The sequence below is a fragment of the Cupriavidus laharis genome, assembly GCF_914271435.1.
GTDB classification, from domain to species: Bacteria; Pseudomonadota; Gammaproteobacteria; order Burkholderiales; family Burkholderiaceae; genus Cupriavidus; species Cupriavidus laharis.
This window is the reverse complement of the sequence record NZ_CAJZAI010000014.1, coordinates 1-56856: the sequence shown is the minus strand read 5'-3', so window position 1 is coordinate 56856 and position 56856 is coordinate 1. Positions and strand designations below refer to the sequence as shown.

Genomic DNA, 56856 nt, shown 5'->3' with positions numbered 1-56856 from the left:
TACAATGCATGGCGCGATGCGAACAAGCCGCTTTACGATCAGCTGAACAGCCAGATCAACGCCTTCAACGGCGACTTCAACAGCCGCCAGGTCAAGGAATTTTTCATCGTCAACAAGGATACGAACATCCAGGACGAGAAGGTCTTGACCACCGATCCCGCCAAGATCCTGGTCGGGCGCCACGCGACCTTCCCCGGCGACGTCACCAACGACAAGAGCCAGATCCTGGTGGGCGGGGACCTGAACATCGACGCCAACCACCTGCACAACCTGGACTACGACGCCACGCGGATCGAGACCGTCAGCGGCACGCAGGACTGGACGTTCATCAAGTCGCACGCGTTCAAGGGCGACGACCGGCGCTACACCACCTCGGCCCTGGACACCATCGTCACCCCGGTGCCGCTCAAGCTCGCCTCCGCCCTGGCCGACCGCAATCTCGGCACCGTCGGGCACGACGGCAGCGCACCGGGGCAAGGCGCGGGCGTTGGTCCGATTGCCGGGGCGCCTCTGTCCTCGCAGCCCGTGCTGAAGGAACTCACGCTGCCCGCGACGGACGCGCTGGCCTCCAATGGTCCTGGCGCCCATCTCGGTGGCGCCGTCATCCGCCAGGTCACGCCTGCCCTGGCCGTGCCCAACAATGCCCTCTTCCGCACGCACCCGGAACCCGGCGCGCGCTACCTCATAGAGACCGACCCGCGCTTCACCGACCAGCGCCAGTGGCTGTCCAGCGACTTCATGCTGACGCAACTCGGCCAGGACCCCACCAACGTGCTCAAGCGCCTGGGCGACGGCTTCTACGAGGCCCGCCTGGTGGCGGATGCGGTCATGCTCGGCACGGGCCAGCGCTTCGTCGGTGACTACACCGACAACGAGCAGCAATATATCGGCCTGATGAAGGCGGGGGTTTCCTTTGCGCAGAAATTCCACCTGAACGTCGGCAGCGAGCTGACCGCCGACCAGATGGCCGCATTGACCACGGACCTCGTTTGGCTGGTCGAGAAGACCGTGACGCTGCCCGGCGGCAGCACGCAGCGCGTGCTGGTGCCCCAGGTCTACCTGATGTCCCGCGTGGGCGACCTCAAGGGCGACGGCGCCCTGATCTCGGCCAACAACACGTCGATCCATACCAAGGGCGATGTGGTCAACACCGGCACGATCTCCAGCCGCAACGTCACCCTCATCGACGCGCAGAACATTCATAACAACGGCGGCACGCTCAACGGCGGCACGCTGGCGCTCAACGCGCAGGAGGACATCAACAGCCTCGCGGGCAAGATTTCCGGCAATGCCGTGCTGGCCTATGCGGGACGCGATATCAACCTGGCGAGCACCACCGCCAACGGGACGGGCAAGGCCGGCAGCAGCAATACCGTGCTGGCGGGCGTGTCGTCGGTCAACGCCGACACCGCCACGCTCGTGGCCGGGCGCGACCTCAACGCCAAGGCCGCCAGCCTGCAGACCACCGGCGACCTCGCCATGGGCGCCGGGCGCGATGTCAACCTCGGCACGGTCACCGTGGCCCAGACCGAGCACTCCGAGCACGACGCCAAGAACAAGAGCGACCTGTCGCGCAGCACCGAGATCGGCAGCCAGGTCAGCGCGGGCGGCAACACTACCATCGTGGCGGGCCGCGATGTAAATGCCACCGCCGCCTACGTCAACGCCGAGGGCGCCCTCGCGGTCGGTGCCGGGCGTGACATCAACGTCCAGGCCGGCCAGGCCAGCGCCTCGGTGCGCGACGAGCACTTCACCCAATCCAACGGCTTCCTGTCCTCCAGCTCCACCCACAGCATTGACGCCAACGCCCATACCGAGGCGCTGGGCAGCACCCTGTCGGGCAACACGGTGGACATGAAGGCTGGTCACGACATGACCATCGCGGGCAGCACGGTCGCAGGAACCAGCAATGTCAACCTTGCGGCAGGCAACAACCTAACCGTCACGACTGCTGAGACCACCTCGTCCGGCTACAGCTTCAAGGAAGAGAAGAAATCGGGCTTCGGGGCGACCGGCTCGGGACTGTCGTACGGCAACCGGGACCAGAAGGACACGACCAATGATAGGGGCACGCAGCAAGTCGGCAGCCTGGTGGGCTCCACCGATGGCAGCGTGCGCATGCAGGCCGGCAGTACCCTCACCGTCAAGGGCAGCGACCTGATCGCCAAGCAGGATGTCACGGGCGTGGCCGCCGACGTGAACATCGAGGCGGCGCAGAACCGACAGCACCACGACGAAACGCACGAGGTGAAGCAAAGCGGCTTCACGCTGGGCGTGTCGGGTGGCGCCATCGGTGCGGCAATCAACGCGGGCAACAAGATCAGTTCCGCATCCAAGAGCGAGGATGGCCGCGCCTCGGCGCTGTGGGGCATGGCGGCGGCACGCGATGTGGCCGACGCCGCCCAGGGCATGGGCAATCCGACGCAAGGCGCGGCGGTGACGCTCTCGTGGGGCACCAGCCAGAGCAAGCAGACCCTGACCCAGGACAGCACCAGCCACAATGGCTCGCGCGTGCAGGCGGGCGGCACGGCGGCGTTCGTCGCGACCGGCGTGGATGCCAACGGCAACCAGACGGCGGGCAACCTGAACATCGTCGGCTCGGACATCGACGCCAAGAAGGTGGCGCTCGGCGCCAAGCACGATGTGAACATCGTCTCGGCGACCGATACCGACGAAAGCCACAGCACCAACAAGTCGAGCAGCGCAAGCGTCGGCGTCTCCTATGGCATAGGTCAAGGCCAGGCGGGCCTCGGCGTTTCCGCCTCGGCCTCGCAGGCCAAGGGCAACTCGGACAGCACCAGTGCGAGCCAGAACAACAGCCATGTGAACGGCCAGGAGTCCGTCACCATCGTGTCGGGCAACGACACCCACATCCTTGGCGCCACGGTCAGCGGCGGCAAGGTGATAGCGGATGTCGGCGGCAACCTGAATCTGGCCAGCCGCCAGGACACCGGCGAGTCCCACGCCCAACAGCAAAGCATGGGCGGCGGTGTCAGCATCAGCCAGGGCGGCGGGTCGGCCAGCTTCTCCGCATCCAAGGGCAAGGCCGATGGCAGCTATGCCAACGTCTCCGAGCAGTCCGGCATCTATGCTGGCGAGGGTGGCTTCGACATCAACGTCAAGGGCAATACCGACCTGAAGGGGGCGGTGATCGCCAGCGAAGCGAGCAAGGACAAGAACAGCCTGACCACCGGCACCCTCACCTGGAGCGACATCGCCAACCACTCGGACTACAGCGCCACCTCGATGGGCATCTCGGGCGGCGGCACCATGGGCAGTCCGAATAGCCAAAACAACAGCGGGCCGACCTCGGGCAAGAACACCGGCGGCATCAGCCCGATGATCCCGCAGCACAAGAGCGGCAGCCAGGATGGCGTGGCGCAGTCGGCGGTGGCGGACGGCACCATCACGATCAAGGATGAGGCCAACCAGAAGCAGGACCTGGCCACGCTCAAGCGCGACACCACGGGCACCAACAGCCAGGTGGGCAACAACCCGGACCTGGACAAGCTGCTGAACAAGCAGGCCGACATGATGGCAGCGGCCCAGGCGGCGGGTGAAGCGGTGGCCAAGACGGTGGGAGATATTGCGAAGGCCAAGCTCGATGATGCCAACAAGCGATACGCCGTCGCGGCGGAAGCAAACAAGCAGAATCCGAGTGCCGAGAACCAAGCGGCCATGGAGGCGGCCCAGGCCGACATCGACGGTTGGAAAGACGGCGGCAGCTATCGGGCCGCGCTGCACACCGCCGGTGGTGCGCTTATCGCGGGCCTCGGTGGCGGCAATGCGTTGGCGGGAGCGGCTGGCGCTGGCGCCGCGTCATTGGCCGGCGGGAAGCTTGGCGAGTTGAGCAACGCCGTGGCTGGCGGCGCCGATACCGGCAACGCGGCGCTGAACGAGACCCTCGGCAATATCGCCGCAAATATCGTGGCGGACGGCATCGGCGCGGCAGTGGGCGGAGGGTCAGGAGCTGCGACGGCGGCCAATGTGGATCGCTTCAACCGGCAGTTGCACCCCAGCGAAGAACAGAAATTGAAGGAACTCCAAAAGGGTAAGACAGCAGAGGAGCAGTACCGGCTCGCGGCGGCAGAGTGCGCACTGGTGCATTGCGCGGATGGTGTTCCCGATAGCAGTGCAAATAAAGCGCTCTTGCAGAAGATGCAGAATGACGGGCAGAACTACACTGCAGAGCAGGCACAGCTCCAAAAGGCTGGCGCTTTCGACGGCTATGGCACTGCGGATCGTATCAACGACCTGGCCGACAGATATCAGGTTTCTAATCGCGCAGTCGGCGCAGTGCAAGGTGTCACAGGCGCTGCCGCTGGTGCGGTAGCGCTTGGTGCTGGGTGTGCAAGCGTCGTAGCGTGTGCAGCAGGTGCGGTAGTCGCGGGTACAAGCTTGGACTATTCAAAGGCCGGCTTTACACAACTGGTGAACGGAGACCCATCGCTTACATATGGGGAACAAGCTTTGCAGAGTTTGGGGTTAAGCCCGCGAACGGCAGCACTGGCGTATGCTGCAGCTAGCCTGGGCGGAGCGGCCACTGGGGCAGCATTAGAGAATCAGGTTGGTAAGCAGGCTGCGGCCTTTAACGATGCGGCTCGCCTGTCCTATACCTCGATAGAGAAGTTTGGTGCTCAGGGCATGGACCCGACAGCCGCTGTCATGAGCACGTCGCAGGCACAAACACTTGTGAAAGCTTACACTGGTGCTGGAGTGCCTTTGCAAGATGCACAAAAATATGCTGCTGGCCTAATTGAAACGGGCACTTCATTGCCAACGACGTTGGCCGTCAATGCAGATACCGAGCTGATTAAAGTCGTTCCCAAGGGAGCTTTCGGGGGAGATGTAGTCACTCCGTATTCCCCGTACTTCATGACGCGAACCGAATACGATGCACTGTCGAAGCTGCCATCCGATCAGATTGCAGCCAAACTCGGTTTGCCCGCTGAACAGGCGGTTCGGGGATCGCAACTTGGCTTTGATGTGTATTCGATGAAGCCTCTGCCAGGAACCGATCCGCAAGCCTTTACGAGCAAAGTTGCACCGGTGCAGCAAGGCGCATATTCAGCACCGGGCGGTGCTCAACAGGTGTTGATACCTAACCGAAGCCAGTGGAGTGATCCAAATAAAAACAAGATCGGTGAGATAAAGGGAAATCGGTGAGAGGTCCTGGTTGTGGTTACTCTTGTATTAACCGGAGACTCGCATGAGCGAAATAGCGGATGCAATACGGAAGAATATTGATTCTTCGGCCTATGAGAAAGCCTATCTAATTGGGCATGATGCACTGCAAAAATCAGAGGAGGAACGTGAGGAGATTATCGCCGCACTGTGCGAGTTGACCGCACGCCTACGGGCTGACTGCATGGGTATGGCAGTGAAGAAAATGGACTCTGGTGCGACTTACGATTCGCTTGAAAGTTTATTGCGCAAGGTAAATGAACTAACCGGACAAGATATGTATGGTTTTTTCAAAACGCAGTGAACAAATCTGAACACCAGTTAAAAAGCATTTACAATGCAGATTTTCATTTTTGGCACGCGGTCTTTTTCGCGTGCCACCCTTGTTTTACCTGTTTTTCTGTCGTTGCCATCCCTGGCGGTAGCCCAGGCCCTGCCGTTCTTCCCGAACGTCACGCCGAACGACGCCATCGAACGCCGCCAGGAGCAGCAGCAGGAAGCGGCCAAGCAGCGCGCCATGGCCCGTCCGGACGTGCTCTCGCCCACCGCCGCCGAGCCCGCGCCGTCCGGCCCGCTGCTCCTGCCTACCGAGGCGCCCTGCTTTCCAATCCAGGCCGTGACGTGGGAGGGCGCCGAGGAATTCCCCTGGCTGCAGAGCGAGGTCGGCATCCTGGTCGGCCAGTGCGTCGGTAAGCAGGGACTGGAGGCGATCCAGGACTACTTCTCCGCGCGCCTGGTCAGCCAGGGCTATATGACCGCGCGCGTGCTGATCCCCGACCAGCACCTCGCCAGCGGCGAGCTGCGGCTGCGCGTCGTGGCCGGCCACATCACTGGCGTCCAGTCCGAGGGCACCGCCGGTTGGTGGCGCACCGCCCTGCCCACCGGTCCCGGCGGGCTGGTGAACCAGCGCGACGTAGACCAGGGCATGGAGAACATCCGCCGCCTGCAGGGCCAGGCCGACGCCAGCATCGACCTCGTGCCCGGCGAGACGCCCGGGGCCACCGACCTGGTGATCAAACGCGGCACCGGCAAGCGCTGGCACGCGCTCGTCACGGGTGACAACGGCGGCCTGGACAACACCGGCAAGTACCAGATGGGCGGCACGCTCACCGTGGACTCGCCGCTCTTCCTCTACGACAGCCTGACGATCTCCGGCAACGCCAATGCCAACGTCGGCAACGGTGCCGCCGGCACGCGCTCGTCGGCCATCAACTACAGCATCCCCTTCGGCTACTGGAATGCGTTCTTCAACGCCAACCAGTCGCGCTACAAGCAAACGGTCGCGGGCTTCGAGGAAGACATCGTCTATGGCGGGCGCAATACGCAGATCGAGGCGGGCCTCGGCTACGTGCCGTTCCGCAACGCGTCGGGCAAGACCAGTCTCTACGGCAAGGTGTTCCGCAAGACCGCGCACACCGCCATCAACGGCCAGGACATCCCGGTGCAATCCCGGGATTTTGTCGGCTACGAGGTCGGTGCAGCCCACCGCCAGTACTTCGGCGCGAACGTGCTCGATCTCGGCGTCGGCTGGCGCGCCTCGCTGCCCAGCCATTCGAAGGAACCGGGCTTCGTGCTGGGCGAGCCGAACTGGGATGGCAAGTCCGAGATCCTGCTGGCCAATGCCGGGCTGATGGTGCCGTTCCAGGTGAGCGGCCAGCGCCTGCGCTACCAGGGCAGCGTGCGTGCCCAGTATGCCCGCACGCGCGTCCTTCCGTCCGACTACTTCACCATCGGCAACCGCTACTCGGTGCGGGGCTTTGACGAGCAGCTGACGCTCGCCGCCGAAAACGGCATCACGATGCGCAACGACCTCGCATGGCAGCTCGGCAATTCCGGCCAGGAGGCCTTCGTCGGCTTCGACATGGGCCATGTGAGCGGCCCGTCCGCCGCGTTCCTGGTGGGCCAGACCCTGATTGGTGCCGTGATAGGGGCACGCGGACGCTGGGCAGCAAGCCGCTACGCCGCCCTGACCTATGAGGTCACCCTCGGCTGGCCGGTCAGGAAGCCGGAGTTCTTCCGCACCCACTCGCCCAACATCGCCGCCCAGGTCGGCCTCGAATTCTGATCGCCCCCGCCCCGCTCGCCTCGCGCGAGTCCCACCAACCTTGGTTCCAACAACCTTGAGGAGAAATCGAATGAAAAAGAACCTGCTGCTGGCCGCGATGCTCGGGGCCGTCCTGGCCTTGTCCGGCTGCGGTGGCGGCGGTGATGACAACGCCTCGGGCAGCACCCAGGCCGGCAACAACACGAGCGCGCCGCCCAGCACCAGCGGCCAACCTCCTGCCGCCGACGACAAGGCGACTCAGCCCGAGCCCGTGAAGCTTTTCACGGTGACCTACAAGACGGCCACGGGGGAAACCGGGACCTTCACCAGCCGGCCCGTCGAGGAAGACCAAGGATTCACCGTCCTGTACGGCGAATCGCAGGTGATCGAGATCCACGTCGGACAGCGACTGATGCTGACCGGCAGCGAGAAGCTGGGCTGGACTCGCGTCAAGAACGACAGCCAGGCCCTCTTCCAGTACTCGACCACCCCCGACCTGATCGACGGCATCGACTGCAGCCCGGGCTCCCACCACTCCTGCGTCGGCACGGTCTACACCATGGAGCATTACCTCTGGCCTGGCGTCACCAGCGGTCGCACCACCTATATCGCCATCCCCGAGGGCCGCAGCGGCGGCGGTGCGATCCAGACGCACCTGGCGGTCGAGGTGCGCGTCGTTCCCTGAAGACAAGTAAGATCCGCGCGGTACCAACACCGCGCGGCCTCGAACCCTATGCAGCCCGAACTCGACAAGATCCTGCGCTATCTCGGCAACTGCGAGCCGTTCTACCCTGGCTCGATCCGGAACAAACTCGAACGAAGTGCCAAACGCGTATCAAGGGCGTTGCTCTGGATCGGAGGCGCTTGCTTCCTTGCGGCACTACTGCTCACAGGCTGGAATAAATTCATTGGACCGGTACCTGATTTCCTACGTCTCGCTGCAATCCTGCTATTGCTTGCAAGCGTCATATGCACCTTGTTCAGCTTCGTGATCGAGCCAACGGTATTTCTCCTTCGCATACGGCGTTGGAAGGAAGATGCACGAGATGCCACCCTGCATGAGCTTGCGACGGATCACCGTCATATCACTCCTCTCTTGGGGTATGGGGAGGACGCGCTGCAATTCGCAAAGCATTGGCTCCTAACCAAGATCGGCCGCATCGATGGGCGCATCACACAGTTCTTCGGAAAGGAAACTGCGCTCTTCTCTCAGTTCGGTATCGCCTATGCCATCCTCAAGGAAGGCGGAGGCCTGCCTTGGCTGAGCAGCACGGTGGCTCATGGACTGGTCGAAGGGAACTACGTGAACACTGCTATCCTTTGGGCACTCGCCTTTGTCTTTGGGTTGTCACTGGGCGCGATCTGGCTCCGAGCGGTTCAAGGCCTTAGCAAGTACCAACTCGAACTGGTGGACCTCGCACTGAAGCAAAAGCAATTGCTCGCAGCAAGACAAGATCCAAGGGAAGGCCTCGCAAAGCGCAGTCGTCATGCGCGCTGGCAATCTCATCGGTTCTATCGTTAATCACACCCTGTGATTTCGCGCACCCGCTCGCGACATGACAATTGCCCTGTTCCGAAGCGTCGCTCAGACAGCCTCAATGTCATGGAATTGCTGCGGCAGACGTGGGGGAACATGAGGTGGAATCGTTGGGGAGTGGCGAGTTGGATCTGCGGCCCATCCTTTTGCCCCGTGGAAAACTACCAGTTTGCCGGCGCTATCTAGACCTCCTTATGGGCCGCTAGCCGGCCCTCCGCAGGCCGCGCTTCGTGCGGGGCGAACTGCATGAAAATCCACGCGGAGGCCGCTGTAATAAGGCCCATGCAGACGAAGGTCGCTTGGAACGCGTGCAGGATTTCGGTGGACTCGGAGCCAAGCCCACGCTCGAACGTCGTGAGCAGCGCCCCCGCACTGGTGACGGCCAAGCTGGCAGAGAGCATCTGCACCATCGAGAACAGGCTGTTGCCGCTGCCCGCATCCTCCAGGCTCAGGCCCTTGAGCGTGACGCTGTTCATCGCCGCGAACTGCATCGAGTTGGTCGCGCCGAACAATGCGAGCTGCGCGATGGATAGCGCCAACGGCCACCCTGGCGACATCGCCCCGAACGACGCGATCGAAGCCCCGACCAGCGCGGTGTTGACCAGCAGGAAGTTGTCATAGCCGAAGCGCGCCACAAGCGGCACGATCCAGCGCTTGGACAGCGCGCCCGCAAGCGCCGCGGGCAGCAACATCAGCCCCGCGTGGAACGGCGAATAGCCGAGCTGCAGTTGCATCAGCAACGGCAGCAGGAACGGCACCGCGCCGGAGCCGATGCGGCAGACGAGATTGCCGGCCAGCCCCACGCTGAAATTGGGTTCGCGAAACAGCGCCAGCCGGAATAACGGCGCGCGGCTGCGGCGTGCATGCGGGATATACAGCAGCGCGGCGGCGACGCTGACCGCGGCAAGCCCTGCGCTCCAGCCCGCGTGGCTCGCCTGTAGCGGGGCATCCAGCGCGAGCGAGAATGCCACCATGCACAGCGACAGCAGCCCGCAGCCCACCCAGTCGAACGGCGGCGCGCCGTTGCTGTCACCGCCCGGCAGGTAGCGCCGCACGGCCAGCAGGCCAACGACGCCCACGGGCACGTTGATCAGGAAGATCCAGTGCCAGGAAACATGCTGCACCAGCCAGCCGCCCAGGACAGGCCCGAAGATCGGCCCCACCTGCCCCGCCACCGAGACAAAGGCCAGCGCGGCGATGTACTGCCCGCTCGACACATTGCGCAGTACCGCCAGCCGCCCGATCGGCAATAGCATGGAGCCGCCCACGCCCTGCACGACCCGCGCCGCCACCAGCTCCGGCAACGTCTGCGCGCCGGCGCAGAACAACGATCCGAGCACGAAGATCAGGATGGCGCAGAAGTAGACCCGACGCGTGCCGAAGCGGTCAGCCAGCCAGCCCGATGCGGGGGTCAGCATGGCCATGGTCAGCGTGTACGCCACCACCACGGGTTGCAGGTCCAGCGGCTTGCGTCCGAGGCTGTGCGCCATCGACGGCAGTGCGGTATTGACGATGGTGGTATCGAGCGTCTGCATGAAGAAACCGGCAGCGACGATCCACAACATAGCCTTGAGGGAGGAAGGGGAAGCTTGGCTCATGGGGCGTGGGACTATCCTTGGCACGGCATGCAGCCAAGGCAGGATTTCGTCCGCAGAGCCTTGGCGGCCAGGCCATGGAACCGATCATAGCCCCTGGCAACCGATCGGGAACCCTGCTAGGCATATTGACTGTCATCGGATTTACCGATGACAATATTCCCCATGCTCAACCCAGTCTGGATTCAAACCTTCGCCACCGTGGCAGCCGCGCGCAGCTTCTCCGAGGCAGGCCGGCAGCTTGGCCTGTCGCAGTCGAGCGTCAGCGACCATATCCGACGGCTGGAGCAGAGCGTCGGGCGCCGCCTGTTCATCCGCGACACGCATTCGTTGTCGATGACCCCCGACGGCGAAGCCCTGCTGGTCCACGCGCGGCTCATCCTGGAAGCGATTGCGCGCGCGGAATCGCAGTTCACCGCGCCACGGTTGCGTGGGCGTGTCAGGCTCGGCACCTCGGAGGATCTGGCGCAGGGGCCGCTGTCAGGCGTGCTGTCGGCGTTCCGCAATACGCATCCCGACGTGGAGATGGAGATCACCATCGCCATGACCAGCAAGCTGTACGAATTGATGGACGCGGGCTCGCTGGACTTGATGCTCGGCAAGCGCCGCCAGGGCGACCGCCGCGGCGTGCCGCTGTTCCGCGGCTCGCTGGAATGGCTCGCACGTCCCGGCACTGTGGTGGACCTGTCCCAGCCGCTGCCGCTGATCCTGGTGCATGAGCCAAGCGTGACGCGCTCGGTCGTGCTGGATACGCTGGCCAAGGCCGGCTGCCAATGGCAAGTCGTCTGCAGTAGCAGCAGCCATTCCGGATGCCTTGCTGCCGCACGCGGCGGCCTTGGCCTGACGGTACGGTCACGCTACCTGTACGGCGAAGGCGTGGCACCACCGCTCAACTGGGAGCGCCTGCCGGCGCTGCCCGAAGTCGAATTCATTTCGCTGTCGGCACGCCGGTTGAGCCAGCCGGCCGAAACACTGCTGCGCCTGCTGCAGAAGAGCGATCTGCGCGCCGCAAGCAGCTGGACGGCTGGCTAATTCCCCGCCAGCTCCGTCAGCGCCGCGTAGGCCGTAGCCAGGTGGTATGGCGAGGTAGAAGGCATTTCAGCCCGCACCACTTCGCCCGATGGCGCAAGGCATTCGTGCCAGCCACCCGCATGCAGGAAGCGGCTGCGGTACTGGCGCAGCTGCGCTTCCAGCGCCGCCAGCGATTCGGAGGTTCCGTGCACGGCCAGCGCGCGTGCGAATTCCGTCTGGGCCCAGATACGCTCCGTGCCGTCGAGCACGTTGCCGTCCGCATCGAGCGCGGCACTGACGCCCAGCGTGCCGGGGACCACGCCATGCGCCTGAGCGAAAACGAACGCATGCTCCAGCGACGCGCCGAGCGGCCCCCCCTCGAACAGCGAGGGATTGCCCGCTACCAGCGAAAACCACTCGAACTGATGACCAGGCTCGATGCGATTGCCGTCGGTGCCCTGCGGCAGCTCGGCAATGCAGCCGTTGGCCGGGTCGACGAACCGGTCCTGTACGGCCGCGGCAATCTCGCGCAGGCGCTGGGCATACCAATCATCGCCGGTCGCGTCGAGCGCCGCGAGGTAGGCCTCCGTGAGGTGCATGATCGGGTTCTGCTGCACGCCCGCACCCTTGTCCTTGAAGAACTCAGAAAGCGCCGCGTGATACAGGCCGGCGCCATCGGCAAAGCGTTGCTCGACCACCTCGCGCGTTTCCTGCAGCACGGCCAGCGCGTCCTCGTTGCCACCGCAGGCGTAATAGTGCGCGCATGCAAAAATCACGAAGGCGTGCGTATAGAGGTCGCGCGTGGAATCCAGCGGCATGCCGGCAGGGTCGACGCTGTAGATCCAGCCGCCATCACCGTTGCTGAAGTAGGCCTGCAGGGATCCGAACAAGGTATCGGCATGGTCTAGCCTGCCCGCCACGGAGAACACGTAGAGCTGGCGCGCACAGGCCATGGCCCGGTAGCGCATCGGCGGCAGGGCATTCCCGGTGGCACCGTCCAGTGCCTCATAGGGCAGCAGCAGGTCGGTATTCCAGCCGTTGCCGGTCCAGTGCGGCAGGATGGCGGTGTCATAGTGTGCGCGCAGCGACGCAACCAGTTCGGCGAGTTGAGGCGAGATGGGCATGCGGTTCAGGGAAAGCGGGCGCCACCGGGCGCCGACGCGCAGAAGATACTGGAAACGGCGCGGCGACGGAAGATGCACAGTGCGCCACGCCTCGTGCAGCGGGTGGAATCCCGGCTGGAATCCCGACTGGAATTGGCACCGCGCAATTGGTAGCATCTAGTCGTCGCCGTTCCGGGAGACTGTTATGTCGACTCTGCCCCTGACCCTCGCCGACAGCCACCGCACCCTCGTGCTACATGTCCTGGAAGATCCGCCGGGCCTCTACACCTGGCGCATCGTGATGGAAGAGCACTGCGGCGCCGCCGACGCTGACTGCACCATCGAAGCCACCTCCTCCTACCCCTCGGAGGCCGAAGCGGAAGCCGCCTGCTGGGCGGCAGGCAACTACATGCTTGACGGGCCACGCGCGGCCGGAGAAGTGCGCGCCTCGTGACCTGAGGCGTTCGGCGACTTTGCTTCGCCGGGTGCATCGCCTAACCTGAAACCGTTGGCAGTGGCAACGCGGGCGGCTTTTTTGTCCGCGCTTCCTCCGGCCGCCCCGGATATAGCGGGGCATATGCCACTTGCCTGAAATATTCCTGGCCTTAACTACCTTACTACCGCGTATGCCGGCCCCGTGCACGCATGATGCGCCCGACGGCAACGCTGCAGGAGTTCGCTATGGAAAAGCCGGTCGTCAGTCCCCAGCGCTTCGTCGAGTTGATGAACGAGCGCCTGGCCAAGCACCCTCTGTTCCAGGAGGGCATGCACGTATATGCCATTCCGCAGCACACCGACCATCCGCGCAGCCTGGTCTGCGTGGGGCCGCGCGGCACAGCGGGCGTCTGTGCCACGATCGAGAACATCGTGCGCGGCGAATGCGATGTGTTCCCCGATATCTCGCAGGAGTGGCACAGGCCCGGCGCGCCGCAGCACGGTGCCAGCCTGCGCTGAACCTTAGCAGCCATGCCCAGCGGATCACACGAGCACAGCGACAGCTATCGCGGCTACCGCATCCACATCGCGGCCTTGCGCTACGGTGGCCAGCACGACGGCTGGTGGACGCTGCGCGCGCGTATCTGGCAGCAAGGCCACGCCCTGCCCGACCTGTATCCCGACAGTGGCGTGCGCTTTGCCTGTGCCGCCGACGCCAGCCGTGCGGGGCTGGCGTGGGGCCGCGAGATCATCGACAGGCTGATTGCCAGCCGACAGGCCGCTGAAGAAGCCTCCCTCCCCTGAACACCTCTTCAGACGTCGATCGCCGAATCCGACTTGACCTTGCGGCGCAGCTCGAACTTCTGGATCTTGCCCGTCGAGGTCTTGGGCAGCGGACCGAAATACACCGCCTTGGGTACCTTGAAACCCGCCAGCAGCGTGCGGCAATGCGCCATCAGTTCCTCGGCGGTGGCATGGGCGCCGTCCTTCAGCTCCACGAACGCGCATGGCGTCTCACCCCACTTGGCGTCCGGCTGCGCCACCACGGCCGCGGCCAGCACGGCCGGATGGCGATAGAGCGCGTCCTCCACCTCCACGCTTGAGATGTTCTCGCCACCGGAGATGATGATGTCCTTGCTGCGGTCCTTGATCTTGATGTAGCCGTCCGGCATGCGCACGCCCAGGTCACCGGTGTGGAACCAGCCGCCCGCAAAGGCCTCGCGCGTGGCCTTCTCGTTCTTCAAGTAGCCCTTCATGCAGATGTTGCCGCGGAACATGATCTCGCCGATGGTCTCGCCGTCGGCCGGCACCTGTTGCATCGAATCGGGATCGAGCACCGTCACGCCCGACTGCAGGTGATAGCGCACGCCCTGCCGCGCCTTCTTCACGGCACGCTCCTCCTGCGACAGGCTGCTCCACTCGTCCTGCTCCGCGCATACCGCTGCGGGACCGTAGACCTCGGTGAGGCCATACACGTGGGTCAGCTCGAAACCCATCGCTTCCATCTGCGCGAGCACCGCGGCCGGCGGCGGCGCACCGGCAACCATACCGCGCACCGGGCCACGCAGGCCTTCGCGCCACGAAGGCGGCGCGTTAACGAGCGCGGTGTGCACGATGGGGGCCGCGCAATAGTGGGTCACGCCTTCGTCGCGCATCAGGTCGAACACCAGGCGCGGCTCGAACTTGCGCAGGCAGACGTTCACGCCCGCACGCGCGGCAACGGTCCACGGGAAGCACCAGCCGTTGCAATGGAACATCGGCAGCGTCCATAGATAGACCGGATGCTTGGGCAAGTCCCACTCGAGGATGTTCGAGATTGCATTCATGGCCGCGCCGCGGTGGTGGTACACCACGCCCTTGGGGTCGCCGGTGGTGCCCGACGTGTAGTTCAGCGCAATGGCGTCCCACTCGTCATCAGGCATCTTCCACGCATAGTCGGGATCGCCCGAGGCCAGGAACGACTCGTAGTCGGTATCGCCAAAGCGCTCGGCCGGCGGGCCCAGCGCGTCTTCCACGGCGATCACCTTCAGGCCGGGGATTTCCAGCGACATCTGGCGTGCCAGGTCGGCGAACTCGGTATCGGCCAGCAACACGCGCGCCTCGCCATGGCGCAGCATGAACACCAGGTTGGCGGCGTCCAGGCGGATGTTGAGCGCGTTCAGCACCGCGCCGGCCATCGGCACCCCAAAGTGCGCCTCCACCATGGCCGGTGTATTGGGCAGCAACGCCGCCACGGTATCTCCCTTGCCGACGCCGGCGCGCGCCAGGGCGCTGGCCAGGCGGCGCGCACGCGCATAGGTGTCGCGCCAGTTCTGCCGTACCGGCCCGTGCACGATGGCAAGCTTGTCGCCATACACCTCGGCGGCGCGGACCAGGAAATCCATCGGGGTGATCGGCACGAAATTGGCCGCGTTGCGGCCCAGGCCGCTGTCGAAATCTGTGGGCATTGCTTGTGTCTCCGCTGAACTCTTTTGCACTGGGGCGCTGTTACTTTTTCGTGCACAAGGCTATCATCGCACACGCCCGTGCTCTGTCGCCCGGATGACAAACTTCCCGGAAACCCGCGCCAGGCAAGGCTTACAGGTTTCTTACAAGACCAGCGCAATGGCCTCGCAGGGCCGGTTTGCCTGACTGTCCAACCTGTCCCGCCATGACCGCGCCCGACCTTTCCCCGCCCGCTTCGCCGCTGGCAGGCCATGCCTGGTTCGACGCACTCGCGCCCGAACACCAGGCGCTGGCCGCGCGCGCCACGGTGCTTCAAGAATTCGCCGCCGGCGCCTTCATCGCCCGGCGCGGGGAGCCATCACGCGACTGGATCGGCGTCGACAGCGGGCTGATCAAGCTCGCCGTCTATACCCCGGACGGCCGTGGCTGCACGTTCTCCGGCGTGCCTGCGGGTGGCTGGTGCGGCGAGGGCAGCGTGATCAAGCGCGAGCTGCGCCGCTACGACGTGATCGCCATCCGCGATTCGCGCGTGCTGCTGGTGCCGGAGCCCGTGTTCAATACCTTGCTCGCGCAGAGCCTGCCCTTTTCGAGTTTCGTGGTCACGCAGCTCAACGAGCGCATGGGGCAGTTCATTGCCACTGTGCAGAACGACCGCCTGCTGAGCGCCGATGCGCGCGTGGCACAGGCCATCGCACAACTATTCCATCCGTCGCTGTATCCACGCACGAGTCCCGTACTGGAGCTGTCGCAGGAGGAAATCGGCCTGCTCACCGGCCTGTCGCGCCAGCGGGTCAACCAGGCGTTGCGGCGGCTGGCTGATGAAGGCCTGGTCCACCTGGCGTACCAGACGATCCGCGTGACCGACCTGCCACGGCTGCGTCACTTCGGGCTGTCCGAGCTGTAGCCCGCCGGCGAAATGCCCCTTCGGCGACATCGGCGACCGTTGCGCCGGCCGCAGAATGCTGCGACAGTAACCGGCCGCGCGCCCGCGCTTTAGCCAACGCCCGCATGCCTCTCGTCAGCAGCACCCCCGTCCGCATCACCCGCCTGCGTTTCCCATTCGCCGTGCGCGTGGAAGCCCAGCAGGGCGCGGCCCGGCTGCGCGACGCCAACGCACGGCGCGACGTGCGGCCTGGCGATCCCTTCGTGGTTCCGGCATTTGCGCACTTTGACTGCGAATTGCAGGCCGCGCCGGGCCAGGCCTGCACCATCACGCTGGAGGCCGTGCCGGACGCGGTCTGCCCGCGCATGAATGCCATCCAGCACGACAAGCACTGGTCCCGCACGCTCGCGCGGCTGGTCTTCGAACACCCGGCCGTCCACTGGAATGCCGCGCGGCTGGGCGAACGGTGGCAGGTCGCCCAGCGCCTGGTCCGTGCGCGCCTGTTCGCCGAAGGCGAGGCGCTGCACCCGCTTGTGCGCGAGCAACGCGCGGCGCGGGCGTTCTATATGCTGGCGCTGCCCCAGGCACAGCCTGACCTGTCACCCGCGCGGCTGGAGCTGCTTGCCACCCAGTCCGGCCTGCGCTCCGCGGCGGCGTTCGCCAGTGCGTGCGCCAACCTGTTTGGCGTGGAGCCGGCGCAACTGCTACCGGGCAGGCACGATAGCCGACGCCCCGACACGCCAGCCTGGACCGGGTGGCCCGCCGCCGCTGCGGCCTGGCTTCGTACACCAGGTTGAACGGCGTCTGCGTGGCGCGCCGGAACTGCCGGAAGCCACCGCGCGCCACCACGTCGCGGATGCGCGCTTCGCCGGCCTGCGCCCCGAGGCACATGGCCCCTTCTGCACGCGCGAGGCGGGCGTGCAGATGAACGTCGATGCCGAGTAGAAGATCCGGCCCACCGGGTTGAGGTTCTGTTCCAGCGCATCGTTGATCAGATAACGCGGTAGATTTCCCAACGCGCAGTGCCGGACACCACGAACGGCTCCAGGTCGCGCCCCCACTGTGCATGGGCCGGAAGCTGCGCGAGTTGTTGCCAGGCCCGGTCCAGCTCGGTCAGGTCGGCCACCTCCCAGTCGTGGACGACGGTAGCTTCCAGCGCGCCGATCGATCCGGTCAGCAGCCTGCCGCAATGCATGCCGACCTGCGGCGCAATCTCCTGCGCCCACTGCTGCAGGCGGCTGATCACCTCCTGCTTGTGCCCGAAACGGGCATCAATCTGCCATCTGGCGATCAGCATGATGTCTCTCCAGGTGAAGTCACGCCGCCGTGGCGACGCGCGATTCCGTGTGCTACCTTTTTTGCAGGCCACACCGGGCGGTGCCGCGCGGCTGGCCGGTGAACCCTCCTGTCGCGGGTCCACGCCGTCCAACCGGTTCCACTATGTGCCGGCACCGTTGAAACCACGGTTGAAAGCAGCGTGGCAGCTTCCCCCTCCCCGCCCCTTGCGCCACTTGCCGCTGTGTCCGCCGATGACCGGCTGCACATCCGCCTGCTCGGTGATCTCTGCGTCATGCGCGGCGCCGCGCCTGTGGCGCTGCCTGCATCCCGCCGCACCCGTGCGCTGCTTGGCTACCTTGCCGTGACCGGCGTGCCGCAGTCGCGCCAGGCCTTGTGCGACCTGCTCTGGAACGGTCCCGACGATCCGCGCGCGGCGCTGCGCTGGAGCCTGACCAAGCTGCGTCCCGTGGTCGATGCGCCCGGCCAGCCTCGGCTCCGGAGCGACCGCGAACGTGTGCGCCTGGACGCGGGCGAAGCATGGCTGGATATCGCGCGCGTGCAGACCCTTCTGGCCGGCGGCGTCGCCCATGCCACGCTGCAGGCGCTGGAAGAAGCCGCCGCCCTGCTGCAGGGCGAGTTCCTGAGCGGCCTCGACCTGCCGGGCTGCTACCGGTTCTATCACTGGTGCACGGCCGAGCGCGAGCGCTACGGCGGCCTGCGCGGCGCAGTGCTCGCGGAACTGGTGGCGCGGCTGCAGCACGCCCCGGAACAGGCACTGCGATACGCGCGCGCGATGGTTGCAGCCGATCCGCTCGCGGAACCCGCGCATGCCGCGCTGGTCGGCATGCTGTCGGCCGCAGGACGCTATCCCGACGCCGAGCAGCACTACGCCCACGCCCGCGAGTTGCTGCAGCGCGAACTCTCGATGCCCTCCGACGGGCCGCTCGATCAGGCCATCCGCCAGGCGCGGCGCCGGCAACAGGGCCGCTGCGCCACGCCCCAAACGGGCGAATCGACCGCACCCGACACAACCGCCATGCCTGCGCCGTCCAGCCCGTTGATCGGACGCCGGCGCGAGCAGCAGATACTGGATGCCCTTGTCGCGTCCCACAGCGCAAGCATGCTCACGCTGCTCGAAGGCGAGCCCGGCATCGGCAAGACGCGGCTGCTCGATTACCTGGCCGATACGGCCCGCCACGCCGGCTTCCGGGTCTTGCGCGGGCGTTGCTATGCAGTGGAGATGATCCGGCCCTACGGCTTGTGGAGCGATGCCTTGCGCACGATGGCCGAGGGCTGGCCCTCTGCTTCCGGCCCGGAAGCCGCCTCCGGCACGCGCGAACAATTGTTCAGCGACACCGCGGCCTGGCTGGCCCGGCTGGCCGCGGTACAGCCGCTTGCCGTACTGCTCGACGATCTGCAATGGATGGACGAAGGCTCAGCGGCGCTGCTGCACTACCTGTGCCGGACGTTGCCCACGCAGGCTCCGGTCATTGCCTGCGCCGCCGCACGCGTGGCGGAAACCGGCGACAACCCGTGGGCGCGCGGACTGCTGCAGTCGCTCGCGCGCGACGGCCACTTGCGGCGCCTGCCGCTGCGCCCGCTTGACAGCGACGAAGTCGCGGCACTCCTGGGGCCGGCATCGACGCTCGACGCTGCAGCCGTGGCGCGCGACAGCGGCGGCAATCCGCTGTTCGTCCTTCAGCTTGCCAATGCCGCCGCATGCGGGCAGGCCGCCGGCACGCCTACGCTGGACGAGCTCGTCATGCAGCGGCTCGACGCGCTGGACCACGACACGCGCGAACTGCTGCGGCTCGCCTGCGCACTGGGGCGCGAGGTACGTCCGCGCCTGCTGGCCGACGTGTCCGGCGCGCCGCTTGCGCAGGTACTGGCCACGCTTGAGCGCCTGGAGCGGCATGGCCTGTTGCGCCCCTGCGCCGAAGGCGGCATGGGCAATGATGGCGCCTGCTATGACTTCAGCCACGACGTGGTGCGCCAGGCCGCGTACCGCAGCATGTCGGCGCCACGGCGCCGCATCGTCCATGGCTGGATCGCCCGGCAACTGCAAGCGCAATGCGCATCGGACCCGGCCCTGCATGGAGAGCTGGCCCACCACGCAGCACTGGCCGGCGATGCCGCGCTGGCGGCAAAGGCTTGCGTGGATGCCGCCGAACACTGCCTGCGCGTTTGTGCCAACGACGAGGCCGTATCCGTGACCGAGCGGGGCCTCGGGTTGCTCGACTCGCTTCCGGCAGGCCAGGCACGTACGCACCTGGCCGTACGCCTGCTGAAACTGCGGCTGGTGGCTGCGAGCAATCGGCCCGAACGCCGCGCGCCGGCACTGGCCGACGCCCTGCGGCACGCGGTGGAAGACGCCGATACGCTCGGCCTGCATGAGGACGCCGCAGAAGGCCTGCATATGCTGTCGTGGCTGCACCAGCAGGACAACGACACCGAGGGCACCCGGCTGGCCACGCTCGCCGCGGAGCGCATGACGCGCAAGGCCGGCGCCGCCACGCGCTGCCAGCAACTGGCCAACACAGCGCGCTGCCTGCTGGAAGTCGAGTCCGACCTGCCGCAGGCACAGGCCATGCTCGGTGACGCAGAAGCACTGGCACAGTCACTGGCGCTGCGCGTGATCGAACTGGCATGGGGCCAGGGTCTGCTCGCGCGGGCACGCGGCGACGCCGCTGCCGCGCTTGACTTCGTATCCCTGGCCGTCGACCTCGCCCGCCAGCGCCAGGACCACTGGCGCGAATATGAATGCCTGGTGTGGCTGGCGACGATCGCCTTCGAGCGCGGCCACAATGCCGAGGTTGCCGGGCACAGCGCGCGGATCATGGAGGCCGCGCGGCACATGGGCGAGGCCGATGCGCCGTTCGCGCGCGCACTGGGAGCGCTGGCCGGCCTGCGGCAGGGAGAGGCTTCCGCGCACGCGGCGCTGGACAAGGCGCTGGAAAGCCTGCGTGCCATCGACGACAAGGCACATCTGGCGTATGCACTCAACAGCGCTGCCACGCTGCTGCGCGACAACGGCAACAGTCCCCTGATCCGGCCGCTCGCGCTCGAAGCCCTGCAAGCGGCCCGAGCCGTGCGGCGCCAGACTGAAACGATCATCGCACTCGCCCATCTGGCCACGGTGGACGCCGCCAACGGACACGCCGCCGAGGCTGTGCAGTGGCTGGCCGAGCTTGACGAGGCTGAATGCCGGCACGTACCCGGCGCGCGCGCCGCCGCTGCGGCCAGACACGCCCGCGCAGCGTGCCGCGCCATTCCAACGCTGGTGCCAACGCGATCCGCCTAGCCTGCAGGCATCAAGTCCGGCATCCGGTCCGTTCACAAGGAGCCTGCCATGTCCCGCATTGTCGTAGAACGCAGCTTCGCCACCCCGCAGTCCGACGAAGACATGAAGGTCGTCGCAGACCGCGAGCGGCCCTGCCTCGCGCTGTACAACGTCGCCTGGAAACGCAGCCTGGTCTCCGCCGACCGCATGCGCATGGTGTGCGAGTATGAGGCTCCGGACGCCGAAACGGTCCGCAAGATCCAGCGCGAGGCAGCGGCCAGCTTTGACCGCGTGTGGGTTGGCGATGTGGTGGAGTGAAGCGGCGGTGCCGCAGCTATCGCCTCGGGCTGAGCATGATCACCCCCGCGGCGACCAGCCCGATGCCGAGCCATTCGCGCGGGGCCGGCGCCCTGCGTCACGCGTGTGCAGGGTGCGCATGCGGGGCCGTTGCCGCGTACTGCTGCAAGCCGGCCATTCGCTGCTTCGAGCGCTCGGGGTTGATCAAGGCCGCACCGGCGAAGCCGCCCACGATCATCAATGCGCCGCAGACCGCGAAGCCCAACTCGTAGCCATGCGCGCCAGTGGCGTTCTGCACCAGATAGCCCGTTACCAGCGGCGCGAGGATGCCTGCAATCGATGAAATCGAGGCGTCGATCGACAGGAGCGCGCCCCGCTGCGCTGGCGGGCAGACCTCGGCCAGCATGGCCGGACCCAGCGAGTAGATCGACGGCGCCAGCGCGCAGCTTGCCGCCAGCAGCGCCACGCGCTGCCAGTTGTCCAGCCCAGGCGACACCAGCGCGGCCAGGCAGACCCCGGCGCCTACCAGCATCAGCGCAGCCAGGCGGCCCCTTGCGATGCGCGATGGCGTGCCCCGGCGCAGCATGCGCTGCGACCACCACGCCACGGCGAGCGTGACCGGCATGTTGACCGCGATGATGGCGGCGAACAGCCTGCCCGACGTGGCATGGTCAAAGCCAAGGCCGCGCTGCAGGTACGCCGCAAACCAGGTTAGCGACAGCGCCAGGCTCCAGTACGCGACAAAGCGCAGCAGGAAGCAGCCCACCACCGTGGCATCGCCGAGCAGCGCCCGATAGGGAACGCGCGGCTGCGCCGTCGCCTCGGCCGAGGCCTGGTCGACCTTGCCCTCGCCGCCGAACAGCAGCCACAGCACGGTCCATGCAGCGCCCAGTGCGGCCAGCACGTAGAAGTTGGCCCGCCAGCCCCAGTGCGTCGTGATGTAGGGAATGGTGATGCCGGCAAGGATCAGCCCCGTGGCGCCGCCTTGTGTAAAGAAGGCGACGGGGAGCGTGCGGCGATCATCCGGAAACCATTTGTAAGCCGCGTGAATGGCAATCGCCGTTGACGGCCCTTCGGCAATGCCCAGCAGCACGCGCGCGGCGATCAGCACCGCGAGGCTCGACGACCAGGCGAGCGGCAGCTGGAATACGGACCATGCGATGGCCATCAGCAACAGCAGCAGCGTGCACGACACACGGTTGGCAATGAAGCCGCCCGCCACGCCGGCCACCGCAAACAGCCAGAAGAAACTGCTGCCGACCAGCCCGAACTGGGCTGGCGTCAGGCCCAGCTCGTCCATCATCGGCCCGGCAAGCAGCCCTACGCTGATCTTGTCGAGGAAGTTGACCACCACGAACAGGAACAGCAGCACGGTAACCACCCATGCCCGGCCCCGCTGATAGGTTGCGCTCATTCGTTCTTGTCTCCGTTTTCTTGTTTCGGACCCAGGCCAATCGCGGGTCTCGAAAAAATTCTGGACAGGGTCTGGTGAGGGGTGTTCGTCGTATCCGACGATTTGCGGTGCCGCTCGGGGAATGCCTTACGGCACGCCGGCCGAATTCGCAGGCCAGCGTCGGCAGGTTTGGGTTTTGCCGTACGAATTGTTGCGGATTCCTGCGTGGCGGGCGGCACCGGCTGTCGTGACCGGTTATGGACGTGGTTGCCGATCTCAGTCTTGTGCGATCCGGGACGAGGCGGAAAAAATGGTTTTTTGTCGAAGTGCGGGGTCTGTGGGGATGATTGGGTTGGCGTGCTTGGCAGGCGTGGCTGTTTCGCCGGCGTAGCCGACGAGTCACTTTTTCCCGAGCGGAAAAAGTAACCAAAAACGCGTTTTTATCGGGACGTCGAAGGCTCGAAGAGATCGAGGCATCAGAGGACGAGCACAATTGCCTGCCGCGTAGATGATTAGGATGGGACAGGGCGTACGAACGAACCCGGATTACAGAGTGGTCCCTTCCAACAGCGATATCGGTAGGACGCCTACGGCTGCGCTGCGCGCACGCAGTAGTCTAGGCGCGAAGGTCTGGCCCGAACCACGCCGTAGTCGCGATGCGCTTGGCCTGCGGCATCGCAAACCGTGCCCCGGATGCCGCGCCATGGCGGCGGGCAGGCGCCCCGCGAACTCAGCCGACGGCGTGCATCGGCGACATCGAATACACCAGCACGAGCACCGCGACGATGGCCGGAGAACCCAGCCGGATCGCGGTGCTGCGCGTCATCACGCCAAGATAGACATACAAGCACACCAGCACCATCGCAGTCAGGTACACGAGGCCGTCATAGACTTGCATGGATGTCTCCCGTGGGGTCTTGCCCCGGATGCTTTTATTGGTCTACATCGTGCTGCCGCCAGGCCGCTTCAATTGGGGGGACGCCCTGGCGCAATGCCTTTGCTGTCTGTTTTGGACCATGGTCGCCACTTCGAAGCGGTGTGGCAATCATGGAAATCCCTGCGAAAAATGCCAAAAAGATGATGCAGTGCGCAAAATCACAGTAGTGACTTGCCTTGCGAAAGTATCTTCTCGCACACCTGTTCGGTGGCCTTGGCCTTCAGGCCGCTGCCGCTCAGGTCCAGCGTCTTGCCATGGCCGTCCTGCAGGATGCCCTTTGCGCCGCTGGTATAGCCGCTGTCGGTTGAAGCCTTGGACGGCCCGCCAAGCTTGTCCATCAGCTTGTCCTTGACCGAAGCCGCGCCGCCGCCCGCACCCAGGTAGTTGTTCTTGATGCAGAAATCCAGCAGCCCGGCAACATTGCCCGTGCTTCCCGAGGACAGCGACTGCAGCGAGAGGCCACCACCCACCCCTCCCAGCCCGCCCGTCGCGCTTTCCGCGGCGCCACCGGCGCCGCCCATGGGATTCTTCAGCACGTCACCCAACTGTGCCCGCGAAGCCGGGGCAAGGCCCATCAGCACGGCTGATGCCAGTGCCATGACGGCAAGGCGGCGCGGCCGCCCGAACGTTGTCTTGCATGCCTTCATCGTGCCTTCCCTCCGGCGATGCGCCACGTAGGTCAGGTACTACTATAGTGCGCGCGGCAGCCTTGCGCCCCGCCCGGCACTTTCTGCAGCATCCTCAGTCGGCGGGCAGCATCTGCGGGTTCCAGGCTACTCCCAGAGATGGCCGTCCGGGTCCGCGAAGTAGCCCGCATAGCCGCCCCAGAAGGTCGGCTGCGCGGGCTTGACGATGGTGGCCCCGGCCGCGGCGGCCTGTTGCATGACCGCATCGGCCTCGGCCTGGCTGCCGACGTTGTGCGCCAGGGAAGACCCGGCAGGGGAACGGACGGACACCGGCAATCCGGTGTCGTGCGCGAGGCTGGCGCGTGGCCAGATGGCCAGTTTGAGGCCCGGCTGCAGGTCGAAGAAAGCCACGGCGCCGTGCTCGAACTGCTCGCCGACGATACCCTGGGTCGGCAGGCCCAGCCCGTCGCGATAGAAACGCAGCGACCGCTCCAGGTCGTCGACGCCCAGCGTGATCAGGGTGACACGGGGTTTCATGCGGCCTCCTCTTTCGGCTTGGCGTGGTAACGGGTCAGCGCTGGCCGAAGCTCGCGCCTGAGAACAGGTCCTTCAACTCGCGCGGCTGCGAGCGCCAGTACTGCTTCGGCGCCGCCACGCTTGCGCCCAGCTTTGCGGCGGCGTGCCAGGGCCAGCGCGGGTCATACAGCATCGCGCGCGCCAGCGAGACCGCATCGGCCTCGTTGCCGGCGATGATGGCCTCGGCCTGCTCCGGTTCGGTGATCAGGCCCACGGCGATGGTGGGCAGCCCCACCTCGGCCTTCACGCGCTGGGCATAAGGCACCTGATAGCCCGGCCCCAACTTGATGGCCTGCGCGGGTGACACGCCTCCTGTAGTGACATGGATGGCCGCGCAACCGCGCGCCTTTAATGCCTTTGACAGGGCCACCGTGCCGTCGATATCCCAGCCGCCCGGCACCCAGTCCGTGGCGGAGATGCGCATCCACACAGGACGATCCGCAGGTACCGCCGCACGCACGGCGTCAAAGACCTCGATCGGGAATCGCATGCGGTTTTCCAGGCTGCCGCCGTACTCGTCATCGCGATGGTTGGCCAGCGGCGACAGGAACTGGTGCAGCAGGTAGCCGTGCGCGGCGTGGATCTCGATGCCCTGGATACCGAGCCGCACGGCACGCACCGCGGCGGCGATGAAGTCATCGCGCACCTTGTCCATACCGGCGCGGTCCAGCGCGGTGGGCGGCACTTCGCCATCGGCATGCGGCACGGCCGACGGTGCCACGGCCTGCCAGCCGCCCGGCGCGTTCGGCGCAACCTGCTGGCCGCCATCCCACGGGGCCTGGCTGGAAGCCTTGCGCCCGGCATGCGCGAGCTGTACGGCCACGGCCATGGGAGCGTGCGCACGGATGGCTTTCAGCACGCGGCCGAGCGCGGCCTCGTTCTCGTCAGCGTAAAGGCCCAGATCCCCCGCAGTGATGCGGCCCTCCGGCGACACCGCGGTGGCTTCGATGATGAGCATGCCCGCGCCGGACAGCGCCAGCGAGCCAAGGTGGATCATGTGCCAGTCGCCGGCGTTGCCGTCCTGCGCCGAGTATTGGCACATGGGCGCAATGATGATGCGGTTGGACAGCGTGAGGTTGCCGATATCGAGAGGATCAAACAGGTGGCTCATGGGAATACCTTGTCGTTCGGAACTGGGGGCGGCACCGGCGTGCCGTGATAGGAAGCCCGTCCGGTGGATTCTAGGCCGACGGTGGGCATGGCCAAACCCGTCAGTGCGCCACCGCCGGCATCACCAGCCGCAGGCCGCTCGCAATGGCGGCGACAGCGGCAAACCCCGCGCCCAGCGCCAGGGCCAATCCAGGACCGTGGCTGCCGGCCAGGCCAAAGCTGAGCGCCACCAGCGCCGCGCCGGTAGCCTGACCCAACAGCCGCGCCGTGGCGATCACGCCGCTGGCGCCGCCGCTGCGCTCGCGCGGGGCGCTGGCCATCAGCGCCTTGAGGTTCGGCGACTGGAAGAAGCCGAAGCCGGCCCCGCAGATGCACATGCGGATGCCGATCTCCAGCGCGCTCGGGTTCGCCGGCAGCAGCGCCAGCGACGCCATGCCAACGCTCAGCACGGCCAGGCCGACGCCGCCCAGCAGGCCCGGCGGGTAGCGGTCGGACAGGCGCCCGGCGACGGGCGCCAGCAGCGCCACCACCACGGACCACGGCGTCAGCAGGAATCCGGTTTCCACCTGATCGCGTCCGAGCACATGCTGGAAATAGAACGGCAGCGAAACAAAGGCCAGCCCCTGTGCGGCAAACGAGCAGACCGCGGTCAGCGTCGACAGCGCGAACATCGGACGGCGGAACAGGTCCACCGGCAGCATCGGCGCCGGGTGGCCGCGCTCGCGCCACAGCAGCAGGCCGAACGCCACCACGAAGATGGCCGCAGCGGCCAGAGATTCGGCCAGCGGTGCGCGCTGCGCGCCTTCGCCGAGGGCAAAGATCAGCGCGGCGAACGCCACCACGTTCAGCAGCGCTGCCACGCGGTCGAACGCGTGCTGGCTGCGCGGCGTCTGCGGCAGGACCCCGCGCGCGATGCCCAGCGCCAGCAGGCCGATCGGGAGGTTGACGGCAAACAGCCACGGCCACGAACCGAAAGACAGGATTACCGACGCCACGGTAGGGCCCAGCGCGAACGACACGCCCACCACCAGCGCGTTCAACCCAACCCCGCGGCCCAGCCGGTGGATCGGGAAGATTGCGCTGATCAGCGCCGTATTGACGCTCATGATGGCGCTGGCCCCGATGCCCTGCAGCACACGCGCCGCCGCGAGCGACGGCAGCGACCACGCCAGCGCGCACACCACCGAGGCGGCGATGAACAGCGTCACGCCACCGATATAGACGCGCCGGTGGCCAAGGATGCCGCCCAGCGCCGCGAACGGCAGCAGCGTGGCCACCATCGCGAGTTGGTAGGCGTTGATCACCCAGACCGATGCCGCGGGCGTGGCGCGCAGGTCCGCAGCAATGGAAGGCAAGGCCGTGTTGGCAATCGCCGTGTCCAGCGTGGCCAGCGCCACGGCAATCATGATGGCAGCCATGCCACGGCGCTCGCGCGAGGTCATGGGCTGCGGGGGGCTGGCGGCGGACGCCGGCTGTGAGGCGGATTGGATCGGAGCGGGACTGGACACGGCGCGGTATGGGTTGTGGCCGGATCGTCGCCCGGCACGGTTCAACGAGACAATACGGGAAATCCCTTCAACGCGCTGAAGATGACTTCATATGTATGCACATTTGAATCCACCGATTTAGATGATGATAAACATATATTGATAAAATTATGACCATCATCTAAGCTTCGCCAAGCATCAATTTCCGAAGGGAGCCTTCAGATGGCGCGCGCATCACGGGAACAAGCCGACAAGAATCGGGAAGCCATCGAGCAGGCGTCGTCGCGCCTGTTCCGGGAACGCGGGCTCAATGGCGTCAGCGTGGCCGAACTGATGGCGGGCGCCGGACTGACGCACGGCGGCTTCTATGGGCACTTCGCGTCGAAGGACGCACTCGCGGCGCGGGCCTGCAAACGTGCGTTCGAGGAGTCGGCAGCGCGCTGGGAACGCCGCATCGATCGTGCAGCGGGCGACCGGCAGGCCATGTTGGCCAACCTGGTCGAGCCCTATCTGACGCAAGCGCATTGCAGCAACCCGGGCCACGGATGCGCGGCGGCGGCGCTCGCCAGCGACGTGGCACGGGAGCCGGCCGACAAGCCGGTGCGGCGGGCTTACCTGGAAGGCTTCAAGGCCCTGGTCCAGGACATGGAAACGACCGTGGCCAGCGACAGCGCCGAGACGCGCCACAAGGAAGCGCTGATCCGCATGGCCATGCTGGTGGGCGCGGTCACGCTGGCACGTGCCATCGAAGGCCACGCCATGTCCGACAGCATCCTCGACGCCGTGCGCGAACGGCTGCTCGGGCCATCATCCGGCTAACCCTCAAACAATCCCAAAACGCCTTGACGCCCTGTTCTTCGCGCCCCCGCCGGGACGCGGATGGCCCGACTCACCCCAAACCCCCGCAAGCGCCTTTGACAGAGAGACCCATGTTCGCCCAAGCGATTTCCAGCCGGCTTGACCGGCGCGGCATCCACTACGCGTGGCTCGTCGCCGCCATCACCTTCCTCGTCATGCTGACGACATCGGCAGCGCTCGGCCTGCCCGGTGCTTTCCTCAAGCCGCTGACCAGCGAGATGGGATGGAACACGGACCAGATTTCATCGATCCTGGCCTTCCGTTTCGCACTGTTCGGGCTGATGGCACCGTTCTCCGCGATCCTGATGGAGCGCTTCGGCGTACGCAACGTGGTATGCGCCGCGCTGGCGCTGATTGCCGGCGGCATGGCACTGGCCACGGCCGCCACACAACTGTGGCAACTGTTCCTGGCCTGGGGCCTGATGCTTGGCATCGGTTCCGGCATGACCGCGCTGGTGCTGGCGGCCGTCGTGGCCAACCGCTGGTTCAGCGCGCGGCGAGGCCTGGTGATCGGCCTGCTCACGGCCAGCTCGGCCACCGGCCAGCTCGCCTTCCTGCCGGCGGCGGCCTGGCTGATCGAACACATGGGCTGGCGCGTCGCTGTGGTACCGGTGCTGGTTGCCTGCGCGGTATTGGCCGTGCTGGTGTTCGCATGCATGCGCAACCGTCCCGCCGACGTCGGCCTGGCCGCATTCGGCGAAGTCCCCGCGGCGGTCCCGGCCACCCCTGCGCCACCGCCCGCCCCGCTCACGCTGCGCGGCCCTTTCGTCGTGCTGCGCGATGCCATGCGCAACCAGGCGTTCTGGGTGCTGGCCGGCACCTTCTTCATCTGTGGCCTGTCCACCAACGGGCTGATCCAGACCCACTTCATCGCGCTGTGCGGCGACTTTGGCATGGGCCCCGTGCCGGCCGCCTCGGCGCTGGCCATGATGGGCGCGTTCGACTTTGTCGGCACCATCCTGTCCGGCTGGCTGTCGGACCGCTATGACAGCCGCAAGCTGCTGTTCTGGTACTACGGACTGCGCGGCCTGTCCCTGTTCTGGCTGCCGCATTCGACCTTCACGCTGTATGGCCTGTCCATCTTCGCGATGTTCTATGGCCTGGATTGGATTGCCACCGTGCCGCCGACGGTCAAGCTGGCCGCCACCGCCTTTGGCCGCGAGCGCGCGCCCATGGTGTTCGGCTGGATCTTTGCGGCCCACCAGGTCGGTGCGGCCACGGCGGCCTTCGGGGCGGGAATGAGCCGTACCCTGCTTCTGACCTATACCCCTGCGCTGTATGCCGCAGGTGCTGCATGCTTGGTGGCGGCGCTGCTGGCGCTGGTGGCAAGGCGCAATGCCATGCCCGGCAACGCCAACGCAGCGCAAGCTGCGAAGGCGTGAGCCCCCCAACGCTTCAGCCGCCCGCCGCAAAGGCCTGGAACGTGTAGAGGCTCGGCGGGCGCTGGTCACGCGACACTACCCGGATGCGCAGTGCCGATGCGGTGACGGGGCTGGCCAGTGAGAGATAGCGGCTCGCGCCGATATCCGAGCCGCTACCCAACTGCCTGCCACTGGCTGTTCACCTCGGCTTCCAGCCGCATAGCTGCCGGTGCGATAGTCCGATTCAACCGGGTCCAGGTATTCCGCGAGTTGCACAGGCGGATCGACGCAGGAACGGCGACCTTGCTGCCGCGCTACGGTCAGAATGAGTGGGCAATGCCGGTGTAGGCGCCCAGCTGGTTGCGGCCCGGCGCCGGATTGTTGTTGGTGGCCTCAACGGAGAAGTTCGCGTTCGCGCTGTTCTGCACCGTGCCGACGCTCGCATACAGCAACGTGCGTTTGGACAGGTTGTAGTTCGCGCCGAGCATGTACAGGTTGGCGTTACCGCCGCCACGGTTCACCATCACGCGGTAGAACGCGCCGATCAGCGTCAGCGCCGGCGTGAGCTGGTAGTTCGCGCCCAGCCAGAAATGGTTGGCCTTCGTCGGCGCGCCGGCAGGGCTGTCGGGTGCGGACAGGTTTTCATAGCCGGCGAACAGCTTGAAGTCGCGGATGGACAGCGTGCCGCCCAGGGTCAGTTCCTTCGACGTGTTGAACAGGTCACTGTACTTGCCATTGGCGTCCCGCGCCACGTCGTAGATCGCGCGCAGCTCGAAGGCGGGCGCCGTATAGGTCAGAGAGAGCGCGTCCTTGCGCAGCTTGCTGGCGGAGCCGGGCTGCTCGCCCAGGCTGGTCAGCGCCAACGCGCTGAATCCGCCCAGATTCGGGGTCTCGTAGGCAACCATGTTGTCGTGGCCCTGCCAGTTGCGCCCGCGCACCAGCGTGGCCGAGCCGATGAACTGCTGGCCGGTCGGGTCGAGGGCCCACAGTGCATCGGCAATGGGCTGGTTCTTGCCCATCGTGAGCTTGCCCCAGCCGCCCTGCAGCCCGATGTAGGCGCGGCGGTTGAACAGCGCATCGCCATTGGTCTTGCCCTTGGCGGCGCCAAAGCCGGATTCCAGGTGGAACAGGCCCTTGAGCCCGCCGCCCAGGTCCTCGGTGCCCTGCAGGCCGAACATGCTGGTCCCCCACTGGTTGTCCGCACCGCGCCACAGGGTGCCTGAGCCGCCATCCGTCGTCTGCACATTGGTCTGGACATCCACGCCCGCCACCACGCGGCCATACAGCGTTACATTGCTGCCCTGCGCGGCAGTTGCCGTCGCAGCTGCGCCGCACAGCGCGGCAACGCCTGCCAGTCGTATTGTTCTTCGCGTCACTTCCTGTCTCCTGTTGGTCATTGCTGCCAGATACCGGGCGCCGCGGACACGCAGCGCACTGGCTTGTTCAATCCGTCGCTGTTGCGTCGCTGTTGCGTCACTGTTGCGTCCTCGTTGCGACGCCAATTCTTCCTTTCCGCCATCCAGCGCAAAAAAAGGCCGAGCGTGTCCCTCCGTCGCCGCGGGAGCGAAGACGGCTGGTGTTCGCGGACAGCCCTCTACTGGTCTTTCAGGTCAAAGATCCGGGTCATGGGCACCCATTTCCGGTCCGGCGGCGTCCATGGCGTGGGTGCCTGGAAGGTCCACATCAGCGCTTCCCATTCCTGCACCTTCGGGTCGGCCGCGGCGGCGCGCGCCATGCTGTCGGGGTCGTAGCGCGCGTCGTCGGTGTCCATCACCATCACCAGCCGTGTGCCGACGCGCCAGATTTCCATGCCGGTCACGCCGTGGCGGCGCAGGTGCCCGGCGATCTCGGGCCAGATGCGTTGGTGGAGTGCTTCGTAGCGCGCGATGAGCGCGGGGTCGTCGCGCAGGTCCAGGGCGAGGCAATGGCGCATGGCAGCCTCACGTCAGGGCGCGGTCGAGGTGGGTATAGCCGCCATCGACGAACACCCATTGACCGGTGGTATGCGAAGCCTGCGCGGACAGCAGGAAGACCGTCGTGCCGGCAATCTCCTCGGCCGTCGTCATGCGCCGGCCGAGCGGGATTCTGGCGGTGATGGCCGCGAGCTTCTGCGCGGGTGCGTCGAAGCTGTCGAGCCATTCGCGGTACAGCGGCGTCATCACCTCGGCCGGGACGACAGCGTTGACGCGCACACCGTCCGCCGCCAGCGCGGCGGCCCACTCGCGCGTCAGCGACAGCTGCGCCCCCTTTGCCGCGCAATAGCCGCTGGTATTGCCCTGCCCCGTCAGCGCGGTCTTGGACGAGATGTTGACGATGGCGCCACGGCTCTCGCGCAGGTACGGCACGCAAAGATGGGCCATCACGTAGTAGTGGACCAGGTTGTTCTCGAGCGAGCGCACGAAGGCGTCGCGCCCGGCGTCGAGGCCGACGCCGTCGTTGACGCCGGCATTGTTGACCAGGCCGTCGATGCGGCCGAACGACGCCACGGTTTCCGCGACCATGTCCCGGCACGCCGCTTCGTCAGTCAGCTCCAGCTGGAAGAAACGTGCGTACGGCTGCAGTTGCAGCAGGCTGTCGCGGAATGCCGGCGCGATCGGCGACCTTGCGCCGATCACCGGCACCGCGCCCTCGTGCGCCAGTGCCATCGAAATGGCCGCGCCGATGCCGCTGGCGCCGCCGGTGACGATCACAATCTTGTCCTGCAGGTGCAGATCCATCGCGATTTCCCCTTTCCGCTTGTCAAAACCCGCATTCAGGCACCAGCCGGCAAGCCGTAGCAGCGTGCCGCCGTCCCGCCCCACAACTCCCGCTGCCCCTCCGGCCCAAGCCGCTGGTCGGCCCACTGCCGCACGATGCCGTGCACGTCCGCATAGGACGCAGCCAGCCGGCACACGGGCCAGTCCGAGCCGAACATCAGGCGCTGCGGGCCGAACACGTCGAGCGCCGCGTCCAGGCAGCCATGCATGCGGCCGATGTCGCCAGCACCCAGGCCGGTGCGCCAGTCCGCCTCGGTGACCAGCCCGGACAGCTTGCAGGCGACATGGGGCAGGTACCGGAATGGCTCCAGGGCGCGCCGCCAATGCGCCATCCCCGCAGCGGCGTCCGGTGCGCTGCCGACCGGCGGCTTGCCGAGGTGGTCCAGCACCAGCCAGTGCGCGTCATGCCGCGCGCAGAAGGCGCCGGCCGCTTCTAGCTGATGGCTGAAGACCAGCACGTCGTAGGCGTAGCCCCTGGCCTGCAGCAGCGCCACGCCGCGCGCAAACGCGGGCGCGGCCAGGAAGTGCCCGGCATCGGGCTCGTCCTGCACCTGGTGGCGGAAGCCGCGCAGCTTCGGCTGGCCGCCCCATTCCTCCAGGCGCGCGTCCAGGCCGGCGGCACCGAGGTCCTCCCACCCCACCACGGCCGCGATCCACGGGTGCCGGGCGGCCAGGCCGAGCAGGAAGCGCGTCTCCTCCCGCGATGCCCGCGCCTGTACCGCGATGCATGCGTCCATGCGCCGCGCCTGCAGTTGCGGCAGCAGGTCCTCCGGCAGGTGATCCGCGGCCAGCACCGCCATGTCCGGGCCGATCCATGGGTAGGCCCCGGCGCGATAGCGCCAGAAGTGCTGGTGTGCGTCGATGCGAAGCGGCTGCATCGCTCAGCCCCGGAAGCGGTTCTGCTCGAGCGAGGCCGGCTTCATCGTGATCGAGAAGCCCGGCGCCTGCGGAGGCATATAGGCACCGTTGCGCACCACGCAGGGATCGATGAAATGCTCGTGCAGGTGGTCGACGTACTCGATCACCCGGCCCTCGCGCGTGCCGGAGATGCAGATGTAATCGATCATCGACAGGTGCTGGACGTACTCGCACAGCCCCACCCCGCCCGCGTGCGGGCAGACCGGCAGCCCCTGCCTGGCCGCCAGCAGCAGCACCGCGAGGATCTCGTTGACGCCGCCGAGCCGGCACGCATCGATCTGCACCACGTCGATGGCCCCGCGCGTGATGAACTGCTTGAACAGCACGCGGTTCTGGCACATCTCCCCCGTTGCCACCTTGACCGGGGCCACCGCCTCGCGTACGGCGCGGTGCCCCTCCACGTCGTCAGGGCTGGTGGGTTCCTCGATGAACCACGGCCGCGCGAAGCCGAGCTCGCGCACCCAGTCGATGGCTTCCCTGACCTCCCAGACCTGGTTGGCGTCGATCATCAGCTCGCGGTCCGGCCCCAGCACCTCGCGCGCAATGGACACGCGCCGGATGTCGTCCTGCAGGTTGCGGCCGACCTTGAGCTTGATGTGCCGGAAGCCGCTGTCGATGGCCTCGCGGCACAGGCGGCGCAGCTTGTCGTCGTCATAGCCGAGCCAGCCGGCCGAGGTGGTGTAGCAGGGGTACCCCTCGCGCTCCAGCGTGCGGATACGCTCGGCCTTTCCGGGCGCCATCCTGCGCAGCAGGGCCAGTGCCTCGTCCGGGGTAATTGCGTCCGTGAGATAGCGGAAATCCACCGCGCGCACCAGTTCCTCGGGCGTAAGGTCCGCCACCAGGCGCCAGAGCGGCTTGCCCTCGGCCTTGGCCCACAGGTCCCACACGGCGTTGACCACGGCGCCGGTAGCCAGGTGGATGGCGCCCTTGTCCGGGCCGATCCAGCGCAGCTGGCTGTCCGACGTGACGTGGCGCCAGAAGCGGCCCATGTCGGCGCGGATCCAGTCCAGGTCCAGCCCCTCCACCAGCGGGCGCATGGCCTCGATGGCGAGGCAGCAGATCTCGTTGCCGCGGCCGATGGTGAAGGTCAGGCCGTGGCCTTCCAGGCCGGGCTGGTCGGTCTCCAGGATCACGTAGGCGGCGGAATAGTCCGGGTCGGGATTCATGGCATCCGAGCCATCGAGATGTTCGGAGGTCGGGAAACGCACGTCAATGACGCGCATGGAGCGAATCAGGGTCATCGGTCTGCTCTGCGGGAATTACTCGGAATGCGCGGCCAGGCGCTGCGGAATGCGCACCGGGGCGGCAACGGTATGCTGCGTCTGCCCGCCGAGCCCTGCGATGCCGAGCCGGATGGTCTGCCCGGCCCGCAGGTAGACCGGCGGCTTCTGCCCCAGCCCCACGCCCGGCGGCGTGCCGGTGGCAATGACGTCGCCCGGCTGCAGGCTCATGAACCGGCTCAGGTAGCTCACCAGGTGCGCCACGCCGAACACCATGGTCGACGTCGAGCCGTCCTGGTAGCGGCGCCCGTCCACCTCCAGCCACAGCCGCAGCGCCTGCGGATCGGGCACTTCGTCGGCGGTCACCAGCCAGGGGCCGATCGGGCCGAACGTGTCGCAGCCCTTGCCCTTGTCCCAGGTGCCGCCGCGCTCCAGCTGGTATTCGCGCTCGGACACATCATTGATGACGCAGTAGCCCGCGACATGCGCCAGCGCGTCGGCCTCGGCGATATCCCGGCCGCCCTGCCCGATCACCACGCCGAGTTCCACCTCCCAGTCCGTCTTGACCGAGTCGTGCGGAATCTCGATGTCGTCGTCCGGGCCGCAGATGGCACTGGTCCACTTGCCGAACACCACTGGCTCGGCCGGCACTTCCATGCCCGATTCCGCGGCGTGATCGGCATAGTTCAGGCCGATGCAGATGAACTTGCCGACCCGGCCCACGCACGGGCCCAGGCGCAGTTCCTGTTGCGGCACGCCGGCCACCAGCGGCAGCGCATTGAGGTCCAGCGCGCGCAGGCGGGCCAGCCCTTGCGGCCGCAGCACATCACCGGCGATGTCGCCGACCACGGCGGACAGGTCGCGCACGTTGCCCCGGGCGTCCAGCACGCCGGGTTTTTCCTGGCCTCGCGGGCCATGACGCAGTAGTTTCATCGGTTGGATTCTCGGGAATGATGAATCAGGGATCGGCGCGCTCAGTTCGACCAGCCGCCGTCGATCACATGGATAGTGCCGGTCACGAAGGCCGACTCGTCCGAAGCCAGATAGGCCGCCAGCGCGGCGATCTCCTGCGGCGTGCCCACGCGGCCCATCGGCTGCCGGGCCACGAAGTCGGCGCGCACCTGGGCGGGGTCGCGCTGCTGCTGGCGCGCCTGCTCGTCGATGCGCGCGGCCAGCGATGGCGATTCCACGGTGCCCGGGCAGATCGCGTTGCAGCGTATGCGCCGCGTCACGAAGTCCGCCGCTATGGCCTTGGTCATGCCGATGACGGCCGCCTTGGTGGTGCCGTAGGCGAAGCGGTTGGGCACGCCCTTCACACTGGACGCCGCCGACGACATATTGATGATGGAAGCGCCGCCGGCGTCGAGCATCTTCGGCAGCAGGGCCCGGATCAGCCGGTACATCGACGACACATTGAGCTGCCACGCGTGCGCCCAGTCCTCTTCCGCGCAGTCCAGGACCGTGCCGTGGTGCACGTAGCCGGCGCAGTTGAACAGCACGTCGAAGGCCGGCTCCCGGCTGGCCAGCGTGCGGATGGCCGCGGCGTCGCACACGTCCAGCACCATGGTGCGGATGCCGGACTCGCCGGCCAGCGCCTGCAGCGCGGCCGGGTTGATGTCGGTGGCCAGCACCTGCGCGCCTTCGGCGGCAAACCGCCTGGCGCTGGCCTGCCCGATGCCCTGGCCGGCGGCGGTGACAAGAATGCGTTTCCCGGTAAGTCTCATGATGGATTCGTGTTGGGTCCGGATGGATGTCGGATGGGATGACGGCGGAGCGGGCGCACTACTGCTGGTTCTCGCCGGTGAGCCGGGCGACCATCAGCGCGCCGAGGATGATGGCGCCGTAGATGGCCTGGATCCAGAACGACGGCACCTGCGCCAGCGTCAGCAGGTTCTGCACGACGCCCAGCAGCAGCACGCCGGACAGCGCGCCGAGCATCGAGCCCTTGCCGCCGTCGAGCGACACGCCGCCGATCACTGCCGCCGCAAACACCGTGAAGATCATGCCGTTGCCCTGATTGGCGTTGATGGCGCCCACGTAGCCGGTCACGATCAGTCCACCCAGCGCGGCCAGCACGCCGGCCACGACAAAGACGCCCAGGGTGATGCGGTCCACGTTGATGCCCGCCGCCCGCGCCGCCGGGGCATTGCCGCCGATGGCGAAGAGCGCGCGGCCGAGCCGGTGGTAGCGCAGCACGATGCCCGCCACGCCGAAGGCCGCCCCCGCCAGCCAGACCGACAGCGGCACGCCGAGCAGCGTGGTCGTGGCCAGCGCGAAGAACGCTGGCGGCATGTCGAACAGCGTGCCGCCCTTGGTCGCGCCCACCAGCATGCCGCGCAGCACGATCAGCATGGCCAGCGTGACGATGAAGGCGTTGAGCCGCAGCCTGACCACCAGGAAGCCGTTGATGAAGCCGGTGAGCGCGCCGACCGCCAGGACCACCAGCAGCCCCGCCGCCACCGGCCACTCCGTGCCGAAGCCGGCCGACCCCGCGGGGATCACCAGCATGGCCCCGAGCGCCGGCGCGATGCCGACGATGGATTCGACCGAGAGATCGAACTTGCCCGTGATGATGATCAGCGATTCCGCCAGCACCACCAGCGCCAGCGCCGCCGATGCACCAAGCACGCTGACCAGGTTGGCCTGCGTCAGGAAGCTGGGGCTCACGAACGCCCCCAGCGCGACCAGGATCAGCAGCGCCGGCACCAGCGCAACGTCGCGCAGCCGTTCCAGCCGCAGGCCGCCGGCTAGCGGCGCCACCGTGGTGCCCCGGCCGGATGGGGCCGCGGCCATGTCACGCGTTTTCATTGAGGTTGACTCCTTCGATCGTGGCAATCAGCTCGCTGTCTTCCCAGCCAGCCGGAAACTCGGCACACACGGCGCCGCGCAGCATGACCAGCACGCGGTCGCAGGCGCGCAGGTCGTCCAGTTCGTTGCTCACCAGCAGCACGGCCTTGCCTTCGTCCCGCACGCGGTCCACCACGGCCAGCAAGGCCTGCTTGGACTTGACGTCGACGCCTGCGGTGGGGTCGATGAGAACCAGCACGTCGGGGTCGTTGGCCAGCGCGCGGGCCATCACGACCTTCTGCTGGTTGCCCCCGGACAGGCTGCCGACAGCCTGCGTTTCGTCCTGCGCCACCACGCCGAGCGCGCTGATCATGTCCCGTGCCAGGGCGCGCTTGCGTGCCGGCGAAAGAAAGCCGAAGCGGCCCAGCCGGTGGGGAACGGTCATGGTGGCGTTCTCGCCGATGGACTGCCCCAGCACCAGCCCCTCCCGATGGCGCTCCCTGGGCACGCAGCCCACGCCGCGCGCCAGCGCCTGCGCGACGTCGCCGGGCGGCAGGGCTTCGCCGTGCAGGCGGATGCATCCGGCCACGGGCCGCCTGAGCCCGGCCACAGCCTCGCCCACGCCGACATGGCCGCTGCTGGTTGCACCGGTCAGCCCCACCACCTCGCCGCGGCGCACCTGCAGCGACACGTCGCGATAGTCCGCGCCTGCCAACTGCTGCAGGTCGAGCACCGCGGGCGCATCGCGCAGCGGCGCCCGCCGGCGCGCGTCCGCGGCCAGCAGGCCGCCGCGCTCGCCGGTCATGGCCTCGATCAGCCTGTCCTTCGGCATCCCCGCCACCGGCGCGGAAACGATGTGCCGGGCGTCGCGCAGCACCGTCACCGACTGGCAAATGTCATAGATTTCCTGCAGGTGGTGCGAAATGAAGAGGAACGTCACGCCCTCCTGCTGCAAGGCGCCGATGCGCCGGAACAGGCGTTTGATCTCGTCGCCGTCGAGTTGCGCGGTCGGCTCGTCGAGAATGATGAAGCGCGCACCGTACGACAGCGCCCGGGCGATCTCCACCAGTTGGCGGGCTTCCACCGACAGGTCGGCGGCGCGCATGTCCTCGTGCACGTCCACCTGCCAGGTGTCGAGCAGCCCGCGCGCCAGCCGGCGCAGTGCCTGCCAGTCGATCCAGCCGCGCCGGGTGGGCTGGCGGTTGATGAACAGGTTCTCCGCCACCGTCAGTTCCGGGATGATGGTGGAGTGCTGGTACACGCAGGCCACGCGGCTGCGCCACGCCTCGCTGTCGGACACCGGCGGCGCGGCCTCGCCATGGAAACGGATCGAGCCGGTGTCGGGCTGCCGCAGGCCGGTCAGCATCGACACCAGGGTCGACTTGCCCGCGCCGTTGCGGCCCACCAGCGCGTGAGACTCGCCGGGCATCACGCTGAGGCTGACGTCGCGCAACGCGATGGTCGCGCCGAACCGCTTGGAGATCCCGCTCGCCTCCAGCACGGGCGGCGCCAGTGCGTCACGCCGCTGCGCGGCATGGATCGGCGCACTCATCGCTGGTTGGCCCAGAGGGACTTGTCGTCGACGTTCTGCCGGGTCACCACCGGCGCGGGCAACTGGTCTTCCAGCACCCCGGGGGAGACCTCGACGATCATGCTGCCGTGGTCGGTAGGCCCGGGCCGGAAGGTCTGGCCGGCCAGCGCCGCCTTGATGTAGTGGAGGCCGTACTTCGCGTACAGGTCGGCGGGCTGCGAGATGGTGGCGTCGATCTCGCCCTTGCGGATGGCCTCGTATTCCTGCGGAATGCCGTCATTGCTGATGACCACGATATGCCCCGGGTCACCGGCCGGATGCAGCAAGCCCTTGCGCCGCAGCGTCTGCAGGGTCGGCGACAGGTACACGCCGCCGGCATGCATGTAGATGCCCTTCACGTCCGGGTTGGCGGACAGCAGGCTGTCCAGCGCGGCCGCCGCGGCATCAGCCTTCCAGCCCGCGGGAATCTCCAGCACCTTCAGGTTCGGGAACCCCTTCATGCAGGCGCGGAAGGCCTCGGTGCGGTCGCGGCCGTTGACCGAGGCCAGGTCGCCCATGATCTGGACCACCTTGCCGGCCTTCACGTTCTGGCCGAGGAACTGGCACGACTTGGTGCCATAGGCGCGGTTGTCGGCACGCACCACCATCGCCACCTTGCCCTTGGTCGGGGCCACGTCCACGGCCACGACCGGCACCTTCCTCTTCTCGGCCAGGTCCAGCGCGCGGCTGATAGCTGCCGAATCCAGCGGCGCCACCACCAGGCCGCTCGAACCGAGGTTGATCAGGTTCGAGATATCGGTGATCTGCTGCGCCGGATCCTGGTTCGAGTTGACCGGGGCGAGGATTTCCACGCCGGCGGCCTTCGCCATCTGCGGGATGTAGTTGTTGTAGGCCTGCCAGAACGGCGAGGTGAGCAGCGGCAGGTTGACGCCGATCTTGCCGGCGTCCGCCGCCCGTGCCGGGGTGGCGGCCTGGACGACTGCCAGCGCCGCCAGCGTCGCCAGGCACCGAGTCGCCCGCGCACGACTGCCGCGGGGCTTGGATCGGGGGGATGCAAGGAATGGAATGCCACGAATTGCCATGGTGTTGCCTCCGTTACGAGAGCCCCGGGGCATCGCCAACATGGCCGCTCCGGCACCTCTTTTTAAAATTTATTGGTGAACATATTATTCATACACGAATGAGAGCGCGTCAAGTGCGGCATTTGCTGGGGTTTTCCCTGTGGTGCTGGCACGATGGATCGGTTACCGGTGAATCACTTGTTCCACCATACGGAGAGCCCGTAAGATGCAACGCCGTGCACAGCCAAGAAACAAACCGAGATTCTGTGGAAGACAACGACCGTTACCGCGCCCCGGCCCTGGACAAGGGACTGGATATCCTGGAACTGCTCGCCGAGCATCCGGACGGCCTGACACGCGCAGAGATCGTCAAGGCGCTGGGCCGCGGGCCCAGCGAGATCTACCGGATGCTTGAGCGCCTGGTGGCGCGGCAGTATGTGATCCGCTCCGCGGGCGGAGACCGCCACGCGCTCAGCCTGAAGCTGTTCGCGATGGCGCACAGGCATCCGCCCGTCAATCGCCTGGTAACGCAGGCGCTGCCCGTGATGGATTTGTACGCGCGCCAGGCGGAACAGTCCTGCCACCTGGGCATGTACGACCGCGGCAATGTGCTGATCGTGGCCCAGGTGCCGGGCCCGAGCGCATGGGGCCTGTCAATCCGCCTGGGCGCGCGCGTCGGCCTGCTGGACACCGGCTCGGGCCACGTCCTGCTCGCGTGCCAGGCCGACGAGCAGCGCGAGCAGATGCTGGCCCAGCATATTGCGGTGGAGGGCGAAGTCCCGATGCCGGAGGAAGAGCTCGCGCAGACGCTGGCGTCGATCCGCGAGCTTGGCTACAAGCAGCGCGAGAGCCTGCAATCGTTCGGTGTGGTGGATATCAGTTGCCCCATCCTGGATCCGCATGGGCATGCGATGGCGGTGCTGACTTCGCCGTACATCCGGCGTATCGACCGCCATGCGGGTCCGTCGCTGGATGAAGCGCGCGAACGGCTGATCGAGGCCGCGCGCTCACTCTCGCTCGACCAGGGTACGGAGGCGGCGTAGCGCGCCTTCCCGCAGCTTGCGTGGGTGCAGGAAACTCAGAACTTGGGAATCCTCAGCGTCTTGCTGACCATCAATGAGCCTGACAGCGCGAACAGCAGCACCAGCGGATGCAACCCGGCCGGCCCGATGGTCCATACGCCGCCGGGCAGCGCTGCACCGATGCGGTCCTGTGCAGCGCACCAGGCCAGCACGCCCGTCAGTAGCACGCTGGTGGGAATCGGCGTGCCTTCGAAGTACTTCACCTTGTCGCTGCCGGCCGACAGCGCTTCTGCGGTGACATTGAACCGCGCAAGCCGGCTGACGCCGCAGCAGACAAAAAAAATCAGAACCGCCAGGTCCCATCCGCCGCGCATGCCCGCGGCGAAGGCCAGCGTGGCCGGGCCGACACCGAAAGAGATGATGTCGGCCAGCGAATCGAGCTCGCGCCCGAGCGCGGAATGCTGGTGGCGCCAGCGCGCGATGCGCCCGTCCAGCACGTCGAAGATGAATGCCAGCGGCGCCAGCGCGGCCGCGGTGAAGAAATGCGCCGGCGTCGGCGTGGCCACGTAGAACATGGCGAAGAACACCGACGCCATGCCGCACGCCGCATTGCCCAGCGTGAACACGTCCGCGAGCTGCAGCTCGCGCAGCATGGAGAAATGGCGGGGCCGCTCCTGAGACGCCGGCATGTGTGTTCGGCTTACAGTACCTTGGCGACGTGGCCGACCTGCGGCGGGGCCGCGAAGCAGTCGCTGACGAGCTCGCGCCATTGCTGGAATTCGGGCGATTCGCGGAAATGCACCATGTGGTCTTCGACGGTTTCCCACTCGACCACCAGCGTGTATTGCTGCGGCTGCTCGACCGAGCGGAACAGCTGCACGCCGTGGCAGCCGCGCGAACGCAGGAACAGCGGCGTGGCCTTGCCCACGCCCTGCTCGAACTGGCTTTCGCTGCCGGACTTGACGGTGATTTGTGCGATTTCCTTGATCATGATGTCCCTGTTATCTGGTTGGGGTGGCTGCCGGCGCGTGCCGGAGGCATGACACTACCTTAGCACGATCACGCGTGCGGGTCGTGTCGCCGCAACCCTTTCGTCACTCGCTCGCCATAGCATCGCGGCTTTCCTTGACGCCATGATGAACCGCCATGTCCCTGAAGCTGCCGAATGCCCTGTTAGCCGGACTGCTGCTCGCCAGCAACACGCCCCTTGCCATTGCGGCCACCGCACCGTGCGGTTCGCCATCCACGCTCATTGCCGATGTACAAGGCGCATCAAACACTTCGCCGCTGGCGGGCAAGCCGGTGGAGATCGAAGTGGTGGTCACGGCCGACTACAGCGGACCCGACGGCTTCATGGGTTTCTTTGTCCAGCAGGACGATGCGAGACGGCAGCATCGCCCCGGCGTGTCCGAAGGCCTGTTCGTCTATGCGCCGCGCTACACCGCGCGCGCCGGCGACCTGCTGCGCCTGGCCGGCACGGTCGAGGAACGCTATGGCCAGACCCAACTGGCCCTGTCGGGCACGCCATCGGTCTGCGCCACGGAGCGGACCGTCACCCCGGCCGGCCTGATCCTGCCCGTGCCCGACGAGGCGGCGCTGGCCGCGCGCGAAGGCATGCTGGTCAGCCTGCCCCAGACGCTGACGGTCAACGACACCCATGAACTGGGCCGCTACGGCAGCCTGCTGCTCGGGCATGGCCGGCTGCGCATTCCGACGGCTGTCGCGGCGCCGCGCGAAGGCGCTGCGCAAGTCGCCGCCGCCAATGCGCTGAACCGCCTGGTGCTCGACGACGGCTCGAGCCAGCAAAACCCCACTCTCGTCCCCTACCCTGCGCCGGGGCTGAGCACGGCAAACCCCGTGCGTGCCGGCGACACCATCACCGGCGTGCGCGGCGTGCTGGAAAAGCGCTACGGCACCTGGCGCGTGCAGCCCGTACAAGGCGCAGCGCCCCCCGGATTCACAGCCGCCAATCCGCGCCGTCCGGCCCCGGCGCGCGCCGCCGGCACCGATGTGCGCGTTGCCGCGTTCAACGTGCTCAACTACTTCAACGGCGACGGCCAGGGCGGCGGCTTCGATGCGCCGGACAACCGCGGCGCCAGGAACGCCGCCGAGTTCGAGCGGCAGGAAACCAAGCTGCTTGCGGCACTGCGTGCATTGGATGCCGACGTGATCGGCCTGATGGAAGTGGAGAACAACGGCTACGGCCCGCGCAGTGCCGTGCAGCGCCTTGCCGCGCAACTTGGCCCCGGCTGGCGTGTGGCCGATCCGGGCACGCCAAGGCTGGGCACCGACGCCATCGCCGTCGCGCTGCTCTACAACGAACGCGCGGTGACGCCGGTGGGCGCACCCGCGACAGCATTTCTCGACGCACGCAGCCGCCAGCCGCTCGCGCAGACATTCCGGCCTGCCGGCAACGCGGCGCAAGCCTTTACTGTGGTGGTCAACCACTTAAAGTCCAAGAGCTGCGCAGATGCCGACGGGGCCGAGCGTGACCAGGGCGATGGACAGGGCTGCTGGAACGCCGCCCGCTCACGCGCCGCGCATGCACTGGCCGAATGGCTGGACACTGCCCCCACCGGCATCGCCGGCGCCGGCACGCTCGTGATCGGCGACCTGAACAGCTATGCTATGGAAGATCCCATCCGGCTGCTGGCGCACCGGGGTTATGACGACATGGTGGCAAGGCTGGCGGGGCAGGATGCCTACACCTATGTCTTCGACGGACAGGCCGGCTACCTCGACTACGCGCTGGCCGACGCGGCACTGGCCAGCCGCATCCGCGCTGTCGGCATCTGGCATGCAAATGCCGACGAACCCGTGGCCTTTGCCTATGCGCAGGCTTACCGCAGCGCGGCCCAGCAGCAACGCTACTACGCGCCGGATGCCTGGCGCGCATCGGACCATGATCCCGTCCTCGTGGACCTGTCCTGGCGCGAGGCGGCCCCCGAGGCCAGCGCATTGCCGCGCGGCGGTGGCGACATGGCGAGCGGGCCGGAGGGCGGCGGCGGCAGCGTGGGGCTGGCCGCGCTGCTCGCGATCATGCTGGCGGCATGCGCCACCGTGGCCGGCACGCCTCAGACGCGCCAGTCGTTCCGATAGGGATCGAAGCTGCGGCCAGGCGTACCTGACACGCCACGCGTGTCCATGCCGGCGACGGTCCGGGCACCATCGGTGAACGGATCGATGCTGCGTGCCGGCGCCGCCGACACACCCGAGGTGTCCATCCCTGCGATCGTCAGCGCTCCATCGGTAAACGGATCGACCTGACGCGCGCGGGCGCCATCGGTGTACGGATCGATGCTGCGTGCCGGCGCCGCCGACACACCCGAGGTGTCCATCCCCGCGATCGTCAGCGCGCCGTCGGTGAACGGATCGACCTGGCGCGCGCGGGCGCCATCGGTGTACGGATCGGGCGTGCGCTGCGCGGCGTTGCCGGCAGCCTGTACGGTGCCGATCGAAAGGGCTGCAACTGCTGCGGCGGCGGCAGTCAGCAGGGTCTTGGCGAGGGTCGTTTGCATGGCAGTCTCCAGGCGGGGTGAATGTTCCCGTTGGTCGCGCCACCATCGCCCGGCATTACACCGACATGCAATTTTTTTCGGATTCCGGCCGGGCTTCGCCGGAAGCCCGTTTGTCTCTTGAAAGTTTCCTGGTTCGCCAGCCCCGCTCTCTTAAGACGTGACTTCGTGGCGCACCAGTCCTTTGGCCAGGTACAGCACCACCAACAGGTTCGCCACTGCCAGGCCCGCATGCAGCCAGCTCGGGTGCGCCAGCGCTTCGTAGAGTTCAAGCGGCAGGTAGATGCCGCCTGACCAGACCCCCAGCCAGTTGCCCCAGGCCAGCCGGTGCCACAGCCCCCAGGCTTCGGCGAAGCGCATCAGCGCGTACGCCGCGGCAGAGCCGCCGATGGCCCACAGGCGCGCGTCACCGGGGTTGGCCAGCAATGACAGGAAGATGGTGGGATAGCGGCTGGCCGGATTGATGTGCAGGCGCATGATGATCGATTCGGCCAGCGCCTGCGCATCCCGGTGGAGCAAAGCGACCAGTCCGAGTCCGGCTACGATCACCAGCGCGCCTTTGGCGGCTTCGAACAGCGCAATGCTCCTGAGGCCGAGTGCGTCCTGCTTCGCCATGGCGAGGCTCCGGGGTGGGTTGTGATCCAAGGCCCATATTGTGCAATACAGGCCGCTCCGGATACCACGGCACCTGGCAATGCGGCGGCGTCAGCGTGCGTAGTCGCGCTCCCGCATCGGGCCGTCCGCGTCGATGCCGCCATTCGCTTCCAGCGGACCGTCGACTGTAAGGGGCCCATCGACCTCAAGGTCGCCCTTGACCACCATGGACCCATGCACCGTCAGCGGTCCGTTGAAGACCTTGAGATAGCCCGCCGCATACGGCAGGCCTCTGGCCGTGGCAGGACCGGAGAAGTACGCGGCGGTCAGCGGCCCGCGCGCGTGTACCCGCCCGGCGACAATCAGCGTGCCGTGCACGACCACCGGCCCGCGCACATGCGCGGAGCCCCCCACGGTGATCGAACCCGATTCCTGCGGCTGGGCATGCAACGGACCCGCTGCGCACAATACCATGGCCGCCAGCAAGCCGATGCCCGCAGCGCGGGCATGCCTGGCACGCATCTGAGGATGGGCAGTTCCCATGGAAGCTTCCCGCATGGCCGCTCAGTGCCCTTGCTTCCGGTAGGTACCGATCAGCTCGGCCTGCGCCAGGATATGGCCCTGCATGGCACGCTCCAGTGCGGCCTTGTCGGGCATGCTCAGGTCAGGCAGCGCCACGTCGAGCGCGTACAGCTTGTGGAAGTAGCGATGGCGCCCGATCGGCGGGCATGGTCCGCCATAGCCCGTCCGGTGCCAGTCGTTGAGCCCTTCCCGGGTACCGGCCGGCAGGTCTTCGCGTCGCACGCCCTGCGCCAGCTCGCCAGCCAGCGGTGGCAGGTCGTACATGACCCAGTGCACCCACGTGTGGCGGGGCGCGGCCGGATCCGGGGCATCCGGGTCATCGACGATCAGCGCCAGGCTGACCGTCCCGGCCGGCACGCCCGACCACGCGAGTGGCGGCGAAGCATCTGCGCCCTCGCAGGTGAAGTGCGCCGGGATCTCGCCGCCATGGGCGAACGCGGAGGAAATCAGTGCAAGTGACATAAGCGGCCTCGTCTGTGCCTGTGACGCGAGGGCCAGCGCGGCTGCGCCGGCCAGCAGCCAGATCGCCATGCGGCAAGGACGCCGGGCCATGGGATGAGCCATGTGATCCCAGAGGACGGAGCCGGGGGCTGCCGTCAGGTGATGGTGGTTCCAACTTAGTGCGGATCACGCCGCCGTGCAAGCTGCGCCGCCCGAGCTCAACGCGCGGCTTCCAGCCTGGCCTTGAGGCGCCTGACAGCCTCGGCCGACTCCGCCTCGATGCGCGGGCGCAGCACGAGCCGGTTCATCAGGACGAACAACAGGGTCGGCGACTGATAGCTGAAGTCCCGCTCGAAGCGCGTGCTTTCCTCTGCCGGCGTGAGTGACGGAGTCAGTGCCGGGGTCAGCGTGTACGTCACGGTGCCGGCCTTGCGCCCTTCGATTTCCCCTTCGATCATCCACGTGCGGGGCGGATCGCTTTTCGTCACGGTCCAGACCACCACGCCGCTGCGTCCCGCTACAACGAAGGTTTCGGTCACGCGCTCGCCGGGTTGAAGCGAGTGATCCGTGGCACCCGCCACGCCCAGCGAAGACGGATGCCAGGACGGCCAGTTGCCGGGCGTGGAGACATAATCGAACACCGCGGCCGGGGGCCGGGAGATGACCGCTTCATTGTGGATACGGGTGGTGTCGGTCCAGGGCAATGGCACGAACAGCAATGCAATGCCGATCGCGACGACAACCAGCACCCGGAACAGCATTGTGTGAGGTCGCATGAAACGATAGACGCTGCGCGTCAGGGCGCGATGCCAAGCTCCCGCAGTACTGCAGGCTACGCGGCACGTTATCGTTCCAGCATAGGCGTCAGCGCCACGGATTGACCGAGGGAACCCCGGTCGCGATGAAATCGGCGTCATTGCGCGTCACGACGCTCATACCATGCACCAATGCCGTGGCAGCAATGATGGCGTCGCGTTCCGCGCGCGGATCGGGCACATGCAGGCGTGCACACCGCAGCGCCACCGCCTGGTCGACAGGCAGGACGCGCCCGGCGAACTGCGGCAGCACGCGGCCTTCGAGCCAGGCGCGCAGCATGGCACCCTGCGCAGCGTCCTTGCGCTCCTTCATCAGCACGCCCATTTCCAGTTCAAGCACGGTGATCGCGGAAATGAACTGGGCGCCAATTGGCTGCGTCGACGCCCAGGCCAGCACCTTCGGGTCCGCCCTGGCAGGATTGCGCAGTTCGGAAATGACGTTGGTGTCGAGTACGAACATCAGGAAATATCCGGAGCGCGGAAGATGCCGCCGGCGCGCGGCGGCTCGAAATCGATATCCGCGCTTTCGGGCTGGGCCAGTGCATCGGCCAGCATAGTGATGCCGCCTACCAGCCGCCGGTACTCCTCGATGGTGATGAGCACATGCGACGGCTTGCCTCGATCGGTGATGAACACCGGACCGGACTGTGCGGCCTTCTTGGCGTCCCCGGCGGACTGGTTGAACTCGCGGCTGGACATGGTGACGACGCTCACGTTGCCTCCTGCGCAAAACGATATCTGAACGTTGCTACGTAGAGATGTTACTACATGCGACGATACCTCTCCAGACATCGCCTGGCTGGCGGCGTAGCGAGCGGCGTCCACCGCACTCCGGCTACAGTTGCCCGCTCTGCGCCCTGTCCGGCGGGGGTGTTCCGGAACCGGCCGCCACCGCCTCCGGCACTGGCCCCCAGCCGCCGCCCAGGCTGCGCACCAGCGCCACCGTCGCCGCAGCCCGCAACCCGGCCACCGCGTTGGCATCGCGTTGCGATTGCAGCACTGTCCGGTCGGCATCGATCACGGTCAGGTAGTCCACCGCGCCGGCATCGTACCGGCTGCGCGAGATGCGCTGGGCCCGCCTTGCCCCGGCCAGGGCGCCGTCGAGCGCCGTAGCTTGCTGGCTGAGCCAGCGCACATCGGCCAGGCTGTCCTCGACCTCGCGGAATGCCACCAGCACGGTCTGCCGGTAGCGCGCCACGCTCTCCTCGTGCGCGGCACGGGCGCCGGCCAGGTTCGAGCTGTTGCGGCCGCCGTCGAACACGGTCTGCGCGATCGTCGTGCCGACGAGCGGGCCGAGCATCCACGTGCGCGAAGACCACCGGAACAGGTTCGACAGGTCCGCCGACTCAAAGCCGAACAACGCCGTCAGCGAAATGCGCGGGAAGAACGCTGCCTTCGCGATGCCGATCCGCGCATTGGCCGCCGCCATCTGCCGCTCCGCCGCCGCGATGTCGGGGCGGCGTTCGAGCAGCTCCGAAGGCAGGCCCGCAGGCACTGCTACCGGCGCCGTATCGAACGGCTTCGCGGCCAGGCCGAACTGCGAAGGCGATACGCCGGTCAGCACGGCCAGCGCATGCTCCTGGTTGGCGCGGCGGCGCTCGATGCCGGCCAGGTCGGCGCGCGCGGTGCCGAGTTCGGCTTCGGCGCGGGCCGGGTCGAAGTCGGTCGTCTCGCCAGCTTCATAGCGCTTGCGCAGCAGCGTCAGCCCGTCTTCACGCAGCCTGATCGTGGCGTTGAGCAGTTCGCGCTCGCTGTCGAGCGTACGCAGGGCAAAGTACGCCTGCGCCGTATCGGCCTGCAGCGCGAGCTGCACCGAGCGGTACAGGTCCTCGGCGCCCTGCTCTTCGGCGCGCGCCGTATTGACACTGCTGGCCACGCGCCCGAACAGGTCGAGCTCGTAGCTGGCGAACGCGCGCGCCTTGAGCACGGTCTGCGGCGCCACGCGCGTGCCGTCCGGCAGGCCCTGCGACGCCGCCGACGGCTGCGAACGCGTCGGATCGAGGCCTACGCTCAGTTGCGGATACAGGTCCGCTTCCGTCGCGCCGGTGAACGCGCGCGCCTGCTTCAGGCGCGCTGCCGCGGCAGCCAGATCCTGGTTATAGGTGTTGGCCGCTTCGATCAGCCGGTCCAGCTCGGCATCGCCGAAGATCTTCCACCAGTCGCCACGCTGCTGGCCTTCGGCCGGTTTGGCGGTTTTCCATTGCGCGCCCTCGGCGGCAGCGGCATCGGCTTCCTTGAACGTCGCGGCGGTCGGTGTCTCCGGCACCTTGTAGGCCGGCGCCAGCGAGCAGCCGGCGAGCACCAGCGCGGCAGCCAGCGTTGCGAGCCTCGGCAGGTATTGCGTCATCACATTATTCATATCGGTCACCATCACTCTGCGGACGGCACGGCGTGCGAGCCCGATGCGCCATTCGCCAAGGCCTCGCGACGCTGCTTGCGCGTGGCCAGCAGGCGCAGCGCCACATAGAACACCGGCGTCAGGAACAGCCCGAAGAAGGTCACGCCAAGCATCCCGGCGAACACCGCCACGCCCATGGCATGGCGCATCTCAGCACCGGCGCCGGTCGACGCCACCAGCGGCACCACACCCATGATGAACGCGAACGAGGTCATCAGGATCGGGCGCAGCCGCAGGCGGCTGGCTTCGATCGCGGCCTGCACCACCGTGCGCCCGTGGTGCTCGAGCTCGCGTGCGAACTCCACGATCAGGATCGCGTTCTTCGCCGACAACCCGACCAGCACGATGAAGCCGATCTGCGTGAAGATGTTGTTGTCCCCACGCGTGAGCCACACGCCCGTCATCGCGGCCAGCAGGCTCATCGGCACGATCAGGATCACGGCCAGCGGCAGCGTCAGGCTCTCGTACTGGGCGGCCAGCACCAGGAACACGAGCAGCACGCACAGCGGGAAGATCCACACGCCCGCGTTGCCGGCCAGGATGTCCTGGTAGGTCAGCTCGGTCCATTCGAAGCCGATGCCCTTCGGCAGCGTCTCGGCGGCAATCCGCTCGGCAGCGGCCTGCGCCTGGCCCGACGAGAAGCCCGGCGACGGACCGCCGTTCATGTCGGCGGCGGTAAAGCCGTTGTAGCGGCTCACGCTGTCCGGGCCGAAGCTCTGCTTCACCTTCACCAGCGACGACAGCGGCACCATCTCGCCGCTGGTGCTGCGCGCCTTGAGCTGCAGGATGTCTTCGGCATGCTGGCGGAACTGCGCGTCGGCCTGCACCTTGACCTGGTACGTGCGGCCGAACTTGTTGAAGTCGTTCACGTAGGCCGAGCCAAGGTAGGTCTGCAGTGTCTCGAACACATCGGTCACGGGCACGCCGAGCTGCTTGGCCTTGGTACGGTCGAGCTGCACGTCGAGCTGCGGCACGTTCACCTGGTAGTTGCTGAAGATGCCGGCCAGCTCGGGCGTGGCGCGCGCCTTGGCCATGAACGCGTTGGTGGCATCGAACAACGCGTCATAGCCGAGTGCGGCGCGGTCCTCGATCATCATCTTGAACCCGCCGATCGTGCCGAGGCCCTGCACCGGCGGGGGCGGGAACACCGCGATGAATGCATCCTGAATCGAGCCATACTGCTTATTCAGGTCCGCGGCAATCGCACCGCCGGACAGCGCCTTGCCCTTGCGCTTCTCGAACGGATCCAGCGTCACAAACACGATGCCGGCGCTCGGGCTGTTCGTGAAGCCATTGATCGACAGGCCCGGGAACGCCACGGCCGACTCCACGCCCGGATGCTTGAGCGCGATCTCCGACATGCGGCGGATCACGTCCTCGGTACGATCGAGCGTGGCGCCGTCAGGCAGCTTGGCAAAGCTCACCAGGTACTGCTTGTCCTGCGCCGGCACGAAGCCCTTCGGCACCATCTGGAAGATGCCCCACGTGGCCAGCAGCATCAAGGCATAGACGCCGAAGACGGAGCCCTTGCGGCGGATCACGCCCTTCACGCCACGGCCATAGTTGTCGGAGCTGCGGCCGAAGAAACGGTTGAAGCGCGCGAAGAAGCCGCCGAACACCTTGTCCATGCCGCGCGTGAGCCAGTCTTTGGGCGCGTCATGCCCCCGCAGCAGCAGCGCGGACAACGCCGGCGACAGCGTCAGCGAATTGAAGGCCGAGATGATGGTCGAGATCGAGATCGTCAGCGCGAACTGCTTGTAGAACTGACCGGTCAGGCCGGTCATGAACGCCAGGGGCACGAACACGGCGATCAGCGTCAGCGCGATGGCGATGATCGGGCCGCTGACTTCACGCATGGCCTTGTAGGTGGCCTCCTTTGGCGACAACCCTTCCTCGATGTTCCGCTCGACGTTCTCCACCACCACGATCGCGTCGTCCACGACGATACCGATCGCCAGCACCAGCCCGAACAGGCTCAGCGCGTTGATCGAGAAGCCGAACGCGTGCATCAGGCCGAACGTCCCGACGATCGACACCGGCACCGCCAGCAGCGGGATGATCGATGCACGCCACGTCTGCAGGAACAGGATCACCACCAGCACCACCAGCGCAATCGCCTCGAACAGCGTGTGGACCACGGCCTCGATGCTGTGGCGCACGAACTGCGTCGGATCATAGACGATGCTGTAGTCCACGCCTTCCGGCATGTTCTGCTTCAGCTCGGCCATGGTCTTGCGCACGTCGTTCGAGATCTGGATCGCGTTCGAGCCGGGCGCCTGGAAGATTGGGATCGCAACCGCGGACTTGTTGTCCAGCAGCGAACGCAGCGCGTATTCCGACGCACCGAGTTCGATGCGCGCGATGTCCTTCAGGTATGTAACCACCCCGTCGGGCGAGGTCTTGACGATGATGTCGCCAAACTCTTCCACGGTCTGCAGGCGGCCCTGTGCGTTCACCGACAACTGCAGGTCGGTACCGGGCAGCGTCGGCGACTGGCCGATCACGCCGGCCGCCACCTGCACGTTCTGCTCGCGGATGGCCTTGACCACGTCGGAGGCTGACAGGTTGCGTTCCGCGATCTTTTCCGGGTTCAGCCAGACTCGCATCGAGTAGTCGCCCGAGCCGAACATCTGCACCTGGCCCACGCCCTGGATCCGCGCCAGGCGGTCCTTCACGTTGATCAGCGCGTAGTTGCGCAGGTACGTCATGTCATAGCGGTCGTTCGGCGAGACCAGGTGGACCACCATGGTCAGGTCGGGCGAGCTTTTGACTGTCGTGATGCCCAGGCGGCGCACGTCCTCCGGCAGTCGCGGCTCCGCCTGCGACACGCGGTTCTGCACGAGCTGCTGGGCCTTGTCCGGGTCGGTGCCCAGCTTGAAGGTCACCGTCAGCGTGAGCGTGCCGTCACTGTTGGCCTGCGAGTTCATGTACAGCATGTCCTCGACGCCGTTGATCTGTTCTTCCAGCGGCGTGGCTACGGTCTCGGCGATCACCTTCGGGTTGGCGCCCGGGAACTGCGCGCGCACCACGACCGACGGCGGCACCACTTCCGGGTACTCCGAGATCGGCAGCTTGAACATCGAGATGGCGCCGATCAGGAAGATCAGCACCGACAGCACGCCCGCGAAGATCGGGCGGTCGATAAAGAATTTCGAGAGATTCATCTTGGTTCTCGGCCTGTTTCGGCATGAAAGCCCCCCTGGCGGCCCGCCGTGGCGGGCGCCATGCACATCAGGGGAAGCAAATGCGATCGACTGTCTGTAGCGGGGCTTCCCGGCCTGCTTAGCTCACCGGCTTGCCTTCCGCCTCGGCGGACGCCTGCTTGCGGTCCGGTGCGGATGACCTCGGCTCCAGTTCGCTGCGGAACGCCATCGAGACGGGCTTCGGCGCCACCGTATCGCCCGGACGCACACGCTGCAGCCCGTTCACGACAATGCTCTCGCCCGGCTTCAGGCCCTTGCGGATCACGCGCAGCCCCTCATAAGTCGGCCCAAGGTCGACCTCGCGGTAGGTCAGCTTGTTGGCCTTGTCGACCACCAGCACGAACTTCTTGCCCTGGTCGGTGCCGATGGCGCGGTCGTTGATCAGCACGGCATCGTGCGGCGCGCCGCCACCGAGCTTGACCTTCGCATACAGGCCCGGCAGCAGCCGGCCATCCTCGTTGTCGAACACGGCGCGCACGCGGATGGTGCCGCTGCGCGTATCGAGCCGGTTGTCGATCGAGTGGATCTTGCCCTCGTGGGGAGTGCCGTCTTCGTTGGCCAGGCCCAGGAACACCGGCAGGCCATTCTTTCCGCCGCTGGCGCCCGGCGCCGTGTAGCGCAGGTAGCTTTGCTCGTCGACGTCGAAGCTCGCGTACACCGGCGAGACCGATACCACCGACGTCAGCGGCGGCGACGCGGCGCCCGCCGCCACGAGGTTGCCGACCGTGATTTCCGCACGCGATACCTTGCCCGAGACCGGCGCAACGATGCGCGTATAGCTCAGGTTCAGCTTCGCCACCTCCAGCGCCGCCTGCGCGCCGCGCACGTCGGCCGACATTTCGCTGGCCGCGTTGATGCGCTCGTCGAACTCGCGCTTCGAGATGGCGTTGTCGTCCAGCAGGCGCTGGGCACGAGCCTTTTCCGTCTGCGCGTGCGAAGCGCGTACCTGTGCCGCGGCTAGTGCCGCTTCGGCTTTTGCCACTTCGGCGGCGTATGGACGCGGGTCGATGGTGAACAGCGGATCGCCCTTCTTGACGATCGAGCCTTCGCGGAAATGCACCGTTTCGATCGTGCCGGAGACGCGCGGGCGGATTTCCACGCGGTCAACCGCTTCGATGCGGCCGGAGAACTCGTCCCATTCGGTGATGGTCTTGCCGACCACGCTGGCCACCTCGATGGTCGGGGCCGGCGGCGGCGTATTGGCATGCGCCTCGCCGCCATGCCACGGCCGCAGCATGGAGGTGGCTACGCCGGCGCCGAGTACGACCACGATGGCAATCGCGATCAACGTGCGTCGATTCTGGGTATTCATTTCTTCACTCCTGTTGCTGGCTTTCTTCAACTGGAAAAACAAAAGCGCGAACGCCGCCGCCGGGCCGCGCGAAGCGGTCCGGAATGGTTCGGACAGGTCAGCAAGACTGTTTGCCGGATGCCGCGCAGTCCGTCTTGGCGGCATCAGTACCGGCTGGCGGTTTCCCGGAAGGCCTCAGCCGGCAGGCCCGTTCCGGGTCAACTTCAGGGCCGGCTTTCGCGCCGGGATGAGGTGTCGTCGGCCGCGGCCAGACATCGCCGCAGGAACCGCGCACCTTCGTCGACCCACGACTGACAATCGTCATGGGTCTCTTCTACGCCGTCGCCACAGGCGCCGGGCATGATCATGGCCTCGGCCGGGACGCCGGCCTTGGCAAGGCGCCCCGCAAAGGCTTCGCCTTCCGCGCGCAGCGCATCGACTTCCGCCACCTGCACCAGCGTGGGTGGCAGCCCCGCCAGGCGCGAAGCCAGCGCCGGCGCGGCATACGGATGCACGCTGGCTGCCGGCGTCGGCAGGTATTCGCGATAGTTGCAGGCCAGCCGCCGCAGGGTTTCCAGCGGCACCTGCCCGCCACCCGGGCCCGCGCAAGAGGCATGCTGCAGGCACGGGTCCGTCACCGGCCGGATCAGCCATTGTCCGCGCGGCTGCGCCGTGCAGCGGTCGCGCAGCATCTGCGACAGCGCAATCGCCAGGTTGCCGCCCGCTTCTTCGCCGACTAGTGCAAAGCGGCCCTTGTCCACCTTCAGCCGGCGCGCATGGCGCAACACCCATTCCACGGTGCTGTACGCGTCTTCCGGCGCGGCCGGGAACGGGTGATCCGGCGCCAGCGAATACGCCGGCGTCACCACAACTGCCGGTACCGAAACCGCCAGCGACTGGACGAGTTGCCGCGCCCTTTCCAGCCCGCCGTCCACGAATCCGCCCGCGTGCAGGTACATCAGCCACGGCAGCGGCGCACCGCCCTCGGCGGCCGGCGCGGGATAACCGGGCGGGTAGCAGATGCACACCGAGATCTCGCGCTCGCCGCTTGCCACCTTGTGTTCCGTGACGCGCGCCTGCCCGTTGCCGTTGGCGGAAGGGGCGGCGGGTGAGCGTTGGCTTGGCGACTGTGGCATGGGCACCGTGGCGGGCGTGCCGAAACTCGTTGGCACGCCTATCATGTGTTGCGATGCGACGGATTATGGTGATTGACGCCGATGGGATAAAGCGAGAGATTGCCAACGCACTATTCCGCGTTTGGAATAATCGGCACGCTGAGACCCCACGCATGACAAGGTCTTGGGAAATGTGATTCACTCCCGCTCTCGCGGCTGCGCACCGCTTCTCGGGCCCAGCCGGCCAGCGCCCGGTCCAGGGTTCGGGAGGCCACGCACGGCGCCCGACCCTCACATCCCCGGCAGCCAGTCCCCATACAGCCAGTCAGGTCGCCTCGTTCGGCGAGCATCAGGAAACATTCGTCGGAAGCTCATCATGGATCGTCTCGTCTCAATGCAGGCCTTCACCCGGGTGGTCGACATGGGCAGCTTCGCGCGTGCCGCCGACTCGCTCGACCTGCCCAAGGCCACCCTTACCCGCCTGATCCAGAATCTGGAAACTCACCTCGGCGTCAAGCTGCTGCACCGGACCACCCGCCGCATCAGCGTGACCAGCGACGGCGCGGCCTACTATGAACGGTGCGTGCGCATCCTGGCCGATGTGGACGAGGCCGAGCAATCGCTGACGCGCCACAACAACTCGCCCAAGGGCACCCTTTCGGTCGACACCACATCGGCGCTCGCACGGCTTGTCCTCATCCCGAACCTGAACGACTTCTTCGTGGCCTATCCGGAGCTGAAGATCGAACTGACCATCAACGGCAAGCCGATCGACCTGCTGCAGGAAGGCGTCGACGTGGTCCTGCGCGTGGGCACCGTGGACGAGACCATGGTGGCGCGGCGCATCGGCCAGCTCAAGCTCGCGTTCTATGCATCGCCCATCTACCTGAACCGCTTCGGCACCCCGCACGAACTGGCCGACCTGGCGCAGCACCGGGCCGTGAACTTCCTGTCCAATCGCACCGGGCGGGAGCTGCCATGGCCGCTGGCACGCGGCCGCGAGCACAGCGAGATCCTGCTTCCGTCAGCCATCTCCACCAACGACGGCGACGTCTACCTGGAAAGCGCGCTGGCAGGCCACGGCCTGGCCCGCCTTTCCCGCGCGATGGCGGAGCCCTATCTCGCCAGCGGCCGGCTGGTGGAGGTCATGACGGACTGGCAGACCGAAGCGCTGCCGATTTCCGCCATGTACCCGCAGAATCGCCACCTGTCGGCCAAGGTGCGGGTGTTCGTCAACTGGATCGCGGACGTTTTCGGACGGCATCCGCACTTTGGCGCTGCGCCGCAGCAAGGCGCTGTCACGCAGCTTGCAGCATGAGCAGGCCCGATCGCGTTGCGCAATGAGCGCCCGTGAGTAAGCGTCGCATCCTATACTGTTTCTTCCGCAATAACGTGAATGGGAGGGTTCCGATGAAACGCGCACTTTTCGGCCTGGCGGCCACGGCAGCGGTAGCGATGACCCTGGCGGGCTGCGCCGGCACAGGGACGGCCAGCGGCGGTGGCAAGGCCACCGCAACCCTCGCGCCGAAGAGCGGCACCAACACCGGCGGCACGGTCACCTTCACGCAGCAGCCCGGCGGCGTGATGATGGTGGCATCGGTCACCGGCCTGCCGCCCAACACCACGCATGGCTTCCACGTACACGAAAAGGGCGATTGCTCTGCACCCGACGCCATGAGCGCGGGCGGCCATTTCAACCCCGCCGGCAAGCCGCACGGGCAGATGACCATGCCGGACCACCACGCTGGCGACATGAACAACCTCACGGCAGACGCCAACGGCAATGCACGCGCCAGTTTCCTGCTGCCTGACCTGAGTGTGGGCACCGGCCCGAACAGTGTCATCGGCCGCGCCGTGATCGTCCACAAGGATCCGGACGACTACAAGACGCAGCCGACCGGCAACGCCGGCGGCCGGATTGCTTGCGGGGTCGTGGCGGCGTCCTGAGCCCGGACAGCCGCCTGTCCGTGACGGCGCAACGGCTCAGTCGGCCGTCGCGCCAGCCGTAAACCCTGAGGCTTTGTCATTGGGGCATGCGATCACCCCTCGCTGAAAGCTCAGGATTACCCACAAAGTGACGACGAGGTGGAGATCTGGTGGTTGTAAACAAGAGGCTACGGTGTTAACTTTCGCCTGCCCTGATTGCAATGACACTCGAGATTGGCAG

The 56856-nt window shown here is 66.9% G+C and carries 52 protein-coding genes and 2 pseudogenes (1 of these 54 only partly in view); 19 read left to right on the top strand and 35 right to left on the bottom strand.

Going from position 1 to position 56856, the window contains the following annotated elements; all coding sequences use genetic code 11:
• From LDO29_RS22450 to LDO29_RS22430, 5 genes are all read left to right on the top strand, one after another.
• Positions 1-5166, top strand: partial view of a hemagglutinin repeat-containing protein gene (locus tag LDO29_RS22450; protein ID WP_224081943.1) — the 3' portion only. Its footprint begins 3954 nt before the window's first position; only the last 5166 of its 9120 coding nucleotides appear in the window; the start codon falls outside the window, past its left edge; it ends in the stop codon at positions 5164-5166.
• A gap of 43 nt (positions 5167-5209) precedes the next feature.
• Positions 5210-5488 carry a hypothetical protein gene (locus LDO29_RS22445; protein ID WP_224081942.1) on the top strand — a complete coding sequence of 93 codons (279 nt, stop codon included), beginning with the start codon at positions 5210-5212 and terminating at the stop codon, positions 5486-5488.
• A 102-nt stretch (positions 5489-5590) separates the two neighbouring features.
• Positions 5591-7249 carry a ShlB/FhaC/HecB family hemolysin secretion/activation protein gene (locus LDO29_RS22440; protein WP_224081941.1) on the top strand — a complete coding sequence of 553 codons (1659 nt, stop codon included), beginning with the start codon at positions 5591-5593 and terminating at the stop codon, positions 7247-7249.
• 70 nt (positions 7250-7319) lie between these two features.
• On the top strand, positions 7320-7913 hold the full coding sequence (locus tag LDO29_RS22435; protein ID WP_224081940.1) for a hypothetical protein: 594 nt from the start codon (positions 7320-7322) through the stop codon (positions 7911-7913).
• 48 nt (positions 7914-7961) lie between these two features.
• Positions 7962-8750 carry a hypothetical protein gene (locus tag LDO29_RS22430; protein WP_224081939.1) on the top strand — a complete coding sequence of 263 codons (789 nt, stop codon included), beginning with the start codon at positions 7962-7964 and terminating at the stop codon, positions 8748-8750.
• Positions 8751-8947: 197 nt separating this feature from the next.
• Here the strand turns inward: LDO29_RS22430 and mdtD are convergent, their stop codons facing one another.
• On the bottom strand, positions 8948-10363 hold the full coding sequence (gene mdtD / locus LDO29_RS22425) for a multidrug transporter subunit MdtD (RefSeq protein WP_224081938.1): 1416 nt from the start codon (positions 10361-10363) through the stop codon (positions 8948-8950).
• Positions 10364-10525: 162 nt separating this feature from the next.
• On the opposite strand from mdtD, the gene LDO29_RS22420 reads away from it, so the two are divergent.
• Positions 10526-11392, top strand: coding sequence for a LysR family transcriptional regulator (locus LDO29_RS22420; protein WP_224081988.1), 867 nt, complete (start codon positions 10526-10528; stop codon positions 11390-11392).
• Here the strand turns inward: LDO29_RS22420 and LDO29_RS22415 are convergent.
• The gene (locus LDO29_RS22415; protein ID WP_224081937.1) at positions 11389-12495 is read right to left on the bottom strand and encodes an AGE family epimerase/isomerase; all 1107 of its coding nucleotides are present in this window, start codon (positions 12493-12495) and stop codon (positions 11389-11391) included. The genes LDO29_RS22420 and LDO29_RS22415 overlap by 4 nt on opposite strands.
• 184 nt (positions 12496-12679) lie before the next feature.
• Between LDO29_RS22415 and LDO29_RS22410 the strand changes: the two genes are divergently transcribed.
• The 3 genes from LDO29_RS22410 (at position 12680) to LDO29_RS22400 (ending at position 13713) form a co-directional block, all read left to right on the top strand.
• Positions 12680-12928: a hypothetical protein gene (locus LDO29_RS22410; protein ID WP_224081936.1), complete on the top strand. Its 249-nt coding sequence runs from the start codon at positions 12680-12682 to the stop codon at positions 12926-12928.
• A 227-nt stretch (positions 12929-13155) separates the two neighbouring features.
• A complete protein-coding gene (locus LDO29_RS22405; RefSeq protein ID WP_224081935.1) occupies positions 13156-13428 on the top strand; it encodes a hypothetical protein in 273 nt (90 codons plus the stop codon).
• Between the two features lie 12 nt (positions 13429-13440).
• Positions 13441-13713: a hypothetical protein gene (locus LDO29_RS22400; protein WP_224081934.1), complete on the top strand. Its 273-nt coding sequence runs from the start codon at positions 13441-13443 to the stop codon at positions 13711-13713.
• 8 nt (positions 13714-13721) lie between these two features.
• On the opposite strand, the gene LDO29_RS22395 is transcribed toward LDO29_RS22400, so the two are convergent.
• Positions 13722-15356, bottom strand: coding sequence for an acyl-CoA synthetase (locus LDO29_RS22395; RefSeq protein ID WP_224081933.1), 1635 nt, complete (start codon positions 15354-15356; stop codon positions 13722-13724).
• Positions 15357-15559: 203 nt separating this feature from the next.
• Here LDO29_RS22395 and LDO29_RS22390 point away from each other — a divergent pair, with 203 nt between their 5' ends.
• Positions 15560-16258, top strand: coding sequence for a Crp/Fnr family transcriptional regulator (locus tag LDO29_RS22390; protein WP_224081932.1), 699 nt, complete (start codon positions 15560-15562; stop codon positions 16256-16258).
• A gap of 104 nt (positions 16259-16362) precedes the next feature.
• Complete coding sequence (locus LDO29_RS22385) at positions 16363-17034, top strand: AraC family transcriptional regulator (RefSeq protein ID WP_224081931.1); 672 nt, start codon at positions 16363-16365, stop codon at positions 17032-17034.
• Here LDO29_RS22385 and LDO29_RS22380 read toward each other — a convergent pair.
• Both LDO29_RS22380 and LDO29_RS22375 read right to left on the bottom strand, forming a co-directional pair.
• Positions 17009-17226 (bottom strand): annotated as a pseudogene (locus tag LDO29_RS22380) (SAM-dependent methyltransferase); the annotation flags it as partial. The gene LDO29_RS22385 and the pseudogene LDO29_RS22380 overlap by 26 nt on opposite strands.
• Before the next feature lie 2 nt (positions 17227-17228).
• Complete coding sequence (locus tag LDO29_RS22375) at positions 17229-17534, bottom strand: hypothetical protein (RefSeq protein WP_224081930.1); 306 nt, start codon at positions 17532-17534, stop codon at positions 17229-17231.
• Between the two features lie 180 nt (positions 17535-17714).
• Between LDO29_RS22375 and LDO29_RS22370 the strand changes: the two genes are divergently transcribed.
• Together LDO29_RS22370 and LDO29_RS22365 are read left to right on the top strand one after the other, a co-directional pair.
• Positions 17715-20816: an ATP-binding protein gene (locus tag LDO29_RS22370; RefSeq protein ID WP_224081929.1), complete on the top strand. Its 3102-nt coding sequence runs from the start codon at positions 17715-17717 to the stop codon at positions 20814-20816.
• 48 nt (positions 20817-20864) lie between these two features.
• Positions 20865-21113 (top strand): nickel-binding protein, encoded by a 249-nt coding sequence (locus LDO29_RS22365; RefSeq protein WP_224081928.1) that lies wholly within the window; start codon positions 20865-20867, stop codon positions 21111-21113.
• 97 nt (positions 21114-21210) lie between these two features.
• Here LDO29_RS22365 and LDO29_RS22360 read toward each other — a convergent pair whose 3' ends face one another.
• From LDO29_RS22360 to LDO29_RS22335, 6 genes and pseudogenes are all read right to left on the bottom strand, one after another.
• Positions 21211-22506, bottom strand: coding sequence for an MFS transporter (locus LDO29_RS22360; RefSeq protein ID WP_224081927.1), 1296 nt, complete (start codon positions 22504-22506; stop codon positions 21211-21213).
• Positions 22507-23215: 709 nt separating this feature from the next.
• A complete protein-coding gene (locus tag LDO29_RS22355; protein WP_224081926.1) occupies positions 23216-23383 on the bottom strand; it encodes a hypothetical protein in 168 nt (55 codons plus the stop codon).
• 197 nt (positions 23384-23580) lie between these two features.
• Positions 23581-24069, bottom strand: coding sequence for a DUF2501 domain-containing protein (locus tag LDO29_RS22350; RefSeq protein WP_290369614.1), 489 nt, complete (start codon positions 24067-24069; stop codon positions 23581-23583).
• Between the two features lie 94 nt (positions 24070-24163).
• Positions 24164-24585: pseudogene (locus tag LDO29_RS22345) on the bottom strand (VOC family protein).
• Positions 24586-24619: 34 nt separating this feature from the next.
• A complete protein-coding gene (locus LDO29_RS22340; RefSeq protein WP_224081924.1) occupies positions 24620-25735 on the bottom strand; it encodes an NADH:flavin oxidoreductase/NADH oxidase in 1116 nt (371 codons plus the stop codon).
• Between the two features lie 100 nt (positions 25736-25835).
• Positions 25836-27176 carry an MFS transporter gene (locus LDO29_RS22335; protein ID WP_224081923.1) on the bottom strand — a complete coding sequence of 447 codons (1341 nt, stop codon included), beginning with the start codon at positions 27174-27176 and terminating at the stop codon, positions 25836-25838.
• A 267-nt stretch (positions 27177-27443) separates the two neighbouring features.
• On the opposite strand from LDO29_RS22335, the gene LDO29_RS22330 reads away from it, so the two are divergent.
• Both LDO29_RS22330 and LDO29_RS22325 read left to right on the top strand, forming a co-directional pair.
• Positions 27444-28040 (top strand): TetR/AcrR family transcriptional regulator, encoded by a 597-nt coding sequence (locus LDO29_RS22330; protein ID WP_224081922.1) that lies wholly within the window; start codon positions 27444-27446, stop codon positions 28038-28040.
• Positions 28041-28150: 110 nt separating this feature from the next.
• Positions 28151-29461 (top strand): MFS transporter, encoded by a 1311-nt coding sequence (locus LDO29_RS22325; protein WP_224081921.1) that lies wholly within the window; start codon positions 28151-28153, stop codon positions 29459-29461.
• Between the two features lie 13 nt (positions 29462-29474).
• On the opposite strand, the gene LDO29_RS22320 is transcribed toward LDO29_RS22325, so the two are convergent.
• From LDO29_RS22320 to LDO29_RS22270, 11 genes are all read right to left on the bottom strand, one after another.
• Positions 29475-29621 carry a hypothetical protein gene (locus LDO29_RS22320; RefSeq protein WP_224081920.1) on the bottom strand — a complete coding sequence of 49 codons (147 nt, stop codon included), beginning with the start codon at positions 29619-29621 and terminating at the stop codon, positions 29475-29477.
• Positions 29622-29760: 139 nt separating this feature from the next.
• On the bottom strand, positions 29761-30816 hold the full coding sequence (locus LDO29_RS22315) for a porin (RefSeq protein ID WP_224081919.1): 1056 nt from the start codon (positions 30814-30816) through the stop codon (positions 29761-29763).
• 218 nt (positions 30817-31034) lie between these two features.
• The gene (locus tag LDO29_RS22310) at positions 31035-31373 is read right to left on the bottom strand and encodes an L-rhamnose mutarotase (protein WP_224081918.1); all 339 of its coding nucleotides are present in this window, start codon (positions 31371-31373) and stop codon (positions 31035-31037) included.
• A 7-nt stretch (positions 31374-31380) separates the two neighbouring features.
• Entirely contained in the window at positions 31381-32157 is a 777-nt protein-coding gene (locus LDO29_RS22305) for an SDR family oxidoreductase (RefSeq protein WP_224081917.1), read from the bottom strand.
• A 35-nt stretch (positions 32158-32192) separates the two neighbouring features.
• A complete protein-coding gene (locus LDO29_RS22300) occupies positions 32193-33074 on the bottom strand; it encodes an L-fucono-1,5-lactonase (protein WP_224081916.1) in 882 nt (293 codons plus the stop codon).
• 3 nt (positions 33075-33077) lie between these two features.
• Positions 33078-34355 (bottom strand): L-fuconate dehydratase, encoded by a 1278-nt coding sequence (locus LDO29_RS22295; protein ID WP_224081915.1) that lies wholly within the window; start codon positions 34353-34355, stop codon positions 33078-33080.
• A gap of 18 nt (positions 34356-34373) precedes the next feature.
• A complete protein-coding gene (locus LDO29_RS22290; RefSeq protein WP_224081914.1) occupies positions 34374-35267 on the bottom strand; it encodes an ureidoglycolate lyase in 894 nt (297 codons plus the stop codon).
• A 41-nt stretch (positions 35268-35308) separates the two neighbouring features.
• Complete coding sequence (locus LDO29_RS22285; protein WP_224081913.1) at positions 35309-36058, bottom strand: SDR family oxidoreductase; 750 nt, start codon at positions 36056-36058, stop codon at positions 35309-35311.
• A 58-nt stretch (positions 36059-36116) separates the two neighbouring features.
• On the bottom strand, positions 36117-37127 hold the full coding sequence (locus tag LDO29_RS22280) for an ABC transporter permease (protein ID WP_396022706.1): 1011 nt from the start codon (positions 37125-37127) through the stop codon (positions 36117-36119).
• Between the two features lies 1 nt (position 37128).
• Positions 37129-38673, bottom strand: a complete 1545-nt coding sequence (locus tag LDO29_RS22275) for a sugar ABC transporter ATP-binding protein (RefSeq protein ID WP_224081911.1) — start codon at positions 38671-38673, stop codon at positions 37129-37131.
• Positions 38670-39734, bottom strand: coding sequence for a sugar ABC transporter substrate-binding protein (locus LDO29_RS22270; protein ID WP_224081910.1), 1065 nt, complete (start codon positions 39732-39734; stop codon positions 38670-38672). The genes LDO29_RS22275 and LDO29_RS22270 overlap by 4 nt, the downstream gene beginning before the upstream one ends.
• A gap of 245 nt (positions 39735-39979) precedes the next feature.
• Here LDO29_RS22270 and LDO29_RS22265 point away from each other — a divergent pair, with 245 nt between their 5' ends.
• Positions 39980-40756, top strand: coding sequence for an IclR family transcriptional regulator (locus LDO29_RS22265; protein ID WP_224081909.1), 777 nt, complete (start codon positions 39980-39982; stop codon positions 40754-40756).
• Between the two features lie 35 nt (positions 40757-40791).
• Here LDO29_RS22265 and LDO29_RS22260 read toward each other — a convergent pair whose 3' ends face one another.
• Complete coding sequence (locus LDO29_RS22260) at positions 40792-41424, bottom strand: CDP-alcohol phosphatidyltransferase family protein (RefSeq protein WP_224081908.1); 633 nt, start codon at positions 41422-41424, stop codon at positions 40792-40794.
• An 11-nt stretch (positions 41425-41435) separates the two neighbouring features.
• Complete coding sequence (locus LDO29_RS22255; protein ID WP_224081907.1) at positions 41436-41726, bottom strand: antibiotic biosynthesis monooxygenase family protein; 291 nt, start codon at positions 41724-41726, stop codon at positions 41436-41438.
• A 155-nt stretch (positions 41727-41881) separates the two neighbouring features.
• On the opposite strand from LDO29_RS22255, the gene LDO29_RS22250 reads away from it, so the two are divergent.
• Complete coding sequence (locus tag LDO29_RS22250) at positions 41882-43834, top strand: ExeM/NucH family extracellular endonuclease (RefSeq protein WP_224081906.1); 1953 nt, start codon at positions 41882-41884, stop codon at positions 43832-43834.
• Here the strand turns inward: LDO29_RS22250 and LDO29_RS22245 are convergent.
• From LDO29_RS22245 to LDO29_RS22195, 11 genes are all read right to left on the bottom strand, one after another.
• Positions 43810-44253, bottom strand: a complete 444-nt coding sequence (locus LDO29_RS22245) for a copper resistance protein CopQ (protein ID WP_224081905.1) — start codon at positions 44251-44253, stop codon at positions 43810-43812. The two genes, LDO29_RS22250 and LDO29_RS22245, sit on opposite strands and share 25 nt — an antisense overlap.
• A gap of 150 nt (positions 44254-44403) precedes the next feature.
• Complete coding sequence (locus LDO29_RS22240) at positions 44404-44865, bottom strand: DUF2127 domain-containing protein (RefSeq protein ID WP_224081904.1); 462 nt, start codon at positions 44863-44865, stop codon at positions 44404-44406.
• Positions 44866-44955: 90 nt separating this feature from the next.
• Positions 44956-45387 carry a hypothetical protein gene (locus LDO29_RS22235; RefSeq protein ID WP_224081903.1) on the bottom strand — a complete coding sequence of 144 codons (432 nt, stop codon included), beginning with the start codon at positions 45385-45387 and terminating at the stop codon, positions 44956-44958.
• A gap of 21 nt (positions 45388-45408) precedes the next feature.
• Entirely contained in the window at positions 45409-45888 is a 480-nt protein-coding gene (locus LDO29_RS22230) for a YbhB/YbcL family Raf kinase inhibitor-like protein (RefSeq protein ID WP_224081902.1), read from the bottom strand.
• A gap of 197 nt (positions 45889-46085) precedes the next feature.
• Positions 46086-46643, bottom strand: a complete 558-nt coding sequence (locus LDO29_RS22225; protein ID WP_224081901.1) for an SRPBCC family protein — start codon at positions 46641-46643, stop codon at positions 46086-46088.
• An 88-nt stretch (positions 46644-46731) separates the two neighbouring features.
• Positions 46732-47145, bottom strand: a complete 414-nt coding sequence (locus LDO29_RS22220; protein WP_224081987.1) for a type II toxin-antitoxin system VapC family toxin — start codon at positions 47143-47145, stop codon at positions 46732-46734.
• On the bottom strand, positions 47142-47396 hold the full coding sequence (locus LDO29_RS22215) for a type II toxin-antitoxin system Phd/YefM family antitoxin (RefSeq protein WP_224081900.1): 255 nt from the start codon (positions 47394-47396) through the stop codon (positions 47142-47144). Before LDO29_RS22215 ends, LDO29_RS22220 begins: the two co-directional genes overlap by 4 nt.
• Before the next feature lie 121 nt (positions 47397-47517).
• A complete protein-coding gene (locus LDO29_RS22210; RefSeq protein ID WP_224081899.1) occupies positions 47518-49041 on the bottom strand; it encodes an efflux transporter outer membrane subunit in 1524 nt (507 codons plus the stop codon).
• Between the two features lie 11 nt (positions 49042-49052).
• Positions 49053-52244, bottom strand: a complete 3192-nt coding sequence (locus LDO29_RS22205) for an efflux RND transporter permease subunit (RefSeq protein WP_224081898.1) — start codon at positions 52242-52244, stop codon at positions 49053-49055.
• Between the two features lie 118 nt (positions 52245-52362).
• On the bottom strand, positions 52363-53595 hold the full coding sequence (locus tag LDO29_RS22200) for an efflux RND transporter periplasmic adaptor subunit (RefSeq protein WP_224081897.1): 1233 nt from the start codon (positions 53593-53595) through the stop codon (positions 52363-52365).
• Between the two features lie 203 nt (positions 53596-53798).
• Entirely contained in the window at positions 53799-54710 is a 912-nt protein-coding gene (locus tag LDO29_RS22195) for an alpha/beta hydrolase (RefSeq protein WP_224081986.1), read from the bottom strand.
• 355 nt (positions 54711-55065) lie between these two features.
• On the opposite strand from LDO29_RS22195, the gene LDO29_RS22190 reads away from it, so the two are divergent.
• Positions 55066-56007, top strand: coding sequence for a LysR family transcriptional regulator (locus tag LDO29_RS22190; protein ID WP_224081896.1), 942 nt, complete (start codon positions 55066-55068; stop codon positions 56005-56007).
• A gap of 92 nt (positions 56008-56099) precedes the next feature.
• Complete coding sequence (locus LDO29_RS22185) at positions 56100-56636, top strand: superoxide dismutase family protein (protein WP_224081895.1); 537 nt, start codon at positions 56100-56102, stop codon at positions 56634-56636.
• The last annotated feature ends 220 nt before the right edge of the window (positions 56637-56856 follow it).

Excerpts from the sequence above, each read along its gene's own strand:
- LDO29_RS22445 (WP_224081942.1), top strand. The coding sequence starts at position 5,210 with ATGAGCGAAATAGCGGATGCAATACGGAAGAATATTGATTCTTCGGCC.
- LDO29_RS22435 (WP_224081940.1), top strand. The coding sequence starts at position 7,320 with ATGAAAAAGAACCTGCTGCTGGCCGCGATGCTCGGGGCCGTCCTGGCC.
- LDO29_RS22430 (WP_224081939.1), top strand. The coding sequence starts at position 7,962 with ATGCAGCCCGAACTCGACAAGATCCTGCGCTATCTCGGCAACTGCGAG.
- mdtD (WP_224081938.1), bottom strand. The coding sequence starts at position 10,363 with ATGAGCCAAGCTTCCCCTTCCTCCCTCAAGGCTATGTTGTGGATCGTC.
- LDO29_RS22420 (WP_224081988.1), top strand. The coding sequence starts at position 10,526 with ATGCTCAACCCAGTCTGGATTCAAACCTTCGCCACCGTGGCAGCCGCG.
- LDO29_RS22415 (WP_224081937.1), bottom strand. The coding sequence starts at position 12,495 with ATGCCCATCTCGCCTCAACTCGCCGAACTGGTTGCGTCGCTGCGCGCA.
- LDO29_RS22410 (WP_224081936.1), top strand. The coding sequence starts at position 12,680 with ATGTCGACTCTGCCCCTGACCCTCGCCGACAGCCACCGCACCCTCGTG.
- LDO29_RS22405 (WP_224081935.1), top strand. The coding sequence starts at position 13,156 with ATGGAAAAGCCGGTCGTCAGTCCCCAGCGCTTCGTCGAGTTGATGAAC.
- LDO29_RS22400 (WP_224081934.1), top strand. The coding sequence starts at position 13,441 with ATGCCCAGCGGATCACACGAGCACAGCGACAGCTATCGCGGCTACCGC.
- LDO29_RS22395 (WP_224081933.1), bottom strand. The coding sequence starts at position 15,356 with ATGCCCACAGATTTCGACAGCGGCCTGGGCCGCAACGCGGCCAATTTC.
- LDO29_RS22390 (WP_224081932.1), top strand. The coding sequence starts at position 15,560 with ATGACCGCGCCCGACCTTTCCCCGCCCGCTTCGCCGCTGGCAGGCCAT.
- LDO29_RS22385 (WP_224081931.1), top strand. The coding sequence starts at position 16,363 with ATGCCTCTCGTCAGCAGCACCCCCGTCCGCATCACCCGCCTGCGTTTC.
- LDO29_RS22375 (WP_224081930.1), bottom strand. The coding sequence starts at position 17,534 with ATGCTGATCGCCAGATGGCAGATTGATGCCCGTTTCGGGCACAAGCAG.
- LDO29_RS22365 (WP_224081928.1), top strand. The coding sequence starts at position 20,865 with ATGTCCCGCATTGTCGTAGAACGCAGCTTCGCCACCCCGCAGTCCGAC.
- LDO29_RS22360 (WP_224081927.1), bottom strand. The coding sequence starts at position 22,506 with ATGAGCGCAACCTATCAGCGGGGCCGGGCATGGGTGGTTACCGTGCTG.
- LDO29_RS22355 (WP_224081926.1), bottom strand. The coding sequence starts at position 23,383 with ATGCAAGTCTATGACGGCCTCGTGTACCTGACTGCGATGGTGCTGGTG.
- LDO29_RS22350 (WP_290369614.1), bottom strand. The coding sequence starts at position 24,069 with ATGAAGGCATGCAAGACAACGTTCGGGCGGCCGCGCCGCCTTGCCGTC.
- LDO29_RS22340 (WP_224081924.1), bottom strand. The coding sequence starts at position 25,735 with ATGAGCCACCTGTTTGATCCTCTCGATATCGGCAACCTCACGCTGTCC.
- LDO29_RS22335 (WP_224081923.1), bottom strand. The coding sequence starts at position 27,176 with ATGACCTCGCGCGAGCGCCGTGGCATGGCTGCCATCATGATTGCCGTG.
- LDO29_RS22330 (WP_224081922.1), top strand. The coding sequence starts at position 27,444 with ATGGCGCGCGCATCACGGGAACAAGCCGACAAGAATCGGGAAGCCATC.
- LDO29_RS22325 (WP_224081921.1), top strand. The coding sequence starts at position 28,151 with ATGTTCGCCCAAGCGATTTCCAGCCGGCTTGACCGGCGCGGCATCCAC.
- LDO29_RS22310 (WP_224081918.1), bottom strand. The coding sequence starts at position 31,373 with ATGCGCCATTGCCTCGCCCTGGACCTGCGCGACGACCCCGCGCTCATC.
- LDO29_RS22305 (WP_224081917.1), bottom strand. The coding sequence starts at position 32,157 with ATGGATCTGCACCTGCAGGACAAGATTGTGATCGTCACCGGCGGCGCC.
- LDO29_RS22300 (WP_224081916.1), bottom strand. The coding sequence starts at position 33,074 with ATGCAGCCGCTTCGCATCGACGCACACCAGCACTTCTGGCGCTATCGC.
- LDO29_RS22295 (WP_224081915.1), bottom strand. The coding sequence starts at position 34,355 with ATGACCCTGATTCGCTCCATGCGCGTCATTGACGTGCGTTTCCCGACC.
- LDO29_RS22290 (WP_224081914.1), bottom strand. The coding sequence starts at position 35,267 with ATGAAACTACTGCGTCATGGCCCGCGAGGCCAGGAAAAACCCGGCGTG.
- LDO29_RS22285 (WP_224081913.1), bottom strand. The coding sequence starts at position 36,058 with ATGAGACTTACCGGGAAACGCATTCTTGTCACCGCCGCCGGCCAGGGC.
- LDO29_RS22280 (WP_396022706.1), bottom strand. The coding sequence starts at position 37,127 with ATGGCCGCGGCCCCATCCGGCCGGGGCACCACGGTGGCGCCGCTAGCC.
- LDO29_RS22275 (WP_224081911.1), bottom strand. The coding sequence starts at position 38,673 with ATGAGTGCGCCGATCCATGCCGCGCAGCGGCGTGACGCACTGGCGCCG.
- LDO29_RS22270 (WP_224081910.1), bottom strand. The coding sequence starts at position 39,734 with ATGGCAATTCGTGGCATTCCATTCCTTGCATCCCCCCGATCCAAGCCC.
- LDO29_RS22260 (WP_224081908.1), bottom strand. The coding sequence starts at position 41,424 with ATGCCGGCGTCTCAGGAGCGGCCCCGCCATTTCTCCATGCTGCGCGAG.
- LDO29_RS22255 (WP_224081907.1), bottom strand. The coding sequence starts at position 41,726 with ATGATCAAGGAAATCGCACAAATCACCGTCAAGTCCGGCAGCGAAAGC.
- LDO29_RS22250 (WP_224081906.1), top strand. The coding sequence starts at position 41,882 with ATGTCCCTGAAGCTGCCGAATGCCCTGTTAGCCGGACTGCTGCTCGCC.
- LDO29_RS22245 (WP_224081905.1), bottom strand. The coding sequence starts at position 44,253 with ATGCAAACGACCCTCGCCAAGACCCTGCTGACTGCCGCCGCCGCAGCA.
- LDO29_RS22240 (WP_224081904.1), bottom strand. The coding sequence starts at position 44,865 with ATGGCGAAGCAGGACGCACTCGGCCTCAGGAGCATTGCGCTGTTCGAA.
- LDO29_RS22235 (WP_224081903.1), bottom strand. The coding sequence starts at position 45,387 with ATGGGAACTGCCCATCCTCAGATGCGTGCCAGGCATGCCCGCGCTGCG.
- LDO29_RS22230 (WP_224081902.1), bottom strand. The coding sequence starts at position 45,888 with ATGTCACTTGCACTGATTTCCTCCGCGTTCGCCCATGGCGGCGAGATC.
- LDO29_RS22225 (WP_224081901.1), bottom strand. The coding sequence starts at position 46,643 with ATGCGACCTCACACAATGCTGTTCCGGGTGCTGGTTGTCGTCGCGATC.
- LDO29_RS22210 (WP_224081899.1), bottom strand. The coding sequence starts at position 49,041 with ATGAATAATGTGATGACGCAATACCTGCCGAGGCTCGCAACGCTGGCT.
- LDO29_RS22205 (WP_224081898.1), bottom strand. The coding sequence starts at position 52,244 with ATGAATCTCTCGAAATTCTTTATCGACCGCCCGATCTTCGCGGGCGTG.
- LDO29_RS22200 (WP_224081897.1), bottom strand. The coding sequence starts at position 53,595 with ATGAATACCCAGAATCGACGCACGTTGATCGCGATTGCCATCGTGGTC.
- LDO29_RS22195 (WP_224081986.1), bottom strand. The coding sequence starts at position 54,710 with ATGCCACAGTCGCCAAGCCAACGCTCACCCGCCGCCCCTTCCGCCAAC.
- LDO29_RS22190 (WP_224081896.1), top strand. The coding sequence starts at position 55,066 with ATGGATCGTCTCGTCTCAATGCAGGCCTTCACCCGGGTGGTCGACATG.
- LDO29_RS22185 (WP_224081895.1), top strand. The coding sequence starts at position 56,100 with ATGAAACGCGCACTTTTCGGCCTGGCGGCCACGGCAGCGGTAGCGATG.